Raw genomic sequence first — 57,671 nt, 5'->3', positions numbered from 1 at the left:
ACAGCAAAAGGAGAAAATTGTGATTTTGTTTCAAGGTACTTTGCTCCTCATGCCGGTATTCCCGAAGACCCAGTTACAGGTTCAGCACATACAGCTTTGACACCATATTGGTCAAAAAAATTGAACAAGAGGAAGCTTCAAGCAAAGCAACTTTCAAAACGTGGTGGAGAATTATTTTGTGAAGATTTAGGTGACAGGATAAATATTTCCGGAAAGGCTGTACTTTATTCAATCGGAGAAATAGATTTGGCTTGAGCGATATGATGATTAAATATATAAATATAGCTGCGATATTGTTGTTTGTATTCGGATGCGAGGCACCCAGAGAAAATCCATTGGACCCTGAAAATCCCAATAACTCATTCACAAGTATAACTGGCACAGTGAGAACAGTAAAGGTTCCGAATCAACCTATTAACGCTGTAACCGTTTACTGGCCAAACGCTAATATAGTTGTCGAAACAAATTCAAGCGGGAATTTTTCAATTGAAGATCTTCGACCACTAGATGGATTCTTATATTTTGAAAAAGAAGGTTACAGCAGGGATTCTATCTTTATAAATTGGGCTTCAAGAAAGAGTGTCACAGTATTACAGCAGCTTAATTCAACTCCTAAGTTGATAAATGGAAATATTACCAGTAGTGTGGAAAACAGGTTCCCTGCAGTACAAGTTTACCGTTTAATTGTAGATGCTCAAATTATAGATGACGAAAATGATATAGACTCAGTATTTATTAAAAATGATGACCTCGGATTTATTGGTAATTTAAGTAATGTGTCAGTAACAGTTTTTCATAACACTTTTACTCCGGCCCAAATGAATATAATTTCGGTAGATGATGTTATTGGAAAAGTATTTGATATTATTGCTAAAGACGCTAATGGAAAAACCTTTAGCATAGCTAATTTAACGGTAAAAAGAATAATAAAAGAATCGGTTGAAACTATAACTCCCGCTAATAATGAAATAGTGTCTGATTCACTTACGCTTAATTGGCGAAGATTTACACCGGGGTATTCTTTTACTTATAGCCTTAGTATATTCACAAATACAGTTGATCCCGAGTTAGTTTGGGAAGTAAATAATATATCTTCTAATGAAATATTATTTGTGGTACCGAAAATTTTAACACCCGGGGAGTACTTCTGGGTTGTATGGGTAATCGACGAATTTGGGAATAAAGCAAGATCTAGACCAGCATCATTTATAATACAAGAATAATATGAATATTGAACGGCTTGAATTAGAACAGATGAGGGAAGTTTCAAAAGAACACTTTGAAGCACTCTATAGAATAAGTCACATTCTTAATTCTACCGAGTACCAAGGCTCGCTTATTGAAGACGCACTTGACTGGGTAATAAAAGTAATTAATGCTGAAAGAGGTGTGTTCGCTAAATACAATAGTGATGAGAATATTTTCAAAATTATTACAGCCCGGAATACTAGAGGAGAGAATATTGTTGACCTCTCTGAATTTTCATCCAGTATTTTGAATGAAATTATTAACAAAAAACACTCAATACTTCATCACGATGTACAAGGCGACCCACAATTATCTCAATTTGAGAGTATCCAAATAAGAAGAATTAAGTCAGTTATTGGTGTTCCCATTGTAAGAAATGAAAACGTCTGGGGAGTATTTGTTGCAGATAGTCAAATCAACAGGAAAGATTTTACAAATGAAAATTTAGTTTTCCTAAATATCTTTTCGAATTTAGTATCCTTGGCACTGGATCGAATTGAAAATCTGGAAAAGTTAAAAGACGAAAGAGAAATTCTCCTAAATAAACTTGAGGCCACCGAAAAAATTCCCAACATGGTTGGTCAAAGCAAAGCTATGAATGAACTTGCATCGTTAATAAAAAAAGTGGCAAAAACAGATGCAACAGTGTTGATACTTGGTGAAAGCGGTACAGGAAAAGATTTGGTAGCAAAAGCAATTCATAAACTAAGCAGTAGAAAAGATCAACCTTATTTAGCTCAATTCTGTGGATCAATTCCCGATACACTTTTAGAAAGCGAATTGTTTGGTTATAAGAAAGGAGCTTTTACAGGTGCGAATACAGACAAGAAAGGCCTGTTGGAAGTTGCCAATAACGGAACTTTTTTCTTAGATGAAATCGCCGATATTTCTATGGCGTTACAAGCAAAACTTTTACGGGTTTTGGAAAATAAGGAAATTATAAGACTTGGTGATACTCAAATAAAAAAGATTGACGTTAGAATTATCACTGCAACAAATAAAGATTTACAACAACTGGTAAGAGAAGGAAAATTTAGGGAGGATTTATTTTACAGACTAAATGTATTCCCCGTTAAAGTGCCACCATTAAGAGACAGAAGATCAGATATCCCGTTACTTGCTAAAGACTTTATATTAAAATTTGCCGAGAACAAAAATCTTCACTTAGATAAAAGCTCAATTAAAAAGTTAGAAGCATATAATTGGCCCGGCAATGTAAGGCAGTTAATTAATGTGATGCAGCGCGCTTTAATACTTTGTGATAATTCTAAAATAACAGAAGATCATCTAATTTTTGAGGAGGAAGAAGTTCTTAATAGTTTTAACGGAACACTGAAAGATTTTGAAATAAAACTTTTGCAAGATCGTTTAAAACAATTTGATGGTAATAGAACTTTAACAGCCGAATCTCTTGGAGTATCGGTTCGATGGATACAGCTAAAATTGAAAGAAATGGGTTTACAATAACTTGAATCAAGTTACATCAGAAATATTGTTTGAAAAATTTGAAATAATTGAATGCTTCAAAAAAGACGAGCATGCAAGTGTTTATCTTGCCAACCATATTTATCTCGGCAAAAAAATTATTTTAAAAGTGCTTAACACAAAAACAATTTTTGATGAAGCTAAGATTGAACGCTTTAAAAGAGAAGCCAAAATTATGGCAAAGTTGGAAGACCCGAATATTATAAAAGTTCTCGATTTCGGAACCTTCAATGAATTCTTCTATATCTCTTTTGAATATTTCGAAAGCAAAAATCTAAGAGCATATATTAAAGACAAATCACTTTCGCTTGAACAGAAAAAAAATCTTGTTGTACAGTTATTTAAGGGATTAAATTATGCTCACCAAAATCAGATTATTCACCGCGATATAAAACCAGAGAATATATTAGTAAACGAAAAATCCGAGTTGAAAATCGGCGACTTTGGTTTGGCTTTAGCTTTGAATGACAATTTTGTAACAAGTCAATATACGATAGTTGGTACTCCGTGTTATATGTCTCCTGAGCAAGTACAAGGTGGAAAATTAACTTCACAAAGCGATCTTTTTTCTGCCGGAATTTTGGCATTAGAACTTTTTACCGAGAAAAATCCATTTTTAGGTGAGGATGTTAATCAAACAATCAGTAATCTGATAAACTATAATGTAGAAATTATAGAAGCTTATCTCATAAATCTCCCTGAAGAACTTCAACAAATTCTTAGAAAGTTACTTTCAAAGAAAACTGAGCGACGATATAAATCCGCAAAAGAAGTCTTGCAAGATCTTGAAATTCCGCTTAGTGAAATCAGAAGAACTCCTTTTTATTTTTTAAAAAACAGGAAAATATTATACAGCGTAGCAAGCTTGGTTCTTGTTTTAATAATTGCACTAATTTTTGTATTTGTTAGACAGGGTGATCAAATAAATGATGATCCATCACTATCTGAAAATTTTTCGGGTGAAAATTCTGTTAAAATGGATATAAGTATTGATGAGCAAGATGGTAACAAAGGATCGGAATTATCGATTGATAATTTGAATCCAAAAGTAGAAACAGTTCCAAGCGAAATTCCCGAAACTCGAGTTGAAGACTCCGAACCCGAAATCATTAATGATAATAATACTGAAAAGATTGCATCTATTGCTTTTGGTAATTTGTATGTAGAATGTATTCCTTGGGCGCACATCTATTTAGATGATCGACGTTTAGATACAACCCCGATTTCAGAACCAATAGATTTAAGGGCTGGAATTTATAATATAAAATTGGTTCATCCTGAGTATCCGGATTATTTGCAGACTATAGAAATAAAACCGGATGAAACTTCGAGAATTACAGTGAATTTAGACACACTTTATGGATACTTAGCCTGCAATGTTTTCCCGTGGGGAGATGTTTACCTAAATGATAAATTTTTGGGGCAAACACCTTTTGGCAATGTTGTTAAACTAATCCCCGGTTCACATGTTTTAACTGTCAAACATCCTGAGTATCCGGATGTCGTTGAAAGGATTAATATTATTAAAAGCGACACGTTGGTTGTACATGTTAATTTAACTGAGACCTTAAATAACAAATTTGGTGCGAACAACTAGATAGTGGTATAGTTGTTGTACATATTAAAACTCTAATGAAGAATCAAATTTTATACATATTATTTTCTTTTCATCTATTATGTGGTTACCTAACGGCAGATGAACCCACATGGCAAGTTACAGGGAAAATGAAATATCCTGTTTCGGGAGCGCAATCAGTTGTCAGGGATTCTTTAGTCTATGTAATAGGTGGATATTCTGATTCACTCCAGGCGAATGTTAGATGGATACAACAGTTTAATCCCGTAAGTGGTGAATGGTCTATTGTCGCGAATATGATTGAAAAGAGATACGGATTTTTTGCCGGAATACATGACGATAAGTTGTACATCTATGGTGGAATTAATGAAGTAAATCCAAATTCGTTTAATCTCGAAGAGTGGGATTTCGGAAGTCCAAACACGGTAGTTCATAACGAAAATGAACTATTTGATAGAGTATTTTCTACCGGCACTGTGTATAAAGATAATTTATTAATGATTGGGGGTTATGCAGCTTCACGTGGATCTAATGCTAACTTACCTTATATAGCAAATTTTGACTTTCATTCCATGGAAATATCTTCTGTCGACGATACTTCTTTTACAAGCAACGCATTGCCCGTGCAACAAATGTCAGTAGCAGTAAATGATAATCTGTTCTTGTTTGGTGGATCCTTTAATGGTGTTTTACAAAACTATGATATTATACAACTCGAAAATTTATCACGTTATTCGGTTGGATCAAGAATCATTACCCCCAGAGCGGCTGGTGTTGCTGTATATTCTTCCTATTCTGATTTGATTTATCTTATTGGTGGGTACAATGAAACAACTCCTGCGGTAGCTTCACTCGAAGTTATTTCAAATTATGATACTTACCCGCTTGTTTCAGCCGGTTCTCAACTAAACTATGCTAGAAGGAATCATGCTGCGGTTGTCTTAAATGAAAAAATATATGTATTTGGCGGAGAGAATGCATCAGGTAAAGTTATTGATTTTATCGAGGAAATTTATGCGGGTCCTGTAAGCGTAGTAGAAGAAAGTGAATTAATTAAAAACTTTAGCCTTTCCCAAAATTATCCAAATCCATTTAATCCGGAAACAAACATTTCCTTTACGCTTCAAAAAAGTATGGAAATACAGGTCGAGATATATAATACACTCGGAGAGAAAATTATAACTCTGGTTGATGGATCATTTCTCGCCGGGAATCATAGTATTAAATGGAATGGATCAAATCAAGAAGGAAAAGCTGTTCCAACCGGAGTTTATCTTTATAGCTTAATCGCAGATCATAATTTTATAACAAAAAAAATGTTGTTGTTGAGATAAATGCCGCGCCTAGCAAAGTTAATCTACATATTGTTTCTATTTTCTTTAGCAACAGCTCAAGAACAACCTTTAGATATTCTGACTCAAAAATATATTTCTTTTGAGTATAAAGAGGTTATCGAGTTGGCAGATAAAATGATCGATTCCGGGAATTATAATTCTATTCAATTGGTACAAATACTCGAGTTAAAAGGAATGGCTCATTATTCTTTAGGGGAGGAAACAATTTCCAAAACGGTTTTCGAAAATCTGTTGCGATTAAATTCGAACCATTCAATGGATCCAACTAGGATTTCCCCAAAAATTGTAAATTTTTTTAATGAAATTAAAGTAGCCTTTATAAATAATTTAGAACAAGAAAGACCAATTCTTGATTCTCTGAGATTAGTTAAACAAGAACTAATCACGGCTCAGAATAATTATAAAATAGCGGTTGTAAAAAACTTATTAGTGCCTGGTTGGGGGCATTTTGCAATGGATAAAACTACTGGAGGAATTATATACTCCGCACTTGGTCTTGGTTCAACAGCAACGGCAATATATTATATAATCAAAACAAATGACGCAAAGAACGCATACTTAAATGAAACAGATAAATTGTTGATAAATACAAAATATGATGACTACAATTCGTCTTATAAAGTAAGAAATTTATTTATAGTTGCCGCAGCATTGGTTTGGGCAGCTAGTCAAGTCGATTTATTATTCTTTACCGATATAACTACAAAACCCCATCAAGCAGTATCTTCACCTGAGATTACCTCGCAAGAGATAAGTATTGGATTTTCTTTTCCCCTGAATTAGTGCGCATAAATTGCGTTTACTACGAAATAATTTCGCATCATTTGAATTTAATATCTTGAATTAGCGTAAAAATAAGCCTGGCATCAAAATTGGCTAATAAAATCGAGTGGCGAATGAGACGAGAATTTTATCCTACAGAAATTTAACGGATTAATTAGTCTCAGTGTTCTTAAAATACTGAATAAACCTAAGAGGTTCGATTAAATTTAACATGGAAATTATTCCAGTTAAATTCGCTCAAATAATAATCCTGATAGTTTATTATTTATACTCTAGGGGGCAGCAGGTAAAAGAATTACTGGTATACTTTTACCTGCAGGTGAGTACCGAGTTGCCTAGATTTATAATGAATTCTTTTTGGCAACGTAGCTGCATCCGGTATTTACTTTTACTTGCTGCGTTTAACTCTTCAAAATTTGTTGAGGATGATTTTACGGTAAAATCATTTCTCAACTCCGGTTTGGGGAGAACTTATTCTGGTTAAGTTCTCCCCTTTTTTATATCAAGATATTTTAATGAAAATAATTCCTCCCAACGATGGGGAAGCGTAGAGTTCTATACGGGGGTATGGATTTTACGCTTCCTTTTTTTTATCAGAAAGAAAACTGCTTAACGTAACACACAAGGATTAATTGATTTATTTCTGTAATTAAGATATGTTTAAAGATTATTAATTCTCTAGCATTCATTTTCAAGTAATACGGAATTTTAATGGATTTCAAAAGTAAAGATTACGGCAAGGTTACGGTTATTACTGTTTATTTAACAAGAGCTACTTTACAGTACGCTGTTAGTTTTAAGGAGTTTGTACTTAGGCAACTTAATGAAGAAAATAAATTTCTCGTGGTTGATCTAAGTATGTGTGAATATTTAGATTCAACTTTCCTTGGCTCGCTCGTTAGTAGTTTGAAGAAAACTGTTGCATCAGGCGGTGATCTTAAATTGGTTTACAGTAATGAATTATCATCATTAATTTTTGAAATGACTAGTATGAATAAAGTCTTTGACGTACACAAAGATCTTGACGAAGCAATTTCCAGTTTTAATTTCAAAGATGATCAGGAAGGCAGTGCTGGTCTTAGTTGGCAGTAGTTTTAAGCAGGAACTATTTTATAAACTTTATCTCTGGGACGAATTAATTCCGTTGTTTTAAAAGTTATTTCATCACCTTTCTTACCCTCATTTATTTCGATTTCATCTTTTATTAATTGTCCGATTTTCATTTCTACTACTCCGGTGTTGGAACCGATGATATATATCATATCGTCTTTAACTAAATCTCCCGCCTCAAGTTTTACATGAGCAACAGAAGGCTCCTTAAAGTAATTAAGTACTTTGCCGATATAAACTTTTTTTGTCGTAGCAATACTTCCATATTTTTCCGCGTAGTCTTCATGACCGGGTCTGCCAAAATAAAAACCGTTTGAAAATCCACGGTTATAAACTTTTGATAATTCATTTTTTAGATTGGACTTAATTTCGGCTGTCAACTTATTCTCAAAATAGAGATCAATTGCTTTCCGGTAAACCGAGACTACTTTTGAGATATATTCCGGACTTCTTTTTCTTCCTTCTATTTTGAAGGAATCTATTCCCAATTCAATAAGTTTATCAATGAAATCAATTGTGCATAAATCCTTGGGTGAAAGAACATAATCCTCATCGACTATAAACTCAGCTTCACCGTCTTTATCTTTTATTTCAAACTCTCTTCTGCATGGTTGGATACATTCACCTCTATTTGCACTTGCTCCGAAACTATAATGACTAAGTAAACACCTGCCACTGACAGCTAAACACATTGCCCCGTGAATAAAAGCCTCAATTTGTATGTCGGTATTCTGCTTGATTTCATCAATCATCTCAATTGTACATTCTCTGGCAAGGACAATTCTTTTAGCACCCAGATTTTTATAGAAGTTTGCTGCAGATGAGTTTGATACTGATGCTTGTGTTGAAATACAAAACGGTATTTTCTTTTCAATACATTTTTGAATTACCGCAGTATCCCAACAAATTACCAAATCAACTTTGGATTCTTTCGCATTATCTAAAATCTCATCAAGGATATTCAATTCATTTTCGTAAACGATTGTATTTACAGTCAGGTGAACATCAACATTTCTTTGATGACAAAACATAACTATATCGGCAAGTTCATCGGAAGAGAAGTTCTTCGCCTTTGCTCTCATATTAAGTGCTTCAACACCTAAATAGACTGCATTACATCCGGCGTTAATTGCCGCCATTAAGGTCTCATGATTTGCTGCAGGAGCTAACAATTCTGGTTTTTTACATATGACTTTTTTATTCATTTACAAAGATAAGGATATACCAAATAAATTATATTGTAATCTATCCGGATGTAAGTTTAGAAAATTGTGTGTAAAGATTTTATTATCTTTATTGAATAATTTATAAGGGCTCGTAAAGATTACAGTGGCGAATGAATTTCTAAATATCCTTAGTGAAGTAGATATTCCGCTAATTGCAACGGACAAGGACGTCAAACTTATTTTTGCAAATGATTACGCACTTGAGTTATTTAGTTTGAAGTTGGGAAAAAGCTCAAAACCTTTTCATAAGTCCATAAAATTTTATCGTGAGGGTAATGTAGAAATTGACCAAGAACAATTGCCATTTATCACTGCAATCAAGAATAAAAGCTCAGTTTCAAATTATAAACTAAAGCATAGTGATTTAAATGGTACTGTTAGATGGTTCAATGCAAATTCTCTCTATATCAGTGCCATTGATAAGCAACCGGAGTTTGTTCTTACTTCGTTTTGGGATATTACACAAACAAAACAGATTGAAGATTGGTTTACAGAAACTACGCATAATATTGGCTCAGTACTATATTCATCTGATGCCGACGGTAAAAAATATAATTTTATCTCGGATGTCGCTTATAGAATGTTCGGTTATACTAGTGAGGATATCGTTTCTAACCGGATTAATCTTATTAGAAAAATAGACCCTGATTACATTAGTCGATTTAAAGAATTCATAAAAAAATTAAGAAATGGCGAAGACGCAATTATCGAATATAAGATGCATGATAAAAATGATAAGCCAATGTTTGTGCGGCACACGGGTTTCCCAATTAAAGAGAATAATGAGATTGTCCGAATTGTAGGAACTATTACAAACGTAACGGATGAATTCGAATATAGAAATAAGCTCGAAAAATCAGAAGAAAGATTTCGTCTTTTAATAGAAACAGCGGAAGACTTGATTTTCACCCTTAATAGTTATGGTTATTTCGTTACTGTTAATTCGCGGGGAGCAAGAACTTTAGGCTATACTCCGGATGAAATTGTTGGCAAACATTTTCTTGAATTTGTTGATGAGACCAATAAAGCCGATATAGCAATTTCATTTCAGCATATATTAAACCAAGAGGAGTTGACTTCGTTTGAAGTTCGTTTAGTTGACAAGTTTGAAAATATATTAACATTCGATATAAATGCACGCAACATCAAATCTGATGATGAAATTAAAGGATTAATAGGAATAGGAAGAGATGTTACAGATCGAATTAAGAACGAAAATAAACTTAAGGATCTGAACTCAAAGTTAATTGAAGCCAACAGAATGATTTCTATCGAGCAAGATAGAGCCAAACAACAGATTACAGTTTTGGAAGAACTCAATAGATTAAAAAATGAATTTGTATCGAATGTATCTCACGAATTAAGAACACCTCTTGCATCCATTGTCGGATTCGCTGAAACAATAGTTTCAGACGAAGATCTTCCTAGAGAAATGGTTGAAGAATTTAGTAATGTAATCTTATCGGAAGGTAAAAGACTGGCAAGATTGATAAATGATATACTTGATTTCTCTAAGTTAGAAACTGAAAGTGATGTTCTTGAAAAATCCGATTTCGATATTATATTAGTGCTTAATGAACTTAAAGAAAAGTGGTCTAAAACTGCTGAAGAGGAAGGAATAACCTTTTCTACTGAAATTCCGGATGCACAGATAATTATTAACGCCGATAAAGAAAGAATAAATAAAGCGATCACAAATTTACTCTCAAATGCAGTTAAATTTACAAATAAGGGCGGAAGAGTAACTTTAATGGCGAGGGATTTCTTGAAAGAGGTAGAAATAATTATCAGTGATACCGGAGTTGGTATTAAAAAAGAAGATATTCCGAAATTATTCCAGAAGTTTAGTAAAGTTGGCAGAACAGGAATGCAAATTCCCGGAGCTGGTTTTGGACTTGCTGCCGTTAAACAAATTATCGATTTGCACGAAGGTCTTGTAAAAGCAACGAGTGAACTTAATAAAGGATCAACTTTTATTATTAAGCTTCCCAAACGTAGTAGGAGGTAATGCTTGGAAAACACTGTATTCATTGTTGATGATGAAGAATCAATATTAAAATTGCTAACTCACTGGGTTAAAAGCAAGTGGGGATATAACGTTAGAACATTTACAAACGGAACTGATGCGTTAAACGCATTATCAGAAAATCCGAGTCTTATTCTATTAGACATTATGTTGCCTGATATAAATGGGAATGAGGTGCTTAAGCGAATTAAAACCACCAACCAAAACTTGCCTGTCATTATGCTTTCGGCACAAGGAAGTGTTGAGGTTGCTATTGAATCAATTCGACTCGGCGCGTACGATTATTTCCCTAAACCAATCGATCAAAACAGACTTGAACCGGCTATAAAAAATGCACTTACAAATTATGAATTAGTAAAAAGGATTAATGAGCTTGAAGAAAATCTTCAAAAGGAATATAGTTTTGATAATATTATATCCACAGATAATAGCATGCAAAAAGTCTTTAGATTAGTTTCTAAAGTATTGGATAATGATATTACCGTATTAATTCAAGGCGAATCCGGAACTGGGAAAGAACTAATTGCGAGAGCAATACATTATAACGGATCAAGAAAAGAGAAACCCTTTATCGTTGTTAATTGTGCTTCAATTCCAAGAGAATTATTGGAAAGTGAATTGTTCGGGCATGAGAAAGGTGCTTTTACCGGTGCACATCAACGTAAAATTGGCAAATTTGAACTCGGTAATGGCGGTACCATTTTCCTTGATGAAATTGGTGAAATGGAAATGTCATTACAAGCAAAAATTCTTAGAGTTATTCAACAAAAAGAATTTGAACGTGTCGGCGGCACGGAAGTAATTAAAACAGATGTAAGAATTCTTTCGGCTACAAATAGAGACCTTAAAGAAGCAGTTGACAATAAAGAGTTTAGAGAAGATTTATATTATAGACTCAGTTCATTCCCAATCTTTATCCCTCCATTACGCGAAAGAAGAGGCGATATAATTATTCTAATTGATTACTTCGTTAATAAATTCAATGATAAGCTGAGTAAGAATGTAAAAGGCTTTTCGAAAAGTGCATTAAAGGTTTTGTATGATTATGACTGGCCGGGAAACATTAGAGAATTGGAAAACCTCATAGAAAGATGTATAATTTTAACGGATCAAAATGAAATTGATATTTCTATTCTTCCTCCTCAAATTTCGGGACACTCATCTTCATCCTTAAGTATGAGCAACGGAGAATTGTTTGGCGATAACTCTCCGGTAATTCCATTTGAAAAGTTAAAGGAAGAAGCGATCAAACATGCCGTAAAAGTGACAAGCGGTAATATAGTTGAAGCTGCTAAGAAATTAAATATAGGTCGTGCCACACTTTATCGATTAATGGATAAGTATGGCATTGAAGCCAGTAGAGAAAATTAAAACGGTGAATAAATGATTCTAGAAGAAAGAATTGGTGATGTAATTGTAGAGATTATCAATGTTGAACGGGCTTCTATTCTTGAAGCAAACGAACTTAAGGATAAACTCAGCGAGGCAATGAGCGATGGTTATAAAAAAATAATTATTGATTTATCGGAATGTGATTTTGTCGATTCTTCTTTTCTTGGAGTTCTTGTTAACTCGCTTAAAAAAGTTGTTAAGCTTGAAGGCGATTTAAAATTAGTGGGATTTAGACCGGCGGTTAGATCAATGTTTGAACTTACAAGATTATTTAGAGTCTTTGAATCATTCAGCAGCTTACAAGAAGCAGTAAAAAGCTATTCACATATACAAAAATAAAATGGCAGAAGATTACCAAATATTATTAGTTGAAGACGAAGCAAATGTTGCAAAACTTTTTTCTTATAATCTTCAAAAAGCCGGCTTCAAGTGCGAGGTTGCTATTAACGGGGAAGATGGATTGGCTAAAGCAAAGGAAATCAATCCTGACATAATTATCAGCGATATTATGATGCCTGTCATGAATGGATTCGAATTTAGAAGACGTTTGCTGGACAATCCTGAATTAAAAAAAATCCCGTTTGTTTTCTTAACTGCAAAAGGCGAAGATGACGATATTCTTGAAGGATATGAATTAGAAATAGAAGATTACATCATAAAGACCTCCACTCCCAAAGTCGTAATTGCAAAAGTAAGAGCTATACTCCAAAGCAAAAAGAAAGAACGAGCTAAAACAGTTGAAGAAGTACAGAAGGCGGCCGGTTCGCTTGGTGCAAAAGTAGTTCCATCAGATTTTCCAAAATTTGAGGGATATGAGATTACACATTGGCATGTTCCCTTTGAAGGAACGCCCGGCGGTGATTTTATTGATTATGTAAATGTTGATGATGACTACTTGGTTGTTGTTCTTGGTGATGTTATGGGCAAAAAGTGGGGCGCTTGGTATTTTGCCGTTGCTTATGCCGGTTATGTAAGAAGTGCAATTCGGTTTGCTGTTGAATCTACAAAACAATTAAAAGCAGATGAGATTGTACAAAGTGTAAATAGATCTATATTTAAAGATGAGAGACTCTCTGAAGTATTTATCACACTCTCCATCATTTTGTTAAATAAGAAAGAGAAAACTGCCCACTATAGTGGTGCCGGAGATCTTCCGATTTTTGTTTCGAAGTATAATAATGTGGAAATGGTTAAATCAAACGGATTACTGTTGGGATTTAATGAGTTTGGTGATTACCAAGATATCTCATTTGATTTAAAAGAAGGGGATTCAATTTATCTCATATCCGATGGTATCATTGAATCAAGAAATCCGAGTACCGGAGAACAATACGGAAAGGAAAGATTTATGGACGTCATAAAACGTACTAAATCTACCGAAAATGCAATAGAAAAAATCAAATATGAATTTAATGAATTTACAACCGGGAAATACGAAGATGATGTAAGTCTGATTTGTATTCGCGGTATTTAGTTTTTATAAATAAAATGCTTTTAGTTTTGTGATTAGGTATTCATTCAATTCTTTCGTTATACTTACCTCTCGATATATATGTTCAATAGTCTCTTTATTAAATTTATCTAAATCCTCTTCTCTTGGCAATATCATTAATCCACTCATATCTACTGCTGCCGGACTCACAACAATCTTTTTGTTGTTTTCTAAATAATAAAAAGATGGGCGATGTTTTTTTCTCAAGAATATTATTAACCGCCATTTTTTATCTTCGAAAAGTGAAACAATATTTAACATTGGTTCGGAATTTCCCGGTACAACGGATCGTATAAAACTTATTAAGATAGAAAAGCTATTCATAATCTCAATGGAATCGTTCGACTCTATCAAAAAAATAAATCTCTTTGTTAATTCAATTGAATGAAAAGAAAGTTTTTTTCGCTCGATTGAAAGGCAAGAATTATCTTTACTTATATTCTTTAGTTGTTCAAATATTGGGAATGATTCTTTATTTCCCATCTGGAAATGAAGATGCTGTGGTATAGATGCACCACATTGCGGACCGTTATAAAATATTGCATACCGTTCACCTACATCTCTGCTTAACAATAATAAATCGTTCAAATATGAAGAGATCGATTGTGGCACATGTTTACATTTTGCAATAGTAAAATGTTCTTTAAAGATAGGGTAAGGATTTACAAGAAAATTATATTCTTTATAATACTTAATAAACTTTTGTTCATCCGGCAAATTAGTTTCACATAAAATACATTCATCTTGATCTTGTTTTAAACTCAGATCGGCGGTAGTAGATTTAACACGCTTCGGATTAAATTGTAATTTAATCGAGATGTTATTAATTAATTTTTCGTGAACAATTACAGATTTCAAATCAGCATAATTTTGTTTCGCCAAATCCCAATTATCTATTTGATGATCGAATAATCCACGTAGTCGATCAATAAGTGATTCGCCTTTTGCGTATTCTATTAATTCAACTTCCGATAAGAGATGGTTTTTCATTTTTTATTCATTTTTTGTCGTGCAAGAATTTCAAACGTTCTGATTTTATCTTTATAGAAATTATTCTCATTCACTTTCTCTATCGATAAATCAGAATCGGTATTTCCTTCCCATCTTCTGCAATTATAAATGGAATTATAAATTCGACCAACTTTGTATTCTCGTGAGATTGCCAAAGCTACTGCATAATCCTCACCATAACTTGTATTCGGAAATCCGATTGATCTTATTATCGGTGTATAAAATGACCGCGGGGCACCCAATCCGTTTATTCTAAGTGCATTGTTCATACCGTTTTCCGGTGTCCATTCTTTGTGGTCAATCAATCCGGGAGGTAATACTTCCAAGTTGAAATCTGTCATAGTGTAACTTCCAATAACCATAGCACATTTCTCCTTCTCAAAGGTATCAACAATTTGCGCTAAAGTATCGTTACTTGAATACATATCATCGCTATCCAACTGCACTGCAAATTTTCCGCAAGCTCTATGATCAATCGCAAGGTTCCAACATCCGCCGATATTAAGGTTTTTAGAGCCTGGTACAACAAGTATTACTTTATCATTTTGAGATTGATAATTTTCCAAAATTTCTCTTGTTCCGTCGGTTGAGTGATTATCAACAACAATAATATTGAATTGAAATCTTGTCTTTTGAGAAAGTGCTGAATCAATAGCATTACTTATTGTTTTAACACGATTTTTAACGGGGATAATTACTGACGCGGTTACCGGGAATTCATCTGAGAAAACACTAATTTCTTTGCCCGGACTAATTAAGGCATCAATTCTCTGTAGATGTTCGGTTGCTGCTTTTTCCATCTCAAGTTGGACATCTCTGTTTTTTGGATCCACATAATCGAATTGCTTTTCACCAGATTTTCTTAAATCAGTTTCTTCATGTGTGTAAAGTGCTTCAGGAATTCTAGTTAAAGAATATTGTTCAGCGATGCGTAATCTAAGATCATAAAATGCAGCGTACCTGTAATTATTTACGACGATATTGTTCTTCAACTCATTTTTTTTAAATAGAATTACTTTGCCAAAATCAAAATCATCTCGAATGCTTCCAACTTGATAATCAATAAGTTTATGAACTGAAAATTGTTCACCTTTCTTTTCAATGTAATCGCTGTACAAAAAAACCGAATTTGAAGATTCTGCAATTCTCAGAAGTCTTTTTAAAGAATTTTCAGAGAGATCTATTTTTGACTCTGATAAAACGAAAAGCACAAATTCGCTTTTACATTTATTTATGATTCTATTCAAATCGGCGGAATTATAAAAGCTGCTTATATCCTCATTGATAATAAAATTCTTAGGTAAATTTTCATGAGAATTTCTGTCACCAAGTATTAAAACTTGGTTAATCTCGTTAGAGTTTGACAACAAGTCAAATAGTTTCGGTGAGTTAACTAAGCAATTTGAGAATAGACAAATATCTAATTTAGGCATACCCAGTCGGATTATTTTTTACAATGTAAACTAAATAATAAAACTAAATCATACAAAACAGTTATTTGTTGAATTATTTGGAATGAATAATTGTTGAAAATGAAAAATGATGTGATCAAAAAAACACTGAGAGAGAAAAATTTTGTGTGAAAGACATAAACAACTAATTTAGCTAAAAAATATTTTATGCAAAAATGGCTCTTAATACAATAAAAATAAAAAGTTGTGATCTTAATCACAAACCAGTTAATTTTTTGAAACCATCTTGTAACTTAGATTTATAAAGAGACTGTAAAATAGATGAAAATTGTTCAAACTTTTTTACAGTCGCTAAGTCTAAAGCAACAATGAAAGAAACAAAGTATAAATATTATTTAGTATTAGTAATCTTCTTTTCCTTAGTCAGTTTTGGGGAAAGCTCAGATAATACTATAGTTAATGCTGAAAATTTAGTTACAATCGAAAGTTTTCAGCAAATCACAATAGCAGATGAAAATCCATTCATAGTTAATAGCATATCAAAAATTTTCTTTACACAATTTTACAGTAAACTTTTCTTTACAAATATACCGCAATCCTATGCGGTCATTCCCGTTGATCCGAGAGATAAGAATTACATTACTCGGTTCACCAGTAGCTTACAAGTATAAACTTATTTACAAGCGGGATTTATTCAGACAATCTTAATTTAGAACAAACAGAGGTAATATTTGAGTAAGATCAAAAAAATAGTGTTAATAATTATAATTTTATCGTCAGTCACTTTTATGGGAGTTAAGGTCTCCACGGCAGACGAAAATCATTTTGATTTAATGAATGAGTATCTTGAGAATAATAATTCTGAAGTAAATGAAACAATTAAAATAGATTTCGTAAAAAGCGGAACAATGGTTGCATCATGGTACGGACCAAAATTTCATGGCAAACAAACTGCAAACACTGAAATTTTTAACGAGTTAGCATATACTGCTGCACACAAAACTCTTCCCTTCGGTACAATGCTGAGAGTTAAGAATCCAAGAAATGGAAAACAGGTTATTGTAAGAATAAATGATCGTGGACCATATATTGACGGTCGCGATATAGATCTTTCTAAAGGCGCAGCAATTGCACTAGGAATGGTAGAAAAAGGAGTGATCCGAGTAGAAGTTGAAAAGTTAATTCCGCAGTACGCTTCACTTTGATTTATATCAAAAATTTAAAATAACCCATCGAAAGACGGGTTTTTTGTTCAGAAATAATTGATAGTTTCAAACGTTCTTGTTATGTTTACATAAATTTTCGGAGGGCTTACCGAAAAAATTTTGATAGCTACATAACACAATTCCACAAAAGGAGGATTTATGAAAAAAGTATTATTTACTGTTCTTGTTTTATTGTTGTCTGCATCATTTATTTATGGACAAACCGAAAAAGGTAAAATTGCCATTGGTATTGGTGGTGAAGTAGCACTTCCTTCGGGCGATGCAGCTGATGCCTCTGAAATCGGAACCGGATTTGGCGGTACAGCTAGATTTGAATATGGTTTTTCAAATAACTTAGTTGGTTTCGTTGATGCTGGTTATTTAATGTGGCCTGGAGATGAAGTTACTTATAGTTTCTTTGGATCTACTACAACAATGAAATGGGATTGGTCAGCAATAGTTGTTATGGGTGGTGTTAAGTATTTCTTTGCAAAAGGTTTATACGGTATGGCTCAAGCTGGTATCCATGCATTTACATTTGATGTTGAGACGACTGGTGCAGGTGCTGGTTTTGGAGATGCATCATCTTCAGAAAGTAAATTTGGTTTTGCGTTCGGTGCCGGTTACGAATTACCGCTTGGTTCAATGGCATTAGATTTGTCAGCTAAATATACTTTTGCAGCTTCAGATTTCAACTATATTGGTATTAGAGCTGGATTAAAATTCCCTCTTAAATAAGAGAATTTGATTTGTTAAAAAAAGGCGACTGAATAAGTCGCCTTTTTTGTTTTTAAACAAGTTTTATAATTCTACCATCTTTTTTATTTCTTCCATCGTAAATAGAGGCTTTAAAGTAAGACCTTCCGCTGCAAGTATATCAAAAGCTTTCGGATCACGTACAATGACACAGAGAACAGTATCAATATTGGCTCCTAACTCTCTTAACTCTTTCACACTTAATAAAATTTGTCCGCCCGTTGTAACAACATCTTCAATTACACACATTTGTTTACCGTCAAAGTTCATTCCTTCAGCAAGTTTTCTTGTTCCGTAATCTTTTGCTTTTTTTCTAACAAAGACAGTGGGAATATTTGTTTCAATAGAAAGTGCTGTAGAAAGAGGAATCCCTCCCATCTCTAACCCGCCCAATATTTCTGTGCTGGCAGGGATGAGATTTTTAAGCTCTCTTGCAATTGGAACTAATAGTCCGGGAATGGATTCAAACTTATACTTATCAAAATATTCATTTGAAATTTGACCGGAGCGAAGCAAAAATTCTCCAGTTATGTGTGAAACATTATAAATCTCAATCGCCAATTCATCTTTTGTCATGATACACTCACTATTTATTATTCGTTTTCATTTATCAATGAAGAAAATTTATTCAACTCATCGGCAAAATTTATGTGTGGATAAATTTTTTCCAGTTCTCTTATGTGATTAATATTTTCCTTAGCAAAATTTCTAGTTAAATCAGATTTCGGATTTCTGATTTTATGATTAGATGCTTGAATAATTTTGTCAATCTTACCGACTAAAGTTTGACAATCTTCACTAAAATAATTTTCATTAAACTTTTCCCAGATATACTTTATCGTTTCTTCACTTGGGTGAAACATATCTTTTGCATAAAATCGGTAATCTCTTAATTCATCAATCAAAATTTCATAGGACGGGAAATAATAAACATTGTCAAAATTATTAACAGCTTCATTAACAGCTAAGTGTAAACTTGATTTACTGAGTTGATTTTCATGAATGCCATCACGCCAATGCCTAACCGGAGAAACAGTAAGCACAAAACTTACATTTGAATTTACTTCTCTGATCAAGGTTATTAACTCAGATAAATATGATACATTTTCTTGAACAGACAAAAATTCTTTTTGAAAATTTCCTTGCGGTATTTTATGACAATTAGAAACTAAAATATCTTTTTCTATATGACGATAAACAAAGGAAGTTCCTAATGAAATTATAAACCAGTTAACATTTTCTAAAAACGAACGAACTACCTTAAATTTATTATTAATCCTTTGCAAAATTATTTCACTTTCGTGATGAGAAAAATCACTATGATGATAAAAACTATGCCATTCACTTTGATGAAATACCAGGTCATCAATAGTGAAAACCTTTTCATTTTTTGTAAACTCAATGGCGTTCTTAATAGAAGCGGTATTGTACAAAACACCAAAGGGATTAATCATAGACTTGAATTTATACTTTTGGAAAAACTCACCTACATTTTCAGCAAAACATGAACCAATGGTAAAGATTGAGTCATTGTGTTCAATTTTTCTTTTGCTTGGTTCAATCTGGATTTCTGTTCTGAATTTCATTCTAAAAATTATTAATAAAATTGGATAATAACTTACTACAACTCCATTTTTTGATGAATTCCATATTTTTTTGTATAATGAAAAACTATGCAACAGCTAAGTTCAAATGAAAAATATATAACAGCGGTTGGGGAAATTCTCTTTGATGTTTATCCAACTCATAAAAAACTTGGTGGTGCACCCTTTAATTTCATTTATCACATCGAAAAACTAGTTGGCAATGGAAGAATCATTTCAAGAATTGGTAATGATTCAGACGGTAAGGAAATTCTAAATTATTTGGAAGAGAAAAATATTAATACAGATTTTATTCAAATAGATGAGAAGTTTGAATCCGGAATTGTGAAAGTACTTTTAGATGATAATAAAATCCCATCGTTTGAAATTCTTAACAATCGAGCATATGATAATATTCAACTGAACGACACTATTGTGAATCTGATTCAAAACTCAAATCTATTATATGTCGGAACTCTTGCTCAACGAAACACAGTTTCGCGCGAAACAATAAAAAAAACACTTGAAATGAAGCGGAAAGTCTTTTGTGATTTAAACATTCGGCAAAATTTCTATTCAAAACAAGTAATTGAAAAGACACTTAATAGAAGTAATGTTGTCAAATTAAATGAAGCCGAATTAGAGTTGGTGACATATCTATTATTTAATGTAAAAGATGAAATTATGGCTTCTTCAAAAAGAATTCGGAATCATTTCGATTTGGATTTGCTTTGTGTTACTCTTGGCCATAAAGGCGCATATCTGTTTCGTGAAGATTCAGAAAGCTACTATAAAGTGGAAATTAATAAAATAGCTGATACAGTTGGTGCCGGTGATGCATATTCGGCAATGATGTGTCTTGGATATTTAAGGGATTGGGATCTGGATAGGATAAACATGTTTGCTTCGGAGTTCGCTGGCGAGATTTGCAAAATTCATGGTGCTATTCCTGAAAACGATGATTTGTATCAACTATATAAAGAGAAAATAAAATGAGCAAAAAAGGATTGTTCATCCAACTCTATAATATTCATGGATTAATAAGAGGACACAATTTGGAACTTGGAGTTGATGCTGATACCGGGGGACAGACAAAATATGTTCTTGAGTTGGCAAAATCTTTAAGTGAAAGAGATGATATTAGAAAAGTTGAGATTGTAACAAGAAGAATTGATGACAAGGAAGTCTCGAAAGATTATTCCGTCCATGAAGAAACTGTAAATGAAAAATTAACCATAGTTCGAATTCGTTGCGGTGGATTAAAATACATCCGAAAAGAATTACTCTGGCCGCATCTTGAAGAATTTGTTGATAAATCAATAAAATACATTAAAAGCAAAGAAGAACTTCCTGATATTATTCACAGTCATTATGCCGATGCTGGATATGTTTGCACAGAACTGACTAAATTTTTTGGTATTCCGCTAATCCACACTGGTCACTCACTGGGGAAAAATAAGCTTACAAATCTTTTGAAAAATGGTCTTAGGGAAGATGAAATTAACAAACGCTATAAAATGGATCAGCGCATCAATGCAGAAGAAAGTGTCATTTTCTTTGCTGATAGAATTATAACAAGTACAAAACAAGAAATCAAAAAGCAATACGGCTTATACGAAAACACAAATGAGGAAAAATTTGTTGTGATTCCACCTAGCGTGGGACTCGATAGATTCTATCCCTATAACGAAAAACGAGAATGGGATGAAGAAGAAAGTAAAATTCGAGATCATATAAGAGAGGAGTTGTGGCGGTTTTTTACCAATCTTAACAAGCCAATAATACTTTCTTTGTGCCGCCCGGAAAAGAGAAAAAACATTTCCGGTTTAATTACAGCTTATGGAGAAGATAAAGAACTGCAAAAAAAAGCAAACCTTGCAATCTTTGCCGGAATTAGAAAAGATATAATGAAGATGCCGGATATCGAAAGAGAAGTATTAACCGAAATGCTTTTATTATTAGACAAATACAACCTGTATGGTAAAATGGCAATTCCTAAACGTCACGATGTTCATGATGAAGTTCCGGAGCTTTATAGAATTGCCGCGGAATCTCGCGGAGTTTTTGTCAATTCAGCATTTAATGAACCTTTCGGATTAACTCTAATTGAAGCGGCTGCTAGTGGTTTACCTGTAGTAGCAACAGATGACGGAGGTCCGCGCGATATTTTAGCCAACTTAAATAACGGGGAACTTGTTGATGTTACAGAATCAAGAAATATAGCTGCAGGTATCCATAAAATATTAGACAATGAGATAAAATGGGAAAAATATTCACACTCCGGAGTTGAAAAAGTTGAAAAATTTTACTCTTGGAAAGCACATACAACCAAATATATGGATGTTCTCAAAGATCTTCTTGAAGAGTATAGTGAGGAACCAAAAACATTTATCTCAACAGGCAGAAAATTGTTGAACTATGACAAATTCATGGTTTTTGATATAGACGATACTTTACTGGGAAATCCGGATGCAGCCGAAAGAATGAAAAAAGTAATTTTAGAAAACTCTGATCATATAGGATTTGGAGTTGCGACCGGACGAACTATTGATTCAGCAAAAACAGTTCTAGCTGAAAATAATTTTGTGCTGCCAGATCTAATAATATCATCCGTGGGTTCTGAAATATATTATAGAAATAAAGAAGAATATGTTTTTTCAACCGGGTGGGAATCTCATATTTCGCAAGGATGGAAGCGAGAGCAAATTGTAGATTCACTCTCTGATTATGATTTTCTCGAATACCAAGAGGAAAACACACAACGTAACTTTAAAGTAAGTTTTTACATTGATAATGCCGAAAAAAATTATAGAAAAGTGGTTAACACTTTAGTGCAAAACAAAATAAAAGCAAATTGTATAATTAGTCACAAAAATTATTTGGATATTCTTCCGGCAAGAGCAAGTAAAGGAAGAGCGGTAAGATACATTGCATACCGATGGAATCTGCTTCACAATAACATACTAGTTGCCGGAGATTCCGGCAATGACGAGGATATGTTAACGGGCGAATTGCTTGGCGTAGTAGTAGGCAATCATGGTGATGAATTAAATAAATTGAAAAGTAGAAGAAGAATTTATTTTGCTAAAGCCGAAAGATCCGATGGGATTATTGAAGGTTTAGAATATTACAAATTTCTCGAAAGGTAATGGTTATAACTATGACTAAATTTTTAAAATCAATTGAAAAAAATTCGGGCATATTTTATGGGTTTATGAATTTCCTCGCTCAACAAGAGAAAAAGTTGTGTGTAAAAGGAAATATTTTGGAATACTTTTATACATATTCAAAGAAAACAGAATCTAAAGTTATTGAATTAGAAGATATCTTAAAAAGTTGTCAAGAATCAATTGCAATTCATGATTCAATCTACCTTGAAGTAAGAGAAAAAATTAGTCAAACTAGATTTTATTATGTAAATATTTCAGAACATTTTACGGAAGAAATAGCGACTAAAAATTATTTAATGGTAAAAGAGAAATTTATCGATTCAAGTAATTCAAATAATATTTTGAATCTGGATTTCTCCCCATTCTATGATAATAATCCCTTTGTGCGTGATACTAAAAATATAGGACAGGGAGTTGAATATTTAAATAGATATCTGTCAAGTCAACTTTTTAACGATACTGCAAAGTGGAAAAAACTTCTATTTAATTTTTTACATCTTCACAAATATGATGGTGAACAGTTATTATTAAATGATAGAATTAATGATGCGGATGAACTTAATGAACAAATTGACAAAGCTGTCAGATTATTAAAAGATTATGATGAGAATGTTTCCTTTAAAGAAGTAAAACATAAGTTGCAAGAACTTGGTTTTGAACCGGGACTCGGTAAAGATGTTAAAGAACTAAAAATCTGTTTAAACTTATTAGATAACATTCTTAACTCTCCTGATCATCAATCACTTGCCGAATTCATTGCTAGAATCCCAATGGTTTTTAAGATTGCAATAATTTCTCCCCACGGTTTCTTCTCTCAAACTAGCGCGATGGGTTTACCAGATACCGGTGGACAAGTAGTCTATATTCTTGATCAAGTTAAAGCTCTTGAGGAAGCATTAATTGATTCTCTTAAAAAATCTGGTATAAATGCACTTCCTAAAATTGTTGTGCTAACCAGATTAATCCCAAATCATATGGGTACTGATTGTGATAAACGACTTGAAAAAATCCACAATTCAAAAAATTCTTGGATACTGCGTGTTCCTTTCAGAGAGCATAATAAAAATGTTACCGATAATTGGATTTCTAGATTCGAAATATGGCCTTATCTAGAAGAATTTGCGGAAGATTCATACATAGAATTACTTGCCGAATTTGGATCTCGTCCGGATTTTATTATTGGCAATTACTCAGATGGTAACTTAGTATCATATTTATTAGCAAAGAGATTCAAAGTAACACAATGCTGTATCGCACACGCTTTAGAAAAAAGCAAATATCTTTTCAGTGCACTTTATTGGAAAGATTTGGAGCAATACTATCATTTCTCATTACAATTTTCAGCCGATCTAATTGCAATTAACTCTGCCAATTTTTTGATTACATCGTCATATCAAGAAATTGCAGGAACCGATGATTCAATGGGACAATATGAATCATACAAACATTTTACAATGCCGGGTCTTTATCGTGTTGAAAACGGAGTAAATCCGAAACACATGAAATTCAATATCGTTTCACCGGGGGTTAATCAAAATGTTTTCTTCCCTCCATCACAAAAAGAAGATCGAGTTGATGAAGTCACAAGATGTGTTGATGAAATGTTTTTTGAAAATAAAGAAGAATCATTTTTATGGGGAAAGTTAGCCGATCCGGATAAAGTTCCAATCTTTGCAATGTCTAGGCTGGATAAAATAAAAAATATTACCGGTTTAATTAGATGGTTTGGGGAATCAAAAGTATTACAAAATAAAGTAAATTTGATTTTAGCTGCGGGAAGAATAAACCCTGATGAATCTTCCGATAATGAAGAGAAAGAAGAAATTATTCTAACTCATGAGTTGTTAGAAAAATACAAATTGCATGATAAGGTTAGGTGGATCGGCAGACCTTTACGAAAAGACGAATCGGGAGAAGCTTATAGAAGAATTGCAGAGAAGAGAGGTGTCTTTGTTCAACCGGCATTATTTGAAGGATTTGGCTTAACCGTTATTGAAGCAATGACAACCGGAGTTCCGGTTTTTGCAACAAAATACGGTGGACCATTGGAAATTATTGAACATAAAGTACATGGCTTTCATATTGATCCCGCTAATGATGGTGAGTCTATTTCTGTACTAGAAGAACGAATAACAAAGATGATTGATGATCCAGAATATTGGGATAAAATTTCGAGTAATGCAATTAAACGCGTTGATGAAAAATATAATTGGCCCTTATATACAGAGAAACTTTTATCGCAATCAAAAATTTACGGTTTTTGGAAATACTCAACAGATCTGGAAAACAAAGGAATGGAAGCGTATCTTGATTTGTTTTATCACACAGTATTCAAACCAAGAGCAAAAGAATTATTAGAGGAACATTCAAGAAGATGATACAATTGTTCGAAGTTGGTTGAAAAATCATTTTAAAAGGAGCATCTTCTTTGTAGCTCTATGCTTGTTACCGATAATTAATTTATAAAAGTACAAACCGCTAGAAAGTTCGGTCGCATCAAAAATTACTTCATGATGACCCGGCAGCAGTTTATTATTAATGATAGTTGCAACTTCCTTACCTAAAATATCGTACACAATTAATTTTGTGTTTGACGTTTCACGTTTCACATTTGATGGTACAGTGAATTTTATTGTTGTACTCGGATTAAAAGGATTAGGATAATTTTGATGTAGTATAAAATTATTTGTTAAATCTTCCGCTTCAACACCGGTTGTAGTATCGGCAAACTTTTGTTCTATTAAATCCCACAATTCTGTTCTATTACCATCTTTGCCTAGTGACCAAATTCCAATCCCACCGAAATTATTCTCAATCGCAAAATCATATTTTAATGCTAGCGAAGGTGAGGTATCCATCCAAATGAGTTTAAACTTATTTCCCTGAGGTCCCAAAACATAAGTGGTTTGTGAAATTCCATCAAATTTAACATAGTTATAATCTGCAAATAAGTAATGAACATCGGCATAATCAACATGGCCGACCCAATTTGAATTGGGTTCACCCTCGGGATTCACATTTGCATAATTATCATTTGTATCTACTAACCACTCGGCACCGTAATAAGGAACGCCAAGAATTATTTTTATTGGGTCTACATTATAATAATCTGTTGAAATTGTTCTTACATAATTGTAAGGACTATAATTATTATTTCCGGTTAAAGGGGCAACGGGACCCGCGTTTGTACTCCAGCTTCCATGATAATCATAAGCCATTATAAAAAGGTAATCGCAAATTTCCGAAAGCTCTTTTAACTTCCATCTATTTCCCCAATTGACGGCTGGTGTGGCAAAAGATAATTCTTTATCGATTAACCAAGTGCTCAACGAATCCCGAAGTTCCTGCATAAAATTATTTATTGGATCGCCGCGCTCGCTTAACTTAAGATTTTCGAAATCGATATTAATTCCATCTAAATTATAGTCTGAGATTAAATCGTGTACTTCATCAAAGAAAATATTTTTATTTGACTGATTGTTGATGAGTGAACTTACAAGATTACTATCTGTTTCAGTTAATGATAAATTGGAGACTGTCAAAATCACTTTTACATCATTTGATTGAGCTTCATTAATAATAGATAGCCAATCGTCAGGCCAATTATATGGAGGGATGAGTGAACCATCGCTGTTTAAAACAAAATCAAAAATTGCAATGTGGGATAATAAATCCAATCTAATATTAGCGCTACTCAATTCCCAATAAGGTAAGTAACCGAAAATATTTTTCTTTAACAAATTTTTGTAATTCTTTGTATTAAGTTTAAGATTACTCGGACTAATATTGTCTCTATGCTTGAATTTATCAAAATGATGTGAGCTAACTTGAGCCGGACTAATTAGGCTAAACCAAAGCATTAACAAAATAATATTGTTGAATGTTTTTATCATATTATTAAAGCTAACTAATTTTTTGATTGTTTTTTACGACTATATAAAATAATTTCTTTGATCAAAACAAAATGGTAAGCTATGAAAGGAAAATCAACACTAATATTAATTACCCTTCTTCTTTTTTCTCTCGCACTTTTCTCACAAGAAAATATATCACAAAAACATAATTATGGGATTGTAATTCATGGTGGTGCTGGGTCTATTGTTCCCGGAAGATATACTCCTGAAGAAGAGGAAGAATATCGCATCAAATTAAACGAAGCTTTAGATGCCGGGTTTAAGATTTTAGAAAAAAACGGAAGCAGCCTGGATGCAGTTGAAGCAGCTATTAAAATCCTTGAAGATTCACCACTTTTTAATGCTGGTAAAGGATCAGTATTTACCTCTAACGGATTAAACGAACTTGATGCCTCAATAATGAATGGCAAAACTTTAGAAGCCGGTGCAGTGGCAGGATTAAGGCATATTCGAAACCCGATTTCACTCGCAAGAGCTGTAATGGAAAAATCAAAGCATGTTATGTTAATTAGTAATGGAGCCGAACAGTTTGCAATTCAAAATGGATTTGAACTTGTAGATTCCTCTTATTTCTTTACTCAAGAACGGTGGGATGATTTACAGCGAGTATTAGAAAATGAAAAAAATGGACAGTCGTTTCTGAATGATCCTGAATCGAAATTTGGAACTGTAGGTGCTGCTGCTTTGGATAAGCATGGAAATCTTGCTGCAGGGACTTCTACCGGAGGTATGACAAATAAAAAATTCGGAAGAGTGGGAGATGTGCCGGTAATTGGAGCTGGTACTTATGCAAATAATAATACATGTGCAATTTCCGCAACCGGGCATGGGGAATACTTTATTAGACTTGGTGTTGCTCGAGACATTTCGGCGATGATGGAATATCAAAACAAAACTTTACAACAAGCTGCGGATGAGGTTATTTTTGAAAAACTGCACGAGCTAGGAGGAACCGGAGGTGTTATAGCAATTGATAAAGAGGGTAACATCGTTATGCCGTTTAACACACCGGGAATGTTCCGCGGATTTAAATTAGAGGGGAAAGATCCTGTTGTATTATTCTTCAAGGATAATCAATAACTAACTTAAGGAGGGGGCTATGTATATAGCCGATGTGAATTATTTAGCAGTAATTGTTTCAGCAATTGCGGCAATGTTTGTCGGTGCTATGTGGTACGGACCGCTGTTCGGTAAAATGTGGATGGGATATATGGGTAAAACCGAAGAGCAACTGAAAGAAGGATTTAATCCGGCTAAAACTTATAGTTTGGCCCTGCTTGGACATTTTGTCTCCCTTGCTGTAATGGCAAACTTGTTTGTGTATCTAAATGTGGTAACTCTCGGTGCAGCTTTGCATACGGCTTTCTGGACATGGCTCGGATTTACTTTTGCTACAAATTTTATCACCGGTTTATTCGAAGACAAAAAATTTGGTCTTCTTGTTATAGATGAAGTTTATCATCTTGTGGTTTTCTTAGTTGGTGCTGTTATTATTTATGTTTGGTAAGTTATTGACAATAGAGACGACTCACAGGGTCGTCTCTGTAATAGAGCATAACGTAGACTTTATGTCTTGGTTGAAAATCGATTTTTGTTGGGATAAGGCGAAATGTTAGTTACAACCTAAACAGAAAATAAAAAGGAAAGAGTAGTGAATATACTTTTATTATATCCCGAAATTCCGAGGTCAATAATTCAATTTCCCGATATGGTAAAAGTTGTGGGTAAAAAATCGGCTTTTCCTCCTCTGGGACTCCTAACCGTAGCAGCATTGTTATCTGAATCTTGGGATAAAAAATTAATAGATCTAAATACGGGATCTCTAAATAAAAATGATATTGAATGGGCAGAATATGCATTTATAAGCGCAATGAATGTGCAATCGGAAAGTGTTCGTGACTTAATAAAACTGTTGAATAAATACAATCTTAAGATCGTTGCGGGCGGACCTCTATTCACACATGAATATTTGGAATATGAAGGGGTTGATCACTTCGTACTGAATGAAGCAGAAATTACACTGCCATTATTTTTAGAAGATTTGGAGAAAGGTACACCTAAGAAAATTTATCGATCAAATGAATTTGCAGATATACACAAAACTCCAATCGCAAAATGGGAATTAGCAAATCTTGAAGATTATCTTTATTCGGTAGTACAATATTCCAGAGGATGTCCTTACTTATGCGACTTCTGTGATGTTACTGCTTTGTTTGGAAGGAGACCTCGTACAAAAACCCCGGAACAGATTATAAATGAATTGGACAAATTAATTTCACTTGGAAAAGTTGAGCAGGTTCTCTTCGCAGATGACAATTTAATCGGAAATAAAAATTTACTTAAGAAAGAGCTTCTCCCCGCATTAATTAAGTGGAGGGAAGAAAATCCCTTTGCTCCCGGTTTTGCAACACAAGTTACAATCAATTTAGCCGATGACAAAGAACTTGCCGAAATGATGCTTGAAGCGGGATTTAGAAATATTTTGATAGGTATTGAATCAGTTGATGAAGATTCTCTTATTGCAATGAAAAAGAAACAAAACACAAGGCGAAATCTTTTAAAGGATATTCAATACTTACACGATCTCGGTTTTATAATCATGGGTACATTCATTGTCGGTCTGGATACGGATAAGCCTACTGTTTTTGATGATGTTATTAAATTTATTCAAGAAAGCGGAATAGTACTTTCGATAATAAATATTTTAAAAGCTCCCCCTGGAACTGAGCTTTATGATAGAATGAAAAGAGAGGGGAGACTTCTTTCAACATTTAAGTTTGGTGAAGACGCTACTAATGTAATTCCCTTAATGGGCTTAGATGAATTAGAAAAGGGATACAAAAAAATTATTGATACAATTTATTCTTCCGAAAGTGTATTTAAACGTGTTCGAAAATATTTTGAATTCAACAGAACATATAAAGTAAAGTATCCACTTAAAAGAAAGTTAACGTTCCTTGATTTTTTGAAGTCTCTCAAAATCATTTTCATCTTAGGTGTTGTTGATAAAAATAGAAAGTATTTTTGGAAAATTATTAAGCTTGTTCTAAAGAAAAATTACAATTATCTTGATTTGGCTCTTCTTTTCTCTTTGATTCTGTATCAATACAGTGTTTTGAGGGAAGAAAATATTTTGGTTATGAAAAAGGCTGTTGCAGCATAAGTTAATAGTTTTTTTGATTCCCGCAACCTTAAAATTGCGGGAATCTTAATAATTATTATACTCCTAATGTCGTTCCTTCACCGCGTAAATCACTAACTGCTTGTTTAACTCTTTCTTTCATTCCATTCTCTGCCATCTTTAAGTATGCACGCGGATCGTAGACTTTTTTGTTACCTACTTCACCCTCAACTTTTAATACGCCATCATAATTCTTAAAGAAGTGATCAACAATCGGACGAGTGAATGCGTACTGCGTATCAGTATCAACATTCATTTTAATAACACCGTAGTCTAAAGTTTCTCTAATCTCCTCAAGAGATGAACCGCTTCCACCATGAAATACTAAATCGAATGCTGCGGCTTCACCATATTTTGCAATAACTGCGGCTTGACCATCTTTTAATATAGATGGACGTAATTTCACATTACCCGGTTTGTACACACCGTGAACGTTTCCGAATGTTGCAGCAAACATATATCGTGCACCTTTAACTTGACTCAATTTTTCATAAACGTAAAGCATGTCTTCGGGAGTCGTATAAAGTTTTTCCGCGGGAGCATCTTCATTACTTACACCGTCTTCTTCGCCACCAACAACGCCCGCTTCAACTTCTAAAATAATTCCGAGTTCATTACATTCTTTTAATAATTCAAGAGCAATCTTCATATTCTCATCAAGCGGTAATTCACTTCCATCAAACATATGTGAATTAAATAATGGAAGCTTGCCTTCCGCAACTCGCTTTTTTGATTCAGCTATTAATGGTCTCAAGAATGAATCAACCTTCTTAGGCTGACAATGATCTGTATGTAGTGCAACATTTATATCATATCTATCGGCCACTAGATGTATATGATTAGCTATTGAAATTGCTCCGAGTGCCGCGTCTTTTAACATTTTACCTGAAGCAAATTCACCGCCACCGGTACTGACTTGAATTATTCCATCAGATTTTGTTTCTGCCAAAGCTTCTAGAACAGCATTTGCGGTAATCTCGGAAGTCACATTAATCGCCGGATAAGCAAATTTATTTTTCTTAGCGTTATCCAACATTTTGCAATATTTTTCAAAATTTACAACTGGCATTTTATCTCCTTTTATTTCGTTAATAACTTTATAAAATTAATTGGACAAATATACCCAATTAGAAAAAATAAACCACGAGCAAAATGATTAATTATTCGACCATATCGTAAGATGAAATTTCATAACTTTGCAAATCACCCTTACAAGATGGTTATAAATGGATTCAAACATTTCTACAGTTGTTTTTGATTTAGATGGTACGCTAGTTCAATCTCACACAAATATTTATAAAGCCACTATGTACGCTTTTGAGAAACTAAAGATTGTTGACATTCTACCTGAAAAACAATTCTATAATAAAATTGGTCATCACTTTGAAGATATTTTTGCTGATTTCAGAATAGTTGTGGATGATTTCGAAAAGTTTATTAAAGTATACAAAGATGCATACTTCGATTTTATCGATTCTTCAATACTTTATCCCTATGTTGAAAAAGTTTTGGATGAACTAAAGGCTCGTAATATTAATATCGCACTTCTTACAACAAAGGGACAGGATCAAGCGGATAGAATTATTGACCATTTTAACTTATCCCAACATTTTGATTACATAATGGGAAGAAGACTAGGAATAGCTCATAAACCTGCACCGGATATGCTTCTACATATTTGTGAAAAACTAAATGCTTCACCTGCGAGTGTATTAATGGTCGGCGACACTGAAATGGATATTCTTTGCGGAAAGAATGCCGGGTCAAGAACATGCGGGGTAACTTATGGTTATAGAACAAAAGAGGAATTGCAAAATCTCAATCCGGATTTTGTGATTGACGAATTAAATGAACTGTTAAAATTTTTATAAGCAACTTTGCGTCTTGTCGTCTTTGCGGTGAGTTAATGAATAACAACCGCAGAGTTGAAAAGACGCAAAAAAAAGTTGAATTAAGAAAAGAGGTGTAGATGGAAGGTAAAGTAACAACTTCAATTGAGAATAATATTGGAACAATTTCATTTTATCATCCCAAAAGCAACTCATTACCAGGTGCGATATTAAATGAACTCGCAGAGACAATTACAAAGGTGGAAAATCAAGAAAATGTAAATGTAATTATTCTTAAAAGCAAAGGTGATAAAGCTTTCTGTGCCGGGGCATCTTTTGATGAGCTAATATCGATCAATGATTTTGAAACAGGGAAAAACTTTTTTATGGGTTTTGCAAAAGTTATAAATGCAATGAGAAAATGTTCGAAGTTTATTATTAGTAGAATTCAAGGTAAGGTTGTCGGCGGCGGTGTTGGTGTTGTGGCTGCTTCGGATTATTCATTTGCAACTGATACTGCTTCAGCTAAATTAAGTGAACTTGCGCTTGGCATTGGTCCGTTTGTTGTCGGACCGGCGGTAGAAAGAAAAATTGGAAATAGTGCTTTTAGTGAAATGTCCATTGACTATGACTGGAGAACTGCCGAATGGTGTGAAAGAAAAGGACTTTATAACAAAGTTTTCAAATCAATAGATTTAGTTGATGAAGAAGTTACAAAGCTAAGTACATCCTTGGCTGAAGGAAGTAAAGAAGCAATGCGGCAATTGAAAAAAGTTCTTTGGGAAGGAACTGATAACTGGGATCAACTTTTGGAACAACGCGCTGAAATAAGCGGTAAATTAGTCTTAAGTGATTTCACTAAAGAATATATAGAAGCATTCAATAAAGGAAATAGGTAATTGTGAAACCCAACTTCTTGAAGAAGTTGGGTTTCTAAAAAGGGGGCAAGTATGAACAAAAAATTTTTCTTGTTTTTTTCTTTCATCATTATTCTTTCGGCTCAAAATAACATATCACAATATTTCAAAAATATTAACGGCTGCTTCGTTTTATATGATTTTAATAATGATGAGTATATTCGTTACAATAAAGAGAGATGTGAACAAAGATTTTTACCTGCATCAACTTCTAAAATCATGAACTCCATTATTTTCTTAGAGGAAAATATTATTCCGGATGAGAATTTTATGGTTAAATGGGATAGTGTTGATAGAGGTTGGGATAAATGGAATATGGACCATAATTTGAGAACTGCAATTAAATATTCTGCAGTATGGTTTTATCAAGAATTAGCTCGACGAATGGAAAGAGAAGTATATCAAAATTATCTAGATAAATTTGATTACGGTAACAAAACAATCGGTGATAGAATTGACAATTTTTGGCTCGATTGGAGTTTACAGATTTCCGCAAATGAACAGATTGAATTCTTAAAAAAGTTTGTTAAAAATGAACTTCCGGTTTCGCAAAGATCGATTGACATAACAAAAGAAATTTTAATAGCTGAACAAACTGACAATTATGTTTTGCGTGCAAAAACCGGTCTCGGTGATAAACGTGATGGACTTTATACCGGTTGGTATGTCGGTTATGTTGAAGCGAATAATAATGTTTACGTTTTCGCGATGAATATGGAAGCAGAAGATTACGAAAAAATAAAAACACAAGTAAGAATTGATTTAACGAAAAATATACTTACCGAACTAGGTGTTTTAAAATAAAATTGGCGCAATTAGAAAAGCCCAACCCCGATCAATCGGGGTTGGGCTATTTACATTAATTATAGAGTTATAAAATTCCGGGTCAGTATCACCCTCGGTTGAAATAAGCATAATTTTTGACTGGCTATTTATTCCTAACTTTTCAAAAAGCGATCTATCATTTTCAAAGACATAATTCAAAGTTCCATATGAAACTGCACCTGATTCACCTGAAACTATATTAAGTTTTGCGAGTTCACGCATCCCAATTTTTGCGATTTCATCAACGCATGAAATGAAATAATCGCTGTGCTTGGATATGATATCCCACGCAATCTTACTTGGAATTCCGCAAGAAAGACCGGCCATAATAGAATCAAGTTTACCGGAAACTATATGAGGTTCTCCGTCATTTATTTCAATTGATTTATAAAAGCAATCAGCTTTATTTGGCTCAACAATAATTGTCTTGGGTTTATTGACTCCAAATTTATTAACTAGAAACGCTTCGATTGCAGCCGGCATTGATCCAACTCCGCAATGAAGAAATATGTGTGTGAAATTTTCTCCATTAAGCTGCTCATAAATTTCATCTATCAGAGTTAAATAACCTTGCATGATCATTAAGGGAATTTCTTCATAACCAAACCATGATGAATCCTGAACAAGAATTGAGTTTTCATTTTTGGCAAACTGTTTAGCTTTTTCTGTAGCAAAATCATAATTACCATCGACTACAAAAACTTCTGTAGCAAATTCTTTTATGTTATTTATTCTAGATTCAGAAGATGTGTTTGGCATAAACACAAAAGATTTACATCCAAGTTTATTTGCAACCCAAGCAACACCTCTACCGTGGTTGCCATCTGTTGCTGTAACAAAACTAAATGACGATAAATCCTCTGCTGACAATTTTTCAAATGATAGAAATTCTTTATTAATACCGAGTTTGTTACTAAGAATATTTGTGATAGCGTAACTTCCACCTAAAATTTTGAATGCTTTCAATCCCATTCGATGAGATTCATCTTTTAACCATAACTTGCTGATACCAAATTTAATCGCGGTATCTTCCAATTCAATTAACGGCGTTGTGTTGTATTTAGGAACAGTTCGATGAAAGTTTCTAATTCCTATAGCAATTTCATCTGAAAAGAGATTGGCATATTCACTTACATTTGGATTGACATTTTTATTATTAATGACATTAACAAGCTGATTCAAATTATTTTGATTAAAGGATTTATCCATTCCAATTTTCCGAGTATTTTTGGATTAATGATTTTACTTTGTCTCTAAAGGGTTCCTTAATAGGAATACCCTTCTCAATATCTGCGTTAATAAATTTTGCGTCGTTAGTTTTTAGAAAATTTGAAAATCCATCTGTGTTTAACCAATAATAAATTCCCCAATTCTCGAGATTCCATTTTTCATCATAGGCATTAAGTTCATAATCAATATAGAAAAGTTTCTCGTTCGATATAACAAAGTTATTTGGAAAATAATCAATATTGAGCTTATGTTTTTGAAGATGATTTGATAAAGCGAATAGATCTTTAATGGTATTTTCTAACAGACAGCCTTCAGCAATAATTTGTGAAGCCACTTTCCCGTTAATAAAATCTTTTATTAAGTAATTGTTCTTGTAATCAACATAGTGAAGTTTTGGAATGTTGATTTTCAACTTGGAGAGAGTTTTGTATGAACTAACTTCATCTCTCAGTTTACTTTGATTCCATTTATAATAACTCACATTCTCATCGTGCATAACCTTGATTACATACTTTTCATTTTGGAAGTATGCCAGATAAGAGTCACCCGATTTACCTCTTCCTAATTTTGACTTAATTACAAAATCACCGAATTCTGTTTTGAATAAATCGTCTCTTTTCATTTACAATTTCCTTCGCATCAATCATGCAACTTTTTTCATATTAAAGCTATGTTTGGTATTTTTAGACTTCACTTCCAAAAATTAATGAGAAAAATGAATAAAATAATCTATGTAATATTCCTTTTATTTATTGCAAATTTAACCGCCCAAGTTAATACGGAAAAATATCGAACCTCTGAAGACTTTGTTGGATTAGCCGGCTTTCTTGAACTAAGCGGGACGGTTAAAACAGGGAACACAGATAAAACAGAAGCTTCAATCGACGGTAGATTGGATTGGAAAACCGGAAAGACCACAACATTTTTTATTTTCCAAAGTGATTATGAATGGGTTAACGGAAATCGATCTTCGGATGCGGGTTTGCTGCATATTAGAAATGTAACCGGCTTAGTTAACAATCTTAGTTCTGAGGCTTTTTTCCAAATCAATTATGACAAAAAAATTCTAGTTGCTAACCGAGAATTGATTGGTGCCGGACTTCGATACAAACTATTTGATTTTGAGGATGGAGATATTGTAATCGGATCGGCATACATGTTTGAGCATGAGAATTATAATTTGCCTAATAGTTCAATTCACAAATCTGAAGTAAGTGTAAGTCGGTGGAGTAATTACATCTCGTACTATTTTAAATTGAATTCATTACTTACAATTGGCGGAGTAGTATATTATCAACCTATGTTCGAAAAATTTTCTGATTTACGATTATTAAATGAAAATAGTATTACAGTTTTAATAACAGAGCTGCTATCAATCTCAATTAACTTTAAAGTTAGGCACGATTCACTTCCGCCGGATGGAATTGAACAAACCGATACTAAAACTGATTTGGGAATTGCACTAAGATTTTAAAACGAAAAGTATAGAGATAAAGTCAAATCAGAAGTTAAAATGCTTTCTTCATAATCTTCTTTGCCTAGTAAATTCAATGAGCTGTAGGCGAAGTTTAGATCAAGTTCAATTCCGGGAAATAGTGAATAGCCAACTCCACCACTTGTACCTAAGCCAATTTTAGTCTTACCCGGAAAACTTTCGATTCTAGTTTTACCTTGTGTATCAGTTCTATAAAGTTCAGCATCACCAAACAAACCGAAGAGCATGTCGATGCCAAGATAAGGATGGAAATCTCCAAATTCGAGAATGTATTCCAATCCAACCGTAATAGTGGTTAAATTGTTTATAACTTCTACTTGCAATGGAATCGAATTAGCTGCCGGATTAATGTTTCTAACAATTCCGTTGCCTTTTACTTCTGAATAATAATAACCACCCTTGAATCTGAGATTTTTATCTGGTAAACGGTATTTTACTGCAAGTGAAAATTTTGAATCCCCGTCAACATTATATGAAAGAATATCGAAATTGTTTCTTTCAACAACGTTATTCTTAAATTCGACCAAACCCCAACCAAACCCAACAGTTAGATTTTGAGCATATAAGCTGGAACTTAAAACAAACATGAAAATGCAAATTACTTTTCTGATATTAGCCTCGTGATGATTATTTAAAAAGTACAAAAAAAATCCTTTACCCACAGGGAATTAATCTTTATAATACAAAACATCTTTTAAAGCGGGGGATAAAATGTTAAAAATAAAAACCGGTTTACTGAGCTTAATTTTTTGTACATCAATTCTTTTTGCTCAGCAAAAAATTGAAAACTTAAATTGGCTTGAAGGCACATGGACAACAGAAAAATGGGGAGGAATTGTCGAAGAATATTGGAGTGCACCAAATGGCAATTCAATTATTGGAATGTTCAGACTCATAAATGAAGGCAAAGTTCAATTTACCGAACACTGGATTTTATCTGAATATGATGGAAATTTAGCACTTCGGCTTCGCCATTTCAATCCCGATTTTACCGGCTGGGAAGAGAAAGATGAATATCTTGAATTTCCATTTCAAAAAATGGGTGATGATTTCATCCAATTTAAAGGATTGAGATATGAACTGGTATCGTCAACAGAGATAAAAGTAACGCTAGATATGAAAAGGGGTGACAATATTGAACAGGAAATTTTTAATCTGAAGAAAAAGTAATTCAATAAGAAATGACGAACGGATTAAATTTACAGATAGATATATTTATCGTATTTTAATTATTCAAAAAATATTCTTTTTACAAATATGGAGTAGTAATGGCTGTAATAAGACCATTTAAAGCAGTTAGACCCGATGAAAATGTTGCACACCTTGTTGCAAGTGTTCCTTATGATGTTGTTAACAGAGAAGAAGCCGCTGAACTTGCAAAAGGTAATCCATTAAGTTTTTTAAGAGTTACCAGATCAGAAATAGAACTTGAAGCGAAAACAGATCCGTACTCGGATCAAGTTTATCTTAAAGCAAAAGAAAATTGGAAAAGATTGCGCAAAGAAGCACCCCTTCTTCAAGATGAAAAACCTCATTTTTATATCTATCAATTGAAATGGAAAGAGCAGGTACAGACAGGTATCGCTGCAACATTTTCAGCCGACGATTATGATAACGACGTCATCAAAAAGCATGAGAAGACTAGAAAAGTTAAGGAAGATGATAGAACCAATCATATAGTTACAACTGAAGCACAAACAGGTGCTGTCTTCTTAACTTATAAAGGTGTTCCTGAAGTAAACGAAGTTGTTGATAAAACAATCAATGAATATGATCCTCTTTATGATTTTACTGCACCTGACGGAGTTCGTCATACAGTTTGGCAAGTTCCTGATGACTTTAATGATATTATTATTTTTGAATTGGACAAGGTTGAAAGTCTTTACATTGCAGACGGACACCATAGAGCCGCAAGTGCAAGCCGTTCACAAAAGGTTAAGAAAGAAAACAATGTCGGTCATACCGGGAATGAAGAATATAATTTCTTCATGGCAGTTTTATTCCCGGCAGAGCAATTGAAAATTCTTCCATACAATAGAGTTGTATTTGAATTTCCACGGGGATTACAAAAAAACTTTATGGATATGTTAAAGGAGAATTTCTCAGTTGAGGAAACAGATAATCCGAATCCACCTGAAAGAAGAAGCATTTGTATGTACTATAAAAAGAAATGGTATTTATTAAAACCAAATGAAAATGTAAAACCCGGTGAGAGTATTGGCGAAAATTTGGATGTAAGTATTTTACAAAACTATGTTTTAAGTCCGCTGTTTGGAATTGATGATCCTCGCACAAATACTAATGTCGATTTTATTGGCGGAATAAGAGGTACGGAAGAACTTGAAAAATTAGTTAACGAAGGAAAAGCATCGATCGCATTTTCTATGTACCCCGTTTCGGTAGATGATTTAATTAATATTTCCGATGCAGGTGAAATTATGCCGCCAAAATCAACTTGGTTCGAACCAAAATTAAGAGACGGTCTTTTAGTTCACGCTATAGATTAATTCGTAGTTATTAAAAAAAGGAATAAAGTTATGTCAAACAGAATTTATAATTTCAGCGCGGGTCCCGCAATATTACCCGAAGAAGTTTTACGAGAAGCACAAGAAGATATGCTAAGTTACAAAGGCACCGGAATGAATGTTATGGAAATGAGTCACCGTGGAAAAGTATATGACGGAATTTTCAAAGGTGCCGAAGCTGATTTAAGAAAGTTATTAAACATCAGTGATGATTATGCAATATTGTTTTTACAAGGCGGAGCTACTCTCCAATTTTCTATGGTTCCGTTAAACTTAATGCCTCCCAAAAACAAAGCCGACTATATTGTAACCGGTACATGGGCAAAGAAAGCAGTTAAAGAAGCAAAACGAGTCGGTACCGTTAATATTGCCGGTTCAACCGAAGCAGAAAAGTTTGTTAGACTTCCTAAACAAGAAGAATTGAAGTTAGATCCGGATGCATCATATGTTCACTATACTTCCAACAATACAATTTTCGGAACACAATACAAGACTGAACCGGAAGTCGGTTCTGTACCTTTAGTTTGTGATACTTCTTCCGATATGCTTCACAAAAAAATTGATGTAAACAAATATGCTTTAATCTATGCGGGCGCTCAGAAGAATATGGGTCCTGCCGGTGTTGCTCTTGTAATTATTAGAAAAGATATGCTTGAAAGAAGTTCGGATTCACTTCATACTTATCTCAATTATAAAGTTCATGTTGAAGGCGAATCACTTTACAATACTCCCGCAACTTATTCGGTTTATATAATGGGATTGGTTTACAAGTGGTTATTAAATCTTGGCGGGTTAGATAAGATGTATGAAATCAATAAAGAAAAAGCAGCCATTCTTTATGATTATATAGACGGAAGCGACGGATATTATAAAGGTACAGTTGTAAAAGAAGACAGATCTTTAATGAACGTAACATATCGTTTGCCTTCGGAAGAATTAGAAAAGAAATTTATTGCCGAAGCTTCAGAAAAAGGGTTCAGCGGATTGAAAGGTCACAGATCTGTCGGCGGAATTCGTGCATCAATTTATAATGCATTCCCAACAAAAGGCGTTGCAGCGCTTGTCGAATTCATGAAAGATTTTAAGAAAAATAATTAAGCATAATTCTAAAACCCGCCTTCAAATAGTTGTAGGCGGGTTTTTTGTTTTAATCAAATATAAGTTCTTCTTCGCCGGTTCAACATCTTCGATTTTCACATCATCACTAAAATTATTGTTGATTGTATTCATCGCGTCCTTGAACACACCGATTGAGCGTTGACTTAATAAATCAATTTTTATTAATCCATAATCCTCGATTGGATACATATCCGGTTGCGTAATAATTAATCCGAGTCCCTTGTTTTTTGCATATTCCAACGCAAGATAATTTGTAATTGGTTCTTTAGTGATTACAATTCCCGAAGGATGAATGCTTAAATGACGAGGAAAACGAGATAACTTTGATGCAATTTTTATAATTGTTTTCCACGGTTCGTTTTCAAAGTTGAGCGATTTTGATTCGGGAAATTTTTCAGAAAGTTTATCAAGATTCTTTGCGCTTGTCCAAGGTATGAATTTACTATAAGTAGAAATTTCGTTTTGTGAAATTCCGAATACTTTTGCAACTTCACGAAAAGCAGACCGCGCCCTGAATGTTACCATAGTTGAAATCATTGCAACCTTATTATAGCCATATTTATCAAAAACATACTTTATGATTTCGTCGCGCTCTTTCCAAGAAAAATCAAGATCAACATCCGGCGGAGAAAATCTTCCGCGGTTTAGAAATCTTTCAAAATAAAAATTGTATTTAATTGGGTCGACCTCTGTGAAACCAAGGCAATATGAAACCAAACTATTAGCTGCAGAACCTCTTCCGATATGCATAACACCGCGATTTTTTGCTTCACGAATTATATCCCACACAATCAAAAAGTAATCGCAAAAACCCATTTCGTCGATAACTTCCAACTCGTATTGCAATCGCTTAACAGCTTGTTCTGTAATTGGTTGATATCTTTTCTCCAATCCATGGAATGATATTTTCCATAAAAACGAGAAAGCAGTTTCCGTTGAGGGAAGTGGAAAAACGGGGAACTTATATTTACTAAACTCTAAATCAACATTACAATTTTTAGCAATTCGTTCGGCATTCCATAATGCTTCGGGCAAGGACCGCCATTCTTGTTTTAATTCATCGCTGGTTTTCAGGTGATACTCTTCATCAACCAGTTCATCTTTGCTGAGATTATCGATTGTGGTATTAAGTCTGATGGCAGTGACAGTTTTATGCAGAATAAAATCATCTTTCTTTAAGAAATAAGCTGGATGTGTAGCAACTATCTGCAATTTTTTTGTTCTTGCAAAATCATAAAGTTCACGCGTTCTTCGTTTCTGATTTGATGTGATGATTAGCTCAACAAATAAATTTGAGCGAAGTTGGTCTGTTAATTTGATTCGCTTAAGAAGTTCGATAGATGATGTAATTATGAACAAATTTTCGAGTGGTTCGATAAATAAATCGGTTAAGCGGAAATCGTCTTTTAATTTTCTTGTAGTGATAATTTTACAAAGATGCGAATAACCCGTATTGTTTTTTGCAAGAAAAATTGCAGATAAATTCTTATCAATCGGATCATCAATCAATGCACCAAGTATTGGTTTGATATTTTCTTCTTGAGCAAGTTTAGCAAATTGAATAAGTCCGTACATCGCATTTGTGTCCGTTAAGGCGACGTATTGATTCCCATCTTTCTTTGCAAAAGAAATAAGTTCTTCAATAGGAATTGTCCCTTGAAGCAAAGAGTAATTTGAATGTGTGTGTAGTGTTATCATTTTTGATCTTCAAACATTTCTGCCCATATGGATTACATCAAAGCCAAACTTGTCGCGGATTTTCATTACTGCTCTCAGCATTCTTTTTCTAATTGTTTCTTCGTCTTCAAAGAGTAATTCTTGTTCTGTAAAATGTTCAAGCTTGCTTAAGTGAATTCCTATAAGTCTCACACCAACTCTGCGTGTATATGCCTTGCGGAAAAGATCAACCGCTACATTATAAATTGTTTTATCGTCATCCGTTGCTTGTAATGATTTAGAGCGAGTCCACGTTACAAAATCCGAATAGCGCAGTTTTATAGAAACGGTTGAAGTCTGCCAATTTTCGTTTCGCAGTAATTGACATGCTTCTTCTACCAATTCAAAAAGAATGGATTCGATTTTCTCTTTATTAACAATATCTTCGCCAAAAGTTGTCTCTTTCGAAATACTTTTACGTTCGTGGTCGGTTGAAAAATGTGTACTTCCTTCTCCGTTGGCTTTTTCCCAAAGTGCAATGCCGTATTTGCCCAGTAAAGTTGTAAGATAATCTTGTGGAGCGTTTGCAATATCACCGACTGTCTTAAATCCCCGTGAACGTAAGAGTGGGAAAGTTGCCTTTCCAATACCGGGTACTTTTTCAATTGGGAGAGGCGCTAAAAATTCTTTTTCCTTTCCATGCGGGACAAAAGTTATTCCTTTCGGTTTTCTATAATCAGATGCAATTTTTGAAACCGATTTATTACTTGAAATCCCAATAGAACACGGAAGATGAAGCTGATGCCAAATTTCGCTCTGTACTTTTTTTGCAAACTCTTCGGGATGACCGTACATTTTTTCACAACCGGTAAAATCAAGATAAAACTCATCAATAGAAGCACGTTCAACAGTTGGGAAATATTTTTCTAAAATTCTTTTAACAGCTTTTGAGTAACGGCTGTATTCTTTACCATGCCCGCGAATATATTCTCCATGCGGACATAATCGATAAGCAGTTTTAATTGGCATTGCAGAATGAAGTCCGTAAGCACGTGCTTCGTAGCTGCATGCAGCCACAACTCCGCGCCCACTTTTAGGACTACCGCCGACAATAACCGGCTTACCTTCTAGTGAAGGATCTAAATTTCGTTCAACCGAAACAAAAAATGCGTCCATATCTAAGTGAAATATTGTTTTCATAACAATTACCGAAAAACAAGAATAAAATTATGTTGTACATTTAATTACTTGAATATTTTACTAAATATTTATAAATTTGTATTGGATTTAACCACCCCTTTGGTTTCGACCAAGGGCGCAGCCCGCCTCCGGCGGGCTTGCTTTTTTATATATAATCAAAGCTAAATGAGAACAATAATTTATATTGATGGCTTCAATTTTTATTACGGTGCTGTTAAAAACACTCCTTACAAATGGCTTGATTTCAAATCCCTTTTTCAAAAATTACTTGCTTCTCATAATCAGATCGTTCAAATAAAATATTTTACAGCGCTGGTCTCCGGGAAATACAATTCACAAAAACCAATTAAACAACAGACATTTTTGCGGGCATTAAAAGAATACATTCCTGAGATAGAAATTTATTATGGTCACTTTTTAACTCATGAAGTCTATGTTCCTTTGGCAAAGCCTGAGAACGATAAGCGAACTGTCAAGATTATAAAAACTGAAGAAAAGGGTTCGGACGTTAATATCTCAGTTCATCTACTCAACGATGCATGGTTAAATAATTATGATTGTGCAGTTGTAGTATCAAATGATAGTGATTTAGCTGAGTCAATGAAACTAGTTAAAGTTCACCATCCTGATAAAACGCTTGGCTTAGTTATGCCAGGCAAAGGTCATCCTTCCAAAGAACTAATGCAGCACGCCGATTTTGTAAAACGAGTTAGAACTGGTGTTCTTAAATCTTCTCAGCTTCCACATCAAATACCAAAAACAAGTATTGTAAAACCAAAAGATTGGTAGCTTATTATACCTCCGCGAACTTTGTGAAAATCTCACTCCCAAGTTTTCCGGAAAATTTAATGTGAGATTCTTCCCCCGACAGGTTGGGAGAAGAATGACATTATGAGACCAAGACTCCCATTTTCTTCTTTTTCACTCAAAAATCCCCATTTTTTCTTCTTGAAACATTCATAATCAGTTTGTATTATAGTGTTCAAATGTTCACTATAAATATCAATAAATTACCCGAAAGTAACAAGCCGGTTTTACTGGATATGGCGCAATATGCACTTCCTAATTCACCCCAAATTGGGAGGATTTTTGACAGAGTGCCGCAAATTATTCAGCAAACCGGTTTTAATATGTTCGACTATGAAAAAGTTTTTACCGATAGAGCCACAAACGATTTAATACGAACAGGAAAAACTATCGGCTGTTTTTATATTGAAAGTCCCGGAATGCGTTCACTTTTGCGCAGACTTAATTGTGATAATTTTGAAATGCTTACTGCAGCAAGTTCGGTTATTCGTCCGGGTGTTGCCGAAAGCGGTATGATGAAAGAGTTTATTGAACGGCATAAAAATCCTTCACGAAGAAAATATCTAATCCCCGAAATGGAAGAATATCTTGGTGAAACCTACGGCGTTATGATTTATCAGGAAGATGTAATTAAAGTGGCATATCATATTGTTGGTCTTACTTTGGAAGAAGCAGATTTACTCCGCCGTGCAATGAGCGGCAAGATGCGCTCGCACAAAGCAATGCAATTAATAGTTGATAAGTTTTTTGCCGGCTGTAAAGCAAAGGGTTACGAAGATAAAATCGCAAAAGAACTGTGGCACCAAATAGAATCATTTGCAGGATATGCGTTTTGTAAAGCACACAGCGCATCGTTTGCCATTCTTTCTTACCAAGTTGCCTATCTTAAAACATATTATCCGGCCGAGTTTATGGCAGGCGTGCTTAGCAATGGCGGCGGATATTATTCGTCTGCGGTTTATATAAGTGAATGCAAACGCCTTGGATTAAAAGTTCTTCTTCCGTGCATAAACGAAAGCGAGTACGATTATACGGGGAAAGATAAGGAAGTAAGAATAGGGTTTATTGCCATTAAAAATTTTGAACAAAGCTATGCCGCTAAAATTATAAACGAACGAAAAAAGAACGGACGATTTACATCACTCGCGGATTTTCTTTCTCGTGTTCATCTTGGTTATGAAAGTGCGGAACGATTAATAAAATGCGGCGCAATGGATTCACTTAAACAAACACGTCCAACACTTCTCCGTTTACTCGATATTTATTTCTACAATAAAAAACTGCTTGAAGAGAGTAACATGAACCTTTTTGTTAACAACACAAGCAAACTTGAACAAGAAGTTAAAATAGACAGAGAATTCGGAATAGAGGAAACTTGTCACAATGAATACGAAATATTCGGTTACATGGTTTCGCATCATCCATTAGATTTTTTTGATGAAGTAAACCAAAAAGATATTATAAAAGCTACGGATATGCAGAAGTATCACAACAAAAAAATTAAAATGATCGGCTGGTATATGGCATCGAAGCGGGTGATGACAAGCAAAGGCGGAATAATGAAATTTCTTTCGCTCGAAGATAAAACCGAAACGTTTGAAGCGGTAATTTTTCCCGAAGCGTATCGGAAGTATGCGGAGCTTACAATTTCTATGGGTCCGTATTTAGTTGAAGGAAAAGTAGATGCAGAAAGCGGTAACAATATAATTGTTGAAAAGATGGAAGTTCTCTCGGCAGTTAAAGCACAATCAATAACACAGAAAGATAGAACAAGCAAAGACTTCTTCGGTGAACCGGAAAAAGAACTGACAGTTGATGAAATTCATCTTGTTAATTCTTTGGGAAAAGAGAAGTTGAGGAAAGCTTATATTTAGTTGTTGAGTAGTCGCAGACTTTATGTCTGCGTTTTGTTGCTAAATCGTCGGCATGAAGCCGACGGCTACAAAATCTTCTTCAATCTCGGATAAGCTTTAAGAGTATTCTCCGGTACATTAACTTTCATTTTATCACTCAACATGTGTAATAACTCAAGTGCATTTGCAACAGCATTGCCATGCGGATGATTATTCATAATAACAATAACTTTGTTTACCGTATCAATAACTTCTTTCAGTTTTTGATCCATTTCAATTAACTCTCCGGGTGAATAAAGATAATCATATCGCGCGCTTTGCTGTTCATAATTCTGTTTATTACCAAAATTTTTAATTGACTGACTCCAAGCTTTTTCGTTTCGTCCATGAAAACGTAAATATAAATTATCACCTATAACGTTAGGTTGGAAATCAACTGCTTTACCCAACATAGGTTGATCAATAACACATAACGAAGATTTATTTGATCTGACAAACTCAAAAAAGCGATCGATAAACCACGACTTATGTCTTACTTCAATAAACTTTTCATATTCGGCAAAAGTATCAACTAACTTTTTAAGGTGATTTGCATTTGCTTTATCAAGAGAAAATGAATAGGGAAATTGAATTAAAAGTCCGGCTAATTTTCCTTCGTCTGAGAGTTGATCTAAAACAAGTTTAACGGCTTTAATATTTTCGTTTGTGGAATTTTTTTTATGAGTAAAATCTTGATGAAGTTTAATTGTAAACACAAAATCAGTTTTGTCGGAAATATGAGTTAACCAACTCTTAACAGTCTTTGGATCGATATAAGTATAATAACTTGAGTTAACTTCTACACAATTAAAAAATTGAGAATAATATTCCAGCCAATTAAAATCACTTGATTGTGCTTTCGGATAGAAACTTCCGATCCAATCTTTGTATGACCAACCTGCTGTTCCGACATATAGATTTTTCATTGTATGGAAGATATTATGTTATTTCTTATCAATAATTCTCGATCGACTAATTTATACGAGAGTGTAAAGTGAATATAAGAAATTCACCGTTTACAAAAATTTATTGTCAACTCTAATTGATATTATTAAATGATCATTCGATGATTTTTGTACTCCATCAAACTTACTTAACTATTTCAAAATATTATTGTATTTCTTAATTCTATAGTACAAATTTACACTCATGCTTCTTCAAACTATAGATTGGATTGCAATTGTTGCATTTATGCTGCTTGCGTTGTTGATTGGTATTTGGTCAACTAAAAGAGCAGGTAAAAACTCTTCGGAATATTTTCTTTCCGGACGAAATATGCCTTGGTATGTTCTCGGCGTATCTATGGTTGCAACAACATTCTCAATTGACACACCAAATTTAGTGTCCGATATAACTCGACAAAACGGTATAGCCGGTAATTGGGTTTGGTGGGCATTTCTTTTAACCGGGATGTTGACTGTTTTTGTCTATGCAAAGCTTTGGCGAAGATCCGATGTTATGACTGATGTTGAATTTTATGAAATACGCTACAGCGGCAAACCTGCTGCATTTCTAAGAGGATTTCGTGCATTATATCTTGGAATGTTTTTCAACATTGTCATAATGGCTTCAGTAACTTTGGCAGCTATTAAAGTTGGTAATGTGATGTTAAATCTTACTCCGCTTGAAGTCATTTTAATAGCCGGCGGTGTTACAGTTATTTATAGTTCACTTGGCGGGTTGCTTGGCGTACTTATAACAGATTTTATTTTATTTATACTGGCAATGTTTGGATCAATTACTGCCGCATATGTTGCAGTCAGTTTACCTGAGATCGGTAGTCTCTCAAATTTATTATCTCATCCAAATGTAATTGGAAAGCTTGATTTAATTCCCGACTTCAATAATTGGGAATTAGCTCTGACGGTTTTCATTATACCAATAGCAGTTCAATGGTGGTCTGTTTGGTATCCCGGATCCGAGCCGGGCGGCGGTGGATATATTGCACAAAGAATGCTTGCTGCTAAAAATGAAAAACATGCAGTCGGTGCAACATTATTTTTTAATTTTGCTCACTATGCTTTACGTCCATGGCCGTGGATAATTGTTGCGTTAGCTTCGTTAATTGTCTTTCCCGAATTGAGTATGATCAAAGAAGCTTTACCTCATATTGATGATTCTATAATAAAACATGATATGGCATATCCCGCAATGTTAACATTATTGCCAAGCGGTTTACTAGGATTAGTTATAGCTTCTCTAATTGCCGCATATATGTCAACAATGTCAACAAGTTTGAATTGGGGATCTTCTTACGTTGTTAATGATTTTTATAGAAGATTCTTAAAACCACAAGCCAGTGAAAAGGAATTAGTTTTTGTAGGAAGAATCTCCACAATAGTAATGATGATAATAGCGAGTTCATTCGCATTGTTTTTGGAAAGCGCGTTAAACGCTTTCAATGTTCTGCTTCAAATTGGTGCCGGAACAGGTTTGCTTTTTATTCTTAGATGGTTCTGGTGGAGAATAAATGCTTACAGCGAATTAACCGCGATGGTTGTTTCTTTCTTAATTGCGTTATTCTTTTTGTTCTTAGGTAACTATCATAATGAGCAAATTAACTTGCTCGTTGAAAATGGAATCGATAGAGAAACCGCAGCTATGCAAATCGGTGCTTTAAAAAGTTATCAGGAGTTAGTGATAGGTGTGATCATTACTACGTTCTCATGGATTATTGTAACATTAATTACAAAACCGGCTGATGAATCGAAACTTTTAAGTTTCTATAAACTTGTTAGACCAGGCGGAATTGGCTGGAAGAAAGTCATTGAGAAAGCAGAAAGTAACGGGGAAATATTTTCAACTGATGAAACAAAATCTCATTTGCCTTTAGGAATTTTAGCGATGTTTCTTGGTGTTATTGCAGTTTATGGATTATTGATGTCTATAGGTTATTGGTTATATTCACAATATCTTATTGCCATTATTCTAACAATTGTTGTAATTATTTGTTCTGTAATTATTCTTAAGCTTTGGCCAAAGTTGAATGATTAATCTGTAAGTATATATAATTTTTTCTCCTCTTTTTATACCAATCTATTTGTGAACTTTTTTATATTCTTTTTAGTTGTTATTCTTTTCAAATAACCTTAGGAAAATAATGTCCATATTAAACGATATTGCCTTATTAATTTTTCGTGTTGTAATTTCTGCATTTATGATGTTTGCTCACGGGCTCGGTAAATTCAATCGTCTGTTTAGCGGTGAAGAAATAAAATTTTTCGATCCATTTGGTCTTGGACCAACCTTTTCGTTGAGTTTGGCAGTCCTTTCGGAATTCATAGCAGCAGGATTAATTATTCTAGGAATCTTTACCAGATTAAGCTCGGTAACTTTAATTATTACTATGGGAGTAGCAGCTTTCATTTTTCATGCGGATGATCCATTTGGAAGTAAAGAAAAAGCTTTGTTGTTTTTAGCAAGTTATGTTTTATTATTCTTAACCGGTCCGGGAAAATTTTCTTTGCAATCGATGATTGAGAAAAAAACATCTTATTCAAATCCATTTCTGAAATTTATTCTCGGTTAGCATTTTTGAAATAGTACACATTTAATTCAACTTGTTCATTACTAGAGAGAATCACAAATCGGAGCCGCTATCGAATTTAGAATCGCTCTCAAGTACCTCGAAATTTTTTCGATGATTAGTTAAAAATTACCGTGCATATAGTAAATTATACTGTTTGCCAAACTTCTTTGATATGTTTACATTTCAATCAGAAATCTTATTTGTGGAAAATCTTGATTATAGTTGAGTTAATATACAATCTCTCCTTATTAGTATCGCTTAGCGTTCTCTCCGGGTTTATAGATGCCCGATTTAAGAGAACGGAGACCACCGGTAAAATTTTCCAAGGCTTACTTTTCGGTATAACAGCAATCATAGGAATGTTATATCCTTTCGTTTTAACTGAAGGAATAATCTTCGACGGCAGAACAATAGTTGTGAGTTTGTGCACCCTTTTCTTCGGACCGATTTCCGGTTTCATATCGGTAGTTTTAGCTGCTAGTCTCCGGTTTTATATTGGTGGTGCAGGAATAATTATGGGAGTTCTTACAATTGTTGAGGCATTTTTAGTAGGCTATGCATTTTATTATTTCAAACAAAAATCATCTCTCAAAAATGTAAGCAATATGCAGCTTTACCTATTGGGTTTAATTGTTCACATTATTATGCTTGCACTCATTTTTTCACTTCCATCAGCTAGGATTCTACAAGTCTACCAGACAATCGGAATTACTGTTATTGGTGTCTATCCTTTTATGACTTTGATTATAGGTAAAATATTACACGATCAAGAAAGCAGCGGACAATTAGTAACATACCTGAAGAAAAGTGAAGAAAAATTCAGAACACTCGTAGAGCATGCATTTGACGGAATTTACATGATGGATGATACAAGATACACATATGTAAACGAAAGATTTTGTGAGATTACTGGATATTCTAAAGCAGAGCTAATATCTAAGGATTTTGATTTTACTAAACTTTTAACAGAGAAAAGTCTTGATTTAGTTAATGAAAGATACCTTGCAAGAAAAAGGGGTGAGTCGATCCCTCTAACTTACTCAATACAATTAAAGAGAAAAGATAATGCAATAAAAGAGGTTGAGCTAAGTACCGCATCAATAGGAAGCAAAGAACATATAAGCGTGATAGGAATTATGCGCGATATTACCGAAAGGAAATTAGTAGAGGAGGACTTAAAAAAATCAAAAGAAAGGATGCAGGTACTTGTTGAAGGAACACCACACCTATTCTTTTATGTGCAGGATGTTGAAGGTTATGTAAAATACATTTCTCCTTCGGTAGAAAAAATAACGGGATATACCGTTGAAGAATGGCTTGGTCAGCGGCATTGGTATGTTACGGATTCCAAAATAAACGATGAAGCAAAAAGAAGAACCCACATGCATCTTTCCGGAGTAATAAACACTGATCCCGTTTTTGTTGAAATAAAACATGCGGATAATTCACATATCATTTTAGAGGTTTATGAGAAACCAATTTTCCATGAGAGTAAAGTTGTTGGTTTACAAGGTGTAGCACATGATGTGACTAGACAAAAAGTCGCTGAAGATAAACTTAAAGAGCTCAACACCAGACTTCAAACCGCAATTGATGGAGCTAATATTGGAATATGGGATCAAGACTTTACAACCGGTAAAGTTTTACGTTTGGGAAGATGGGGAGAAATGCTTGGTTATTCTACAGAGACTATTAATGATGAATTAATTTCGTGGAAAGAACTTATTCACCCAGATGATTATAATTTAGTTGAGGACGCGATAGTTCAACATGAAAACATGAGAATACCCGAATTTAAGGTAGAACATCGACTAAGAACCGCAAGCGGTGACTATAAATGGATATTAAATTGGGGTAGAATTTATGAACGCGATGAAAATGGAAAACCAAGAAGAGCTAGTGGAATCCATCTAGATGTTGATGAAAGAAAAAGAGCTGAACTAGAATTAGAAGCTGCAAAATTACAAGCCGAAAGAGCTAATCAACTTAAGTCGGAATTCCTTGCGCAAATTTCACATGAAATTAGAAGTCCATTGAACGCTGTATTAAACTTTTCTCAACTACTTAAAGAAGAATTTGCCGATAAGATGCATGAGGATGTAAAAGTTTCTTTCTCGGGAATTGAATCGGCAAGTAAACGAGTAATAAGAACTGTTGACTTAATTTTAAACATGTCCGAATTACAGCTTGGTACGTATGAAGTTGTAAACAGGAACTTGAATCTTATAGCCATACTTTCAAACATCAGAAAAGAATACTCGAATTTAGCTAGAACAAAAAAATTAGAATTAAGATTTACATCCAATGTCGAGGAAGCCGAAATAAACTCTGATGAATACGCTGTAATCCAGATATTTGCTAACCTGGTTGATAACGCCATTAAATACACTAAAGAAGGCTATGTTGAAATTGGCATCGACAAAAATCAAACAGGCAGTTTTAAAGTTTCGGTAACTGATACCGGAATTGGAATGTCCAAAGAATATCAGGAACAAATTTTCGAAGCATTTTCGCAAGAGGAAAGAGGTTATACAAGAAGATTTGAAGGCAGCGGACTTGGAATGTCTCTTGTTAAAAACTATTGTTTATTAATCGGTGCAGAAATTAATATTCAAAGCGAACAAGGAAAAGGAACAACTTTTACAGTATTTTTGCCTTAAACAAATTCTAGCTTATCCCAAACAGTGCGCTAAATCCTTAAAAACTAATATCACAAAAGATCGGCTAAACTTTTCCCAAAATTCTTCGATAATTAAACGGTTTAGTCTGCGTGATAAATCGATAAAACATAGATTTGAAAATTCTCTTTTTCTCGGAAATTTTTCTAAATGAAATCGACATTCACATTTTTACTTCTTTACACGTTGAGTTTTATCTCAATCAATAATTATTTGTTTGCAAACCGTGAAGAATCTCAATTCGATAAATATTTGGATAGTCTGGCTGCTGCCGTTAAAATTCTTCCTGATGATACAAACAAAGTTAACTTGTTAAACGAAATAGCATGGAATTATATTCCAATAAGTGGTGACTCCGGATTAAGTTATAGTAAAAAAGCTCTTGAAATCGCAAATGATATAAAGTGGAAAAAAGGAGCAGCAATTGCTTACAATAATATTGGCGAATCCTTTCGCTTTAAGGGCGAAATAACAAATTCGATAGAAAATCATAACTATGCTTTATCTCTTTTCACGGAGTTTGATGATACTGCGGGACAAGCACATACTTTAAGTCAGCTCGGAATGTCTTACTTCAACATTTCTGATTTCACAAAAGCCCATGAATACTTCAACCGATCACTTACATTAGCAAGAACTATTAATGATAGAATGATTGTAGCAAAGAATTTAAGCCATCTTGGAATTATTCACAGCACATTAAAAGAATACGAACTTGCTTTAAAATATTTTGAAGAGTCGAAGAATATTTTTGAAATTCTAAATGAGAAGGGAAACATAGCAATTCTAATAGGAAATATAGGTTTAACAAACTACGAACTTAAGAACTACGAAATAGCGATTAAAAATTATGACGCGGCATTGCGAATATTTAGGGAACTAAACGATTTATGGAATATATCTGCTTTTCTTGGTAATAGCGGGCTGGTTTACTCTGATATTGGTAATTATAAAAAATCTGAATCGTTTTTTAATCAATCATTACAAATTGCAGAAGAAATAAATGATGAATATGGAATTGCTCATCAAATCGGAAATCTCGGGAAGATGTACTTAAAGCAGGTTCAAAACTACAAAGGAAATGATGTTCTACTTAAAAACGAACTTATAGATAAATCAATATATAACCTTCGTATTGCTGAAGGAAAGTTTAAAACGCTGGGTGAAAAAGATCAAACAAAAGAAATATTATTTTCTCTTTCTGAAGTTTATAAGCTGAAAAATGATTACAAAAATGCATTGGAAAAATTTACAAAAGCGGTTGAAATTCGTGATTCGATTTATACAATTGAAAACAACAAAATAATTGCCGAATTAGAGGCTAAGCAAGAACTATTATCGAAAGAGAAAGAAATTGAACTGCTTAACAAAGAAAAAGAAAATCAATTTATAATAACTATCGCCTTAATTGGATTTACTCTATTAACTGCGATCACTGTGATTATTATTTCTATTCTTTATATAAAACTTAAACGCGATAATAAATCACTAAAAGAAAATATTATTAAAAGGGAAGAAGTTGAAGAATCACTAAGACTAAACGAGATTGAGCTAAAAAAATATCATGAACATTTGGAAGATATTGTTGAAGAAAGAACAGCAAAGTTGGAAAATGAAATTGCAGAAAAACACAAAATAAAATCGGTTCTAAGCAAAAGTGAAGAAAGATATAACTTGGCTGTAGAAGCTGCTGAATTAGGGACTTGGGATTGGAATATAAACACAAGTGAAATTATTTATAGTGGTCGTTATAATCAAATGTTAGGATTTGATGAAGGTGAAATTGATTCTAACTATAATTCATGGGAAGAATTAGTTCACCCCGAGGATAGAGAATTTGTATTCAATAAACTTAGAGAACACCTGGATGGCAAATCCGAGATATATAAAACCGAGTATCGAATAAAAACAAAAAACGGCAATTGGAAATGGATTTTGGATGTAGGCAAGATAGTAGAATATGATACTAAAGGTAATCCTAAACGTGCAGCCGGTGTTCATCATGATATAACAGAAAGGAAACGTGCTGAATTAGAACTTGAAACCGCTAAATTGCAAGCTGAACGAGCTAATCAACTTAAATCAGAATTTTTGGCACAGATCTCACATGAAATAAGAAGTCCGCTAAACGCAGTTTTAAATTTCTCGCAATTATTGAAATCAGAATTTGCTAATAACATTAATGAAGAAGTCGAAATATCATTTTCCGGAATTGAATCTGCAAGTAAAAGAGTGATTAGAACGGTTGATTTAATACTTAATATGTCTGAACTTCAGCTCGGTACCTACCATGTTTCAAACAGAAAATTGAATTTGGTTGTTATGCTATCAAATATTAGGAGAGAATATTTAAACCTTGCAAAAAGAAAAAAATTAGATCTTCGTTTAGTCTCTGATGTAGAAACCGCAGAAATTTATTCCGATGAGTATGCGGTCAATCAAATATTCGCGAACCTTATTGATAATGCTATAAAATATACTTATGAAGGATTTGTTGAGATAGTTATTGTTGATCACTCAAATAATAAATACGAAATTCAAATTCGTGATACCGGAATTGGAATGTCGGAAGAATATCAAAAGGAAATATTTGAAGCTTTCTCACAAGAGGAGAGAGGATATACCCGAAAATTTGAAGGTAGCGGATTAGGGATGTCTCTTGTTAAAAATTATTGTCAACTCATTAATGCAGAAATTCAAATCGAAAGTGAAAGAGATAAAGGAACCACATTTAAGATAATTTTCGACAAATAAATTCCCGAGAGAAAATCGTAATGATCTTCTCTCGAGACAATTCGAGCCGCATAATTAAAATTCAACTACTTGACTTGCGCCAAAACCGGGACCCAAAAATATTGCATTCAAAAATAATCTTGCTGTCCCGTGAAATTGTGCACGGAAAAACGGAGTCTCAGCAAAAGAAATTATTTGTCCTCTTCCCACCCTTTCATGCATTAGATAACTCGCATATGATAATCTATGTTGAGCTTCCGGCCAGAGTAAGCCTGATAATCTAATGTTTTGTGGTGATTCCATTCGGCCTACAATCTCTGCTGAATTCAAACCCAGAAAAGAATAATTGCTGGAGTAAAAAACCGGAAGATTTTTTGTAAGTCCATTTGTTAACCAATGTTCTTCATCAAGTAAAACATTTAAAATAGCACCTTGAGGCATAAATTTGATAAAGTTTTTATCGCGCTCCGATTCTTCTTTTTCATCGATTATTAATACTGGTTTTACCGAATCAAGCATTGGCGATTCAGCTTCCCAAATTTTTGCACTATCAATAGAGATAGATTCAACAGCTAGTTTTTCCGCGACTTGTTTATAATAATCATTTAATTTTTTAATAGAATTTCTTCTCAGCTTTATATTAGAAATTCCAACAGATGAATCGGCTAAAGCTGCAACCGATCCTTCAATTGCAATCAAAGTTCCGCCTTGTTCAATCCAAGTTTTTAACTTGCTTGATGTTTGTCGATTCAAAACATCACTTAAACTTCCCCAAGCGGACGGCATAATCAACACATTGTATTTTCGAAGATCATAGAATCCTAGGTTATCGATATATATCATCGAAGTTTTCAATTCAATTCTATTATCTAACAAATACCAAAGTTCACCGAAGTTATACATGCTGGTTTTAGGCCCAACCAAAAAACCAACTTTAGGTTTTTCCAGCAATTCAAATTCGCCGCCGCCAAGATCAGCACCATCTTGAGCTAATGCAGTATTAACTCCGATAATTTCCACTGAATGTTTTTGAGCAAGATTGTTCAGCTTCTCTTCAACTTCACCGTTATCTTCTAGTCTAATGAGTAATGTTCCTTTTTCATATTTCCGGTTTTCGACTGTAAATGATTTACGAGCTGAATGAACTTTAATATTTTCTTCAGGTAAATCTTTTAAGAATTTTATAACCCGGTCATCTTTATATTCAATTAAATAGCCATATTTAGAATTGCTGTTAACAAGTTTTCCTTCGGTAAAAGTATATTGTGGAATTGTCGTTTTAACCGCCGGCAAACTATAGCTTTCAAAAGTGTTTAAACCAAATGAAAGCGGTAATGCCCAAGATGTAACTTCATATAGTTCGGAGCCTTCTCCCTTTAATAGAGATTCCCGTTCTGTTTTTAAAAATGATGTTTCTAAACGTGTGTCAAAGTCGAGAATTGCTTTTATTAATTGTTGATGCGGTTGTTCAAGCGGGACAATATATGAACCCTTTTTGAATTTTTTGTTTGAAGTTTGCCTATCGTAGTAACTTTTCACTTTGGAAATTTCGAAACCTTCTTCTGCTTCTAAAACTTCTATGCCCTGGAATTGTAATACTTTCATTAATGAATCAACTCGACTTTCATTTGTTGATCTTTCAAATACGTATGCTTTTATTCCTAAAGGATGAGAGGCTTTCAATCCTTCCGAACGAATTTCATAAAACGTCTTCATCAATTCGCTTTTGTTTTTTACTGCAGTCATTAGGTTTGCTAAAGAACCGACATATTGATGATGAACCGATTCCGCATAGGTTAAAATTCTTCCTTCCGGTCTTTTTACATTCAAGCCTGCCGTTCTTGCTTGTTCATAGAGGATACTAACCGCTCCGTAAAAACTTGGATAAGAACTTCCATAACCGGGGAACCAATCCTCAAGCCATTCTCTCGTATAATAACTCCATCCGTAATTATCCATCGCGGCTGCTTGATCTTTAGCAAAAACATTCCACCAATTTTGAATTTTTTTATCTAAGTATGGATTAATAGGTTCACGCGGTGGATTAAACAAAAACGAACTAAACGATCCCATCTCATGTGCGTCAACTACAAATTGAGGAAACCATTCCATCATTATTGAAACTCTTGATTTTGTTTCCGGTTGAGAAAGAATAAACCAATCGCGATTTAAATCAAAGTGATAATGATTAGTACGTCCGGTCGGCCAAGTTCCGGCATGTGGTAAACTTTGTGTATCATCTGTTGGAATTTTTCCCGTCCATTGCTCACGGTCGCTTAAAAATCTTTCTCTACCATCAGGGTTTTCCATCGGATAGATTATTGTGACTAAGTTGTCCAACAGTTTCTTCGTTTCCTCATCTTCTCCGGCGGCTAATTGGTAAGCAAGTTGAATCGATGCGTCTGTTCCGGACAATTCATTACCATGAATCGAATACATCATCATAGCTACAAGAGGTGTTTTCTGAATAATGCTCTCGGCGCTTTGTTCATTTGTTTTGCGAGGATCAGCTAATTCTTTAATATTAGATTGAATCGTACTTAAGTTGCTAATATTCTTTTCGGAAGAAACAAACAAATAATAAAGTTTTCTGCCTTGATGAGTTTTACCACGCCATTCAAGTTTAACTCGATCTGATGCTTGATCTAAATACATTAAGTAGCTTTCGGTTTCATCGTATCTTGCCGGTCTTTCGCCAATTGAAAATCCCAGAAATTGCTCCGGCTTTTGAATTGTTGAATTATACTCATTTGTCGAATAGAAATTGAATTGTGATTGGGCAAGTGTAATAATTGTTAAACTTAAGATGATTGACAACTTCCTCAACATTTTTTATCCCCTATATTGAAAAGTTTTCAAAGATAATTAGATTAAATGAAAAAATTCTATTATAAATTCGACAAAATTGCATTCCTCATTTTCAATGGGAAATTATTTATACATCACAAAGTCCTAACATTTTTTATATTTACGTTCACACATTAACAAATTGATTGAATATGAAAAGATTGATAATCTCGTTACTACTAATTATAAGTGTTTCTACGGCACAGGACTTTAACACAGGCAGTTTTTATTTACAATTAACAAACGCGGGTTCAACTTTAATCGGTTCACCAAATCAGCAGAATCTTCAGATTGTAAGAATCAGTGCACTAATTAGCGGTTCTGAAGGAGAAGTTTTTGATTATTTAAATGATGCCGATAGCGATACGACAGCTTTCACATTACCTACTCCAAGATTCGGAAACTTTCATGTAGCAACTATTTTTGATAATAGTTTTTCCTTTGCTCCACCGGCTTATGAAGTT

The 57,671-nt window shown here is 33.8% G+C and carries 48 protein-coding genes (2 of these 48 only partly in view); 34 read left to right on the top strand and 14 right to left on the bottom strand.

Going from position 1 to position 57,671, the window contains the following annotated elements; translation table 11 throughout:
• The 7 genes from QY331_15250 to QY331_15220 all read left to right on the top strand — a co-directional run.
• A protein-coding gene (locus QY331_15250) for a PhzF family phenazine biosynthesis protein (protein WKZ69317.1) crosses the window boundary here: on the top strand, positions 1-255 show its end. 528 nt of this gene lie to the left of the window's left edge; only the last 255 of its 783 coding nucleotides appear in the window; the start codon falls outside the window, past its left edge; its stop codon occupies positions 253-255.
• An 8-nt stretch (positions 256-263) separates the two neighbouring features.
• Entirely contained in the window at positions 264-1,223 is a 960-nt protein-coding gene (locus QY331_15245) for a hypothetical protein (GenBank protein ID WKZ69316.1), read from the top strand.
• Between the two features lies 1 nt (position 1,224).
• Positions 1,225-2,715: a sigma-54-dependent Fis family transcriptional regulator gene (locus QY331_15240; protein ID WKZ69315.1), complete on the top strand. Its 1,491-nt coding sequence runs from the start codon at positions 1,225-1,227 to the stop codon at positions 2,713-2,715.
• 25 nt (positions 2,716-2,740) lie between these two features.
• Complete coding sequence (locus tag QY331_15235) at positions 2,741-4,330, top strand: serine/threonine-protein kinase (protein WKZ69314.1); 1,590 nt, start codon at positions 2,741-2,743, stop codon at positions 4,328-4,330.
• Between the two features lie 35 nt (positions 4,331-4,365).
• Entirely contained in the window at positions 4,366-5,643 is a 1,278-nt protein-coding gene (locus QY331_15230) for a kelch repeat-containing protein (GenBank protein WKZ69313.1), read from the top strand.
• Positions 5,644-6,447: a hypothetical protein gene (locus QY331_15225; protein ID WKZ69312.1), complete on the top strand. Its 804-nt coding sequence runs from the start codon at positions 5,644-5,646 to the stop codon at positions 6,445-6,447. It begins immediately after the preceding gene.
• A 711-nt stretch (positions 6,448-7,158) separates the two neighbouring features.
• The gene (locus tag QY331_15220) at positions 7,159-7,539 is read left to right on the top strand and encodes an STAS domain-containing protein (GenBank protein ID WKZ69311.1); all 381 of its coding nucleotides are present in this window, start codon (positions 7,159-7,161) and stop codon (positions 7,537-7,539) included.
• A 2-nt stretch (positions 7,540-7,541) separates the two neighbouring features.
• Here QY331_15220 and QY331_15215 read toward each other — a convergent pair whose 3' ends face one another.
• Positions 7,542-8,696, bottom strand: a complete 1,155-nt coding sequence (locus tag QY331_15215) for a peptidase U32 family protein (protein WKZ69310.1) — start codon at positions 8,694-8,696, stop codon at positions 7,542-7,544.
• Between the two features lie 190 nt (positions 8,697-8,886).
• Between QY331_15215 and QY331_15210 the strand changes: the two genes are divergently transcribed.
• The 4 genes from QY331_15210 to QY331_15195 are packed head-to-tail and all read left to right on the top strand — an operon-like array spanning position 8,887 to position 13,675.
• Positions 8,887-10,791, top strand: coding sequence for a PAS domain-containing sensor histidine kinase (locus QY331_15210; protein ID WKZ69309.1), 1,905 nt, complete (start codon positions 8,887-8,889; stop codon positions 10,789-10,791).
• 3 nt (positions 10,792-10,794) lie between these two features.
• A complete protein-coding gene (locus tag QY331_15205; protein ID WKZ69308.1) occupies positions 10,795-12,180 on the top strand; it encodes a sigma-54 dependent transcriptional regulator in 1,386 nt (461 codons plus the stop codon).
• Positions 12,181-12,192: 12 nt separating this feature from the next.
• Positions 12,193-12,540 carry an STAS domain-containing protein gene (locus QY331_15200; protein ID WKZ69307.1) on the top strand — a complete coding sequence of 116 codons (348 nt, stop codon included), beginning with the start codon at positions 12,193-12,195 and terminating at the stop codon, positions 12,538-12,540.
• 1 nt (position 12,541) lies between these two features.
• A complete protein-coding gene (locus tag QY331_15195; GenBank protein WKZ69306.1) occupies positions 12,542-13,675 on the top strand; it encodes a SpoIIE family protein phosphatase in 1,134 nt (377 codons plus the stop codon).
• Positions 13,676-13,678: 3 nt separating this feature from the next.
• On the opposite strand, the gene QY331_15190 is transcribed toward QY331_15195, so the two are convergent.
• Entirely contained in the window at positions 13,679-14,683 is a 1,005-nt protein-coding gene (locus QY331_15190; protein WKZ69305.1) for a DUF4922 domain-containing protein, read from the bottom strand.
• Entirely contained in the window at positions 14,680-16,137 is a 1,458-nt protein-coding gene (locus QY331_15185; protein WKZ69304.1) for a glycosyltransferase family A protein, read from the bottom strand. The genes QY331_15190 and QY331_15185 overlap by 4 nt, the downstream gene beginning before the upstream one ends.
• A 347-nt stretch (positions 16,138-16,484) precedes the next feature.
• Between QY331_15185 and QY331_15180 the strand changes: the two genes are divergently transcribed.
• The 3 genes from QY331_15180 to QY331_15170 all read left to right on the top strand — a co-directional run bounded on the left by QY331_15180 (position 16,485) and on the right by QY331_15170 (position 18,059).
• Positions 16,485-16,787: a hypothetical protein gene (locus QY331_15180; GenBank protein ID WKZ69303.1), complete on the top strand. Its 303-nt coding sequence runs from the start codon at positions 16,485-16,487 to the stop codon at positions 16,785-16,787.
• A 60-nt stretch (positions 16,788-16,847) separates the two neighbouring features.
• Positions 16,848-17,321 (top strand): septal ring lytic transglycosylase RlpA family protein, encoded by a 474-nt coding sequence (locus QY331_15175; protein WKZ69302.1) that lies wholly within the window; start codon positions 16,848-16,850, stop codon positions 17,319-17,321.
• A gap of 159 nt (positions 17,322-17,480) precedes the next feature.
• Positions 17,481-18,059: an outer membrane beta-barrel protein gene (locus QY331_15170; GenBank protein WKZ69301.1), complete on the top strand. Its 579-nt coding sequence runs from the start codon at positions 17,481-17,483 to the stop codon at positions 18,057-18,059.
• Positions 18,060-18,122: 63 nt separating this feature from the next.
• Here the strand turns inward: QY331_15170 and pyrE are convergent, their stop codons facing one another.
• Both pyrE and QY331_15160 read right to left on the bottom strand, forming a co-directional pair.
• Entirely contained in the window at positions 18,123-18,653 is a 531-nt protein-coding gene (gene pyrE, locus QY331_15165; GenBank protein WKZ69300.1) for an orotate phosphoribosyltransferase, read from the bottom strand.
• Between the two features lie 17 nt (positions 18,654-18,670).
• Positions 18,671-19,663, bottom strand: a complete 993-nt coding sequence (locus tag QY331_15160; protein ID WKZ69299.1) for a GSCFA domain-containing protein — start codon at positions 19,661-19,663, stop codon at positions 18,671-18,673.
• An 87-nt stretch (positions 19,664-19,750) separates the two neighbouring features.
• Between QY331_15160 and QY331_15155 the strand changes: the two genes are divergently transcribed.
• From QY331_15155 to QY331_15145, 3 genes are read left to right on the top strand one after another with little or no spacing between them, the layout of a single operon-like run.
• Positions 19,751-20,656: a PfkB family carbohydrate kinase gene (locus QY331_15155; protein ID WKZ69298.1), complete on the top strand. Its 906-nt coding sequence runs from the start codon at positions 19,751-19,753 to the stop codon at positions 20,654-20,656.
• A complete protein-coding gene (locus QY331_15150) occupies positions 20,653-22,809 on the top strand; it encodes an HAD-IIB family hydrolase (GenBank protein ID WKZ69297.1) in 2,157 nt (718 codons plus the stop codon). The genes QY331_15155 and QY331_15150 overlap by 4 nt, the downstream gene beginning before the upstream one ends.
• Positions 22,810-22,820: 11 nt before the next feature.
• Entirely contained in the window at positions 22,821-25,208 is a 2,388-nt protein-coding gene (locus QY331_15145) for a sucrose synthase (GenBank protein ID WKZ69296.1), read from the top strand.
• A gap of 27 nt (positions 25,209-25,235) precedes the next feature.
• Here QY331_15145 and QY331_15140 read toward each other — a convergent pair whose 3' ends face one another.
• Complete coding sequence (locus QY331_15140) at positions 25,236-26,723, bottom strand: glycosyl hydrolase family 18 protein (protein WKZ69295.1); 1,488 nt, start codon at positions 26,721-26,723, stop codon at positions 25,236-25,238.
• 81 nt (positions 26,724-26,804) lie between these two features.
• On the opposite strand from QY331_15140, the gene QY331_15135 reads away from it, so the two are divergent.
• The 3 genes from QY331_15135 to QY331_15125 all read left to right on the top strand — a co-directional run bounded on the left by QY331_15135 (position 26,805) and on the right by QY331_15125 (position 29,907).
• Positions 26,805-27,824 carry an isoaspartyl peptidase/L-asparaginase gene (locus QY331_15135; GenBank protein ID WKZ69294.1) on the top strand — a complete coding sequence of 340 codons (1,020 nt, stop codon included), beginning with the start codon at positions 26,805-26,807 and terminating at the stop codon, positions 27,822-27,824.
• Between the two features lie 19 nt (positions 27,825-27,843).
• Positions 27,844-28,251 (top strand): DUF1761 domain-containing protein, encoded by a 408-nt coding sequence (locus tag QY331_15130; GenBank protein WKZ69293.1) that lies wholly within the window; start codon positions 27,844-27,846, stop codon positions 28,249-28,251.
• 144 nt (positions 28,252-28,395) lie between these two features.
• A complete protein-coding gene (locus QY331_15125) occupies positions 28,396-29,907 on the top strand; it encodes a B12-binding domain-containing radical SAM protein (protein WKZ69292.1) in 1,512 nt (503 codons plus the stop codon).
• Between the two features lie 55 nt (positions 29,908-29,962).
• On the opposite strand, the gene fbaA is transcribed toward QY331_15125, so the two are convergent.
• Positions 29,963-30,994 carry a class II fructose-bisphosphate aldolase gene (fbaA, locus tag QY331_15120; protein WKZ69291.1) on the bottom strand — a complete coding sequence of 344 codons (1,032 nt, stop codon included), beginning with the start codon at positions 30,992-30,994 and terminating at the stop codon, positions 29,963-29,965.
• A gap of 157 nt (positions 30,995-31,151) precedes the next feature.
• Here fbaA and QY331_15115 point away from each other — a divergent pair, with 157 nt between their 5' ends.
• The 3 genes from QY331_15115 to blaOXA all read left to right on the top strand — a co-directional run bounded on the left by QY331_15115 (position 31,152) and on the right by blaOXA (position 33,475).
• A complete protein-coding gene (locus QY331_15115) occupies positions 31,152-31,796 on the top strand; it encodes an HAD family hydrolase (GenBank protein WKZ69290.1) in 645 nt (214 codons plus the stop codon).
• 98 nt (positions 31,797-31,894) lie between these two features.
• On the top strand, positions 31,895-32,653 hold the full coding sequence (locus QY331_15110) for an enoyl-CoA hydratase/isomerase family protein (protein ID WKZ69289.1): 759 nt from the start codon (positions 31,895-31,897) through the stop codon (positions 32,651-32,653).
• Between the two features lie 51 nt (positions 32,654-32,704).
• Positions 32,705-33,475 (top strand): class D beta-lactamase, encoded by a 771-nt coding sequence (gene blaOXA / locus QY331_15105; protein WKZ69288.1) that lies wholly within the window; start codon positions 32,705-32,707, stop codon positions 33,473-33,475.
• Here blaOXA and QY331_15100 read toward each other — a convergent pair.
• Together QY331_15100 and QY331_15095 are read right to left on the bottom strand one after the other, a co-directional pair.
• Positions 33,467-34,705 (bottom strand): diaminopropionate ammonia-lyase, encoded by a 1,239-nt coding sequence (locus QY331_15100; GenBank protein WKZ69287.1) that lies wholly within the window; start codon positions 34,703-34,705, stop codon positions 33,467-33,469. The two genes, blaOXA and QY331_15100, sit on opposite strands and share 9 nt — an antisense overlap.
• A complete protein-coding gene (locus tag QY331_15095) occupies positions 34,698-35,348 on the bottom strand; it encodes a hypothetical protein (GenBank protein ID WKZ69286.1) in 651 nt (216 codons plus the stop codon). Before QY331_15095 ends, QY331_15100 begins: the two co-directional genes overlap by 8 nt.
• 93 nt (positions 35,349-35,441) lie before the next feature.
• On the opposite strand from QY331_15095, the gene QY331_15090 reads away from it, so the two are divergent.
• Complete coding sequence (locus tag QY331_15090) at positions 35,442-36,200, top strand: DUF481 domain-containing protein (GenBank protein WKZ69285.1); 759 nt, start codon at positions 35,442-35,444, stop codon at positions 36,198-36,200.
• Here QY331_15090 and QY331_15085 read toward each other — a convergent pair.
• A complete protein-coding gene (locus QY331_15085; GenBank protein ID WKZ69284.1) occupies positions 36,197-36,808 on the bottom strand; it encodes an opacity family porin in 612 nt (203 codons plus the stop codon). The two genes, QY331_15090 and QY331_15085, sit on opposite strands and share 4 nt — an antisense overlap.
• Before the next feature lie 124 nt (positions 36,809-36,932).
• On the opposite strand from QY331_15085, the gene QY331_15080 reads away from it, so the two are divergent.
• The 3 genes from QY331_15080 to serC all read left to right on the top strand — a co-directional run bounded on the left by QY331_15080 (position 36,933) and on the right by serC (position 39,844).
• Positions 36,933-37,391 carry a DUF6265 family protein gene (locus QY331_15080; GenBank protein ID WKZ69283.1) on the top strand — a complete coding sequence of 153 codons (459 nt, stop codon included), beginning with the start codon at positions 36,933-36,935 and terminating at the stop codon, positions 37,389-37,391.
• A 98-nt stretch (positions 37,392-37,489) separates the two neighbouring features.
• Positions 37,490-38,728, top strand: coding sequence for a DUF1015 family protein (locus QY331_15075; GenBank protein WKZ69282.1), 1,239 nt, complete (start codon positions 37,490-37,492; stop codon positions 38,726-38,728).
• Positions 38,729-38,758: 30 nt separating this feature from the next.
• Entirely contained in the window at positions 38,759-39,844 is a 1,086-nt protein-coding gene (serC, locus tag QY331_15070; protein WKZ69281.1) for a 3-phosphoserine/phosphohydroxythreonine transaminase, read from the top strand.
• Between the two features lie 21 nt (positions 39,845-39,865).
• On the opposite strand, the gene QY331_15065 is transcribed toward serC, so the two are convergent.
• Both QY331_15065 and dinB read right to left on the bottom strand, forming a co-directional pair.
• Entirely contained in the window at positions 39,866-41,563 is a 1,698-nt protein-coding gene (locus QY331_15065) for a PHP domain-containing protein (GenBank protein WKZ69280.1), read from the bottom strand.
• A gap of 9 nt (positions 41,564-41,572) precedes the next feature.
• Complete coding sequence (gene dinB, locus QY331_15060; protein ID WKZ69279.1) at positions 41,573-42,721, bottom strand: DNA polymerase IV; 1,149 nt, start codon at positions 42,719-42,721, stop codon at positions 41,573-41,575.
• A gap of 165 nt (positions 42,722-42,886) precedes the next feature.
• Between dinB and QY331_15055 the strand changes: the two genes are divergently transcribed.
• Both QY331_15055 and QY331_15050 read left to right on the top strand, forming a co-directional pair.
• Entirely contained in the window at positions 42,887-43,510 is a 624-nt protein-coding gene (locus QY331_15055) for an NYN domain-containing protein (protein WKZ69278.1), read from the top strand.
• Positions 43,511-43,707: 197 nt separating this feature from the next.
• Positions 43,708-45,402 carry a hypothetical protein gene (locus QY331_15050; protein ID WKZ69277.1) on the top strand — a complete coding sequence of 565 codons (1,695 nt, stop codon included), beginning with the start codon at positions 43,708-43,710 and terminating at the stop codon, positions 45,400-45,402.
• A gap of 65 nt (positions 45,403-45,467) precedes the next feature.
• On the opposite strand, the gene QY331_15045 is transcribed toward QY331_15050, so the two are convergent.
• Positions 45,468-46,346, bottom strand: coding sequence for a DUF72 domain-containing protein (locus QY331_15045; protein WKZ69276.1), 879 nt, complete (start codon positions 46,344-46,346; stop codon positions 45,468-45,470).
• Between the two features lie 223 nt (positions 46,347-46,569).
• On the opposite strand from QY331_15045, the gene QY331_15040 reads away from it, so the two are divergent.
• From QY331_15040 to QY331_15025, 4 genes are all read left to right on the top strand, one after another.
• Complete coding sequence (locus tag QY331_15040; GenBank protein WKZ69275.1) at positions 46,570-48,414, top strand: sodium:solute symporter family protein; 1,845 nt, start codon at positions 46,570-46,572, stop codon at positions 48,412-48,414.
• Between the two features lie 106 nt (positions 48,415-48,520).
• Positions 48,521-48,949 carry a DoxX family protein gene (locus QY331_15035; GenBank protein WKZ69274.1) on the top strand — a complete coding sequence of 143 codons (429 nt, stop codon included), beginning with the start codon at positions 48,521-48,523 and terminating at the stop codon, positions 48,947-48,949.
• Between the two features lie 131 nt (positions 48,950-49,080).
• Complete coding sequence (locus QY331_15030; GenBank protein ID WKZ69273.1) at positions 49,081-51,609, top strand: PAS domain S-box protein; 2,529 nt, start codon at positions 49,081-49,083, stop codon at positions 51,607-51,609.
• A gap of 168 nt (positions 51,610-51,777) precedes the next feature.
• A complete protein-coding gene (locus tag QY331_15025; GenBank protein ID WKZ69272.1) occupies positions 51,778-54,381 on the top strand; it encodes a tetratricopeptide repeat protein in 2,604 nt (867 codons plus the stop codon).
• 54 nt (positions 54,382-54,435) lie between these two features.
• Here QY331_15025 and QY331_15020 read toward each other — a convergent pair whose 3' ends face one another.
• Positions 54,436-57,189 carry a M14 family metallopeptidase gene (locus tag QY331_15020; protein ID WKZ69271.1) on the bottom strand — a complete coding sequence of 918 codons (2,754 nt, stop codon included), beginning with the start codon at positions 57,187-57,189 and terminating at the stop codon, positions 54,436-54,438.
• 170 nt (positions 57,190-57,359) lie between these two features.
• Here QY331_15020 and QY331_15015 point away from each other — a divergent pair, with 170 nt between their 5' ends.
• Positions 57,360-57,671 carry the start of a T9SS type A sorting domain-containing protein gene (locus QY331_15015; protein ID WKZ69270.1) on the top strand. Its footprint extends 783 nt past the window's final position, so only the first 312 of its 1,095 coding nucleotides appear in the window; it begins with the start codon at positions 57,360-57,362; its stop codon lies beyond the right edge, outside the window.

The organism is Melioribacteraceae bacterium, assembly GCA_030584085.1.
In the GTDB taxonomy this organism is placed as follows: domain Bacteria; phylum Bacteroidota; class Ignavibacteria; order Ignavibacteriales; family Melioribacteraceae; genus SURF-28.
This window is presented reverse-complemented; position numbering and strand designations above follow the sequence as displayed.

Excerpts from the sequence above, each read along its gene's own strand:
- QY331_15025 (WKZ69272.1), top strand. The coding sequence starts at position 51,778 with ATGAAATCGACATTCACATTTTTACTTCTTTACACGTTGAGTTTTATC.
- QY331_15050 (WKZ69277.1), top strand. The coding sequence starts at position 43,708 with ATGTTCACTATAAATATCAATAAATTACCCGAAAGTAACAAGCCGGTT.
- pyrE (WKZ69300.1), bottom strand. The coding sequence starts at position 18,653 with ATGACAAAAGATGAATTGGCGATTGAGATTTATAATGTTTCACACATA.
- QY331_15020 (WKZ69271.1), bottom strand. The coding sequence starts at position 57,189 with ATGTTGAGGAAGTTGTCAATCATCTTAAGTTTAACAATTATTACACTT.
- dinB (WKZ69279.1), bottom strand. The coding sequence starts at position 42,721 with ATGAAAACAATATTTCACTTAGATATGGACGCATTTTTTGTTTCGGTT.
- QY331_15240 (WKZ69315.1), top strand. The coding sequence starts at position 1,225 with ATGAATATTGAACGGCTTGAATTAGAACAGATGAGGGAAGTTTCAAAA.
- QY331_15035 (WKZ69274.1), top strand. The coding sequence starts at position 48,521 with ATGTCCATATTAAACGATATTGCCTTATTAATTTTTCGTGTTGTAATT.
- QY331_15200 (WKZ69307.1), top strand. The coding sequence starts at position 12,193 with ATGATTCTAGAAGAAAGAATTGGTGATGTAATTGTAGAGATTATCAAT.
- QY331_15150 (WKZ69297.1), top strand. The coding sequence starts at position 20,653 with ATGAGCAAAAAAGGATTGTTCATCCAACTCTATAATATTCATGGATTA.
- QY331_15100 (WKZ69287.1), bottom strand. The coding sequence starts at position 34,705 with ATGGATAAATCCTTTAATCAAAATAATTTGAATCAGCTTGTTAATGTC.
- QY331_15095 (WKZ69286.1), bottom strand. The coding sequence starts at position 35,348 with ATGAAAAGAGACGATTTATTCAAAACAGAATTCGGTGATTTTGTAATT.
- QY331_15040 (WKZ69275.1), top strand. The coding sequence starts at position 46,570 with ATGCTTCTTCAAACTATAGATTGGATTGCAATTGTTGCATTTATGCTG.
- QY331_15245 (WKZ69316.1), top strand. The coding sequence starts at position 264 with ATGATTAAATATATAAATATAGCTGCGATATTGTTGTTTGTATTCGGA.
- QY331_15190 (WKZ69305.1), bottom strand. The coding sequence starts at position 14,683 with ATGAAAAACCATCTCTTATCGGAAGTTGAATTAATAGAATACGCAAAA.
- QY331_15075 (WKZ69282.1), top strand. The coding sequence starts at position 37,490 with ATGGCTGTAATAAGACCATTTAAAGCAGTTAGACCCGATGAAAATGTT.
- QY331_15195 (WKZ69306.1), top strand. The coding sequence starts at position 12,542 with ATGGCAGAAGATTACCAAATATTATTAGTTGAAGACGAAGCAAATGTT.
- QY331_15185 (WKZ69304.1), bottom strand. The coding sequence starts at position 16,137 with ATGCCTAAATTAGATATTTGTCTATTCTCAAATTGCTTAGTTAACTCA.
- QY331_15140 (WKZ69295.1), bottom strand. The coding sequence starts at position 26,723 with ATGATAAAAACATTCAACAATATTATTTTGTTAATGCTTTGGTTTAGC.
- QY331_15045 (WKZ69276.1), bottom strand. The coding sequence starts at position 46,346 with ATGAAAAATCTATATGTCGGAACAGCAGGTTGGTCATACAAAGATTGG.
- QY331_15055 (WKZ69278.1), top strand. The coding sequence starts at position 42,887 with ATGAGAACAATAATTTATATTGATGGCTTCAATTTTTATTACGGTGCT.
- QY331_15170 (WKZ69301.1), top strand. The coding sequence starts at position 17,481 with ATGAAAAAAGTATTATTTACTGTTCTTGTTTTATTGTTGTCTGCATCA.
- QY331_15225 (WKZ69312.1), top strand. The coding sequence starts at position 5,644 with ATGCCGCGCCTAGCAAAGTTAATCTACATATTGTTTCTATTTTCTTTA.
- QY331_15180 (WKZ69303.1), top strand. The coding sequence starts at position 16,485 with ATGAAAGAAACAAAGTATAAATATTATTTAGTATTAGTAATCTTCTTT.
- QY331_15155 (WKZ69298.1), top strand. The coding sequence starts at position 19,751 with ATGCAACAGCTAAGTTCAAATGAAAAATATATAACAGCGGTTGGGGAA.
- QY331_15085 (WKZ69284.1), bottom strand. The coding sequence starts at position 36,808 with ATGTTTGTTTTAAGTTCCAGCTTATATGCTCAAAATCTAACTGTTGGG.
- QY331_15220 (WKZ69311.1), top strand. The coding sequence starts at position 7,159 with ATGGATTTCAAAAGTAAAGATTACGGCAAGGTTACGGTTATTACTGTT.
- QY331_15115 (WKZ69290.1), top strand. The coding sequence starts at position 31,152 with ATGGATTCAAACATTTCTACAGTTGTTTTTGATTTAGATGGTACGCTA.
- QY331_15135 (WKZ69294.1), top strand. The coding sequence starts at position 26,805 with ATGAAAGGAAAATCAACACTAATATTAATTACCCTTCTTCTTTTTTCT.
- QY331_15065 (WKZ69280.1), bottom strand. The coding sequence starts at position 41,563 with ATGATAACACTACACACACATTCAAATTACTCTTTGCTTCAAGGGACA.
- QY331_15230 (WKZ69313.1), top strand. The coding sequence starts at position 4,366 with ATGAAGAATCAAATTTTATACATATTATTTTCTTTTCATCTATTATGT.
- QY331_15090 (WKZ69285.1), top strand. The coding sequence starts at position 35,442 with ATGAATAAAATAATCTATGTAATATTCCTTTTATTTATTGCAAATTTA.
- QY331_15160 (WKZ69299.1), bottom strand. The coding sequence starts at position 19,663 with ATGAAATTCAGAACAGAAATCCAGATTGAACCAAGCAAAAGAAAAATT.
- QY331_15130 (WKZ69293.1), top strand. The coding sequence starts at position 27,844 with ATGTATATAGCCGATGTGAATTATTTAGCAGTAATTGTTTCAGCAATT.
- QY331_15080 (WKZ69283.1), top strand. The coding sequence starts at position 36,933 with ATGTTAAAAATAAAAACCGGTTTACTGAGCTTAATTTTTTGTACATCA.
- QY331_15215 (WKZ69310.1), bottom strand. The coding sequence starts at position 8,696 with ATGGCGGCAATTAACGCCGGATGTAATGCAGTCTATTTAGGTGTTGAA.
- fbaA (WKZ69291.1), bottom strand. The coding sequence starts at position 30,994 with ATGCCAGTTGTAAATTTTGAAAAATATTGCAAAATGTTGGATAACGCT.
- serC (WKZ69281.1), top strand. The coding sequence starts at position 38,759 with ATGTCAAACAGAATTTATAATTTCAGCGCGGGTCCCGCAATATTACCC.
- blaOXA (WKZ69288.1), top strand. The coding sequence starts at position 32,705 with ATGAACAAAAAATTTTTCTTGTTTTTTTCTTTCATCATTATTCTTTCG.
- QY331_15110 (WKZ69289.1), top strand. The coding sequence starts at position 31,895 with ATGGAAGGTAAAGTAACAACTTCAATTGAGAATAATATTGGAACAATT.
- QY331_15145 (WKZ69296.1), top strand. The coding sequence starts at position 22,821 with ATGACTAAATTTTTAAAATCAATTGAAAAAAATTCGGGCATATTTTAT.